We start from the raw sequence: 57,195 nt of genomic DNA, 5'->3' as shown, positions 1-57,195 counted from the left end.
CGCACATCCTCCGGCCATATGACAGAGTCGATCAACGCCGCGTACAGTGCGCGGCTTGTCACCGGTCCGTACGTGAAGATCTGCTGAATCGTTCAGGGGGACGCCCATGGAACTCACAGCTCGCGCCTTCTGGCTCCGGTCGCCCGGCCACGGCGAGATACGCGACGTCACCCTGACACCCCCCGCGGACGGGGAGGTTCTGGTGCGCACGCTCTTCTCCGGAGTGAGCCGGGGCACCGAGACTCTCGTCTTCCGCGGGGGCGTACCGGAAAGTCAGCATGCTTCGATGCGTGCACCGTTCCAGGACGGGGATTTCCCCGCCCCCGTGAAGTACGGCTATCTCAGCGTCGGCCAAGTGGAGGAAGGACCCGCGTCGCTGCTCGGCCGGACCGTCTTCTGCCTGTATCCGCATCAGACGCGGTACGTCGTCCCGGCGAGTGCCGTGACCGTCGTACCGGAATCCGTGCCCGCCGCGCGCGCCGTCCTCGCCGGGACCGTCGAGACCGCGGTGAACGCCCTGTGGGACGCCGCGCCGCTGATCGGCGACCGGATCGCCGTGGTGGGCGGCGGCATGGTCGGCTGCTCCGTCGCCGCGCTCCTCGCCCGCTTCCCGGGCGTACGCGTCCAGCTCGTCGACGCCGATCCCGCGCGCGGCGACATCGCCCGCGCCCTCGGCGTCGACTTCGCGCTCCCCGAGGACGCCGCGGGCGAGTGCGACCTCGTCGTGCACGCCAGCGCCACCGAGGCGGGACTCACCCGGTCGCTGGAACTCCTCGCCCAGGAGGGGACCGTGCTCGAACTGAGCTGGTACGGCGACCGGCGGGTCAGCCTGCCGCTGGGGGAGGCCTTCCACTCGCGGCGGCTGGTCGTGCGCAGCAGCCAGGTGGGCTCCGTTTCCCCCGCGCGGCGCGCCAGCAGGACGTACGCCGACCGGCTCGCGCTCGCCCTCGAACTGCTCGCCGAACCCGCCTTCGACGCGCTCATCACCGGCGAGTGCGCCTTCGAGGAACTGCCGGACGTGATGGCCAAGCTCGCCTCCGGATCGATACCCGGCTTGTGCCATCGCGTCGTGTACGACGACGTCTGAGCGCGGAACAACCTGCCTGACCTCCAACGACTCCAAAGAAAGGGGAACGGGCAGCTGAACAAGGAGAACGGGGCAGCCGTACTACACGGCGTGCCCCCGGCAGGGGATCAGACGCACCGCACCTGGAGGGTCGTCCGTTGTTCAGCATCACCGTCCGCGATCACCTGATGATCGCCCACAGCTTCCGTGGCGAGGTCTTCGGACCCGCGCAGCGCCTGCACGGGGCGACGTTCCTGGTGGACGCCACATTCCGGCGCGCCGAGCTGGACGACGACAACATCGTCGTCGACATCGGGCTGGCCACACAGGAACTCGGCGCCGTCGTGAGCGCGTTGAACTACCGCAACCTCGACGACGAGCCGGACTTCAAGAACACGAACACCTCGACGGAGTTCCTGGCCAAGGTCATCGCCGACCGGCTCGCCGACCGCGTGCACGCCGGAGCCCTCGGCGAGGGCGCCCGCGGCCTGTCGGGCATCACCGTCACGCTGCACGAGTCGCACATCGCCTGGGCGAGTTACGAGCGTGCCCTGTGACCGACACGACGACGGACCGGGCGTCCGTGAGCACGGACCGGGTCCTCAACGCCGATCAGGCGTCGCTGAATTACCTGCCCGTCCAGCACACCGCACTCAAGAACGCCGAGATCATCCCCATGTCCCTGCGCTCCGTGCACTTCGTCATGCCCGGCGGTGTCGACGACCCGACCGCGCCGAGCGGCGGCAACGCCTACGACCGGCGGCTCTGTCTGGACCTCCCCGGCTTCGGCTGGCAGGTCCACCAGCACGCCGTCGCGGGCAGCTGGCCCCGCCCCGCGGCGGCCGCCCGTACGGAACTCGCCCGTACGCTCCGCGACTTGCCGGACGGCACAGTCGTCCTGCTCGACGGCCTCGTCGCCTGCGGCGTCCCCGAGATCATCGTCCCCGAGGCCGAACGGCTGGCCCTCGTCGTGCTGGTGCATCTGCCGCTCGGCGACGAGACGGGTCTCGCGCCCGACGTGGCCGCCGACCTGGACGCCCGCGAACGTACGACGCTCCGCGCCGTCGCGGCCGTCGTGGCGACCAGCGACTGGGCCGTCCGCCGGCTCGTCGCCCACCACGGGCTCGCCCCCGACCGGGTCCATCTCGCCGCGCCCGGCGCCGACATCGCGCCGCTCGCCTCCGGCACCGACGGCGTCTCGCGACTGCTGTGCGTCGCCGCGGTCACCCCGCGCAAGGGGCAGCACCGCCTCGTCGAGGCCCTCGCGACCGTCACCGACCTCCCCTGGAGCTGCGTCTGCGTCGGCGGACTCGGCCAGGATCCGGCGTACGTCGCCCAACTGCGGGCCCTGATCGAGAAGTACGGCCTCGGCGACCGGCTGCACCTCGTGGGGCCGCAGGCGGGTGCCGAACTCGACGCCAGCTACGCCGCCGCGGATCTCATGGTCCTCACGTCGTACGCCGAGACGTACGGCATGGCCGTCACCGAGGCGCTCGCGCGGGGGATCCCGGTGCTCGCGACGGACGTCGGCGGCCTTCCCGAGGCGGTCGGGCGCGCGCCCGACGGCGGCGTGCCCGGCATCCTCGTACCACCGGAGGATCCGACGGCCCTCGCCGCGGAGTTGCGCGGCTGGTTCGGCGAGGCCGACGTACGCCGCCGCCTCAAGGCCGCCGCCCGCGGGCGACGCGCCGCGCTCGACGGCTGGGCCACGACGGCCCGCAGCCTGGCCGGTGTGCTCGGCCGGCTTCCCCACAAGCCCCGGAGGGCCGCGTGAGTACGACGACGCCCCCCGCCGGGGAGAAGGCGAGTACAGGGGTGCCTGGTCAGCGTGTCGGGCAGGACGGTGTCGACGAGGTGCCTCGGTACGCCCCTCAGTGGCTCCAGTTGAGGGAAGGCGCCGACGCCGCCGCGCGGGCGGCCGAGTTGCTCGAACCGCTGCGTGTCCGGTTCGCGAATCCGTCCGATCGCTCCACGGACCTGGTGATTCACGATCTCGGCTGCGGAACCGGCTCCATGGGCCGCTGGCTCGCCCCCCGCCTCGACGGCGCCCAGCACTGGATCCTGCACGACCGGGACCCGTATCTGCTGCACTTCGCGACCGTGGAGGCGCCCCTCACGGCCGCCGACGGCAGCCCTGTCACCGTCACCACACAGCGCGGCGACATCGGCCGGCTGACCGCCGACGCCCTGTCCGGGGCCTCGCTGGTGACGGCCTCCGCGCTGCTGGACGTGCTCACCGCCGAGGAGATCGACCGGCTCGCGGCCGCCTGCGCGGGCGCCGGGGTCCCGGCGCTGCTGACGCTGTCCGTCGTGGGACGGATCGAACTCGCACCGGCCGACCCGCTCGACGCGGAGCTGGCCGAGGCGTTCAACGCCCATCAGCGCCGCGGCGAGCTGCTCGGCCCCGACGCCCTCACGGTGGCCTGCGACGCCTTCGCCCGGTACGGCGCGACGGTCCAGGTGCGGCCGAGCCCCTGGCGGCTCGGACCCGACGACGCCGCGCTCACCGAGGAGTGGCTGCGCGGCTGGGTCGGCGCGGCCTGCGAGCAGCGGCCCGACCTCGCGGCGCGTGCGGAGCCGTATCTGCGCTCCCGCCTGGCGGCGTGCGCCGCGGGCGAGTTGCGGGCGGTGGTCCACCACAGCGATGTGCTGGTCCTGCCCCGGCCTACGGGTGGTGCGGGGTGAGCGCCGGGGTGGAGACGGTGGGGGCAGTGGGGGTGGACGCGGCGGCGGTCCGTGTGCGTGCCAAGGGTGCGCGCACGGGCGGGGTCCGCGCGAGGCTCAGTACCCCCCGGCTCCGCACCCACCTCGGCACCGTCGCCGGTACCGCCATCCTCGGGGTGCTGCTCTGGCGGCTCGGTACCGGTGTATTTCTGGACGGGCTGCGGCGGATCGACGGGGTGACGCTGCTGGCGGCGCTCGGACTCGGGCTGCTCACCACGGTGTTCAGCGCGTGGCGGTGGTCTCTGGTGGCCCGCGGGCTGCGGATCCGGCTGTCGCTGGGGCCGGCCGTCGCGGACTACTACCGGGCGCTGTTCCTGAACGCGGCGCTGCCCGGCGGCGTACTCGGCGATGTGCACCGGGCCGTACGGCATGGCCAGAGCGCCGGGGACATCGGCCGCGGAGTGCGGGCGGTCGTGCTCGAACGGACCGCCGGGCAGGCGGTGCTGGCGGCCGTCGGGGCCGGGGTGCTGCTGACGCAGCCGTCGCCGGTGCTCGTCGAGACCCGGCGGCTCTTCCTGATCCTGGCGATCGTGTCGCTGTGCTCGGTGGTGACCGTGGGTGCCGTACGGAGAGGCCGGGCCCGCTCCCGGCGGTACGGAGCCGTCCGTGCCGCGTTCGCGGAAGCGCGCGGCGTGCTGCTCGCCCGGGGGAGCTGGCCCGGGGTGACGCTCTCCTCGGTGGTGGTGCTGGCCGGTCACCTGGCCATGTTCGTGCTGGCCGCCCGGGTCGCCGGATCCACGGCGTCCGTCGCCCAGTTGATACCGCTGGCGCTGCTGGCCCTGCTCGCCATGGGGCTGCCGCTGAACGTCGGCGGGTGGGGCCCCAGGGAGGGCGTGACCGCCTGGGCGTTCGGCGCCGCGGGGCTCGGCGCGAGCATGGGCCTGAGCGTCGCCGTGGTCTACGGCGTGCTCAGCTTCGCGGCGAGCCTGCCCGGAGCCGTCGTCCTGGTCGTCCGGTGGTGCGCGGCGCTCCGGCGTCCCCGGGAGGGTCGGGAGGAGAGTGCGGGAGGACACGATCAATGCGGACGATCAACGACCGGCGCATCGCGGGGAGTTCCCCCTTCCCCAGGCAGCGTCTTGGACGTCACCAGGGAGAAATACGCCCCGAAGGAATCCGTCAGTGCCGCCAGCAGTTCCTTGCCTTTCTCGGCGGAAGCCAGCGAGGGACGGCCGATGACACCGGACTCGGTATAGCCCGACATACCGAGAGTGAGCAGATGGCGTCGGTCGTCGGCGACGAAATCGGAGGTCTCATAACCGGCTTTGACGCATTCGGGACGGTCGTGCAGAAGAATGGAGGTCTCGATTTCTCCCGCATGCATATCGCTGAGCAACGAGGTCTGTACTCCGGCCCGTTCGCGGGCCGAGTCCCAGTCCTCCATGGCAGGGAAAAGCGCCATACGCGTACCGCTGCCCACCGACTCCTGAACCACGTTGCCCAGGACGTAATTTCCGCCGTGCCCGTTGACCAGCACCAGGGTGTCGACGCCCGACCTGAGCAGCGAGTCGGCGATGTCCCGTACCACCGCGTGGAGCGTGACGGAGGAGATGCTGACGGTCCCCGGCCAGGCCGCGTGCTCGTGCGAGCAGGAGATCGTCACCGGAGGAAGGAGATGCACCGGATAGGCGGCCGCGACCTCCCGCGCGATGGCGCACGCGACGAGCGTGTCGGTCGCCAGCGGAAGGAACGGACCGTGCTGTTCGAAGCTGCCGACGGGAAGGACGGCGACCTGACGGGCGACACCGGCCCCCCGTTCTCGCACATCCTCGGTGGTGTCCAGCGGCAACTGACCGGACACCGTCGTCGACGGCGTTCCCGAACTACTCATGTTTTTCACGGCCTTTCGACTCTGCTTAGGGACCAGATCATGACAGAAAACGTTGGCGTACTCGGCGGGAATGCCCACCCCAAAGGTGTCGAACGAGCCGTGATTGCCCCCTTGCCCACCGTCTACGGCGATTTCCACGCCGTCGGCTACCTCGACCACGATCGGGGCGAGGAACAAGTGGCCCTCGTGTACGGGGACTTGGACACCCTGGGCGAAGGAGACGTGCTCGCCCGGCTCCATTCGGAGTGCCTGACCGGGGACGCCTTCGGATCCACGCACTGCGAGTGCGGCCCCCAGCTCACCGCCGCGCTGCGCGCCATCGTGGCCGAGGGGCGCGGCATCCTCGTCTACCTCCGGGGCCACGAGGGCCGCGGGATCGGCCTGCTCGCCAAGCTGCGCGCGATGAAGCTCCAGGCCGAGGGTATGGACACCGTCGAGGCGAACCTCGCCCAGGGCCTCCCGGTGGACGCCCGCGACTACCGGGTGGCGGCGGAGATCCTGCACGACCTCGACGTACGGTCCGTACGTCTGCTGTCGAACAACCCGCGCAAGCGGGAGTCCCTGCTGCGCCACGGCATCAAGGTCGCCGAGCAGGTGCCGCTGCTGATACCGCCGTGCGAGGAGAACCTGCCCTACCTGCTGACCAAGCGGGAGCGCCTCGACCACTACCTCCCCCACCTGGACGACCACCTCGGCGCGATCAGGGCCGGGTGACGGCGATCAGTCCAGCACCGCCTCGTGCACGAGCCGCTTGAGCTCGGGAAAGACCGAGCTGGACGTCCTGGGGCGGAGCTGGGTCAGGAACTGCACGGTCATGTCGTGGTGCGGGTCGACCCAGAACGTCGTGGTCGCGACTCCGCTCCAGCCGAACGCGCCCAGGCTCGAAGGGGACGCGGTGACGTCCGGGTCCACCACGACGGAGACGCCGAGGCCGAAGCCGAGGCCCGCGTTGCCCGGCTCCTGGTGGACGGGGCTGCCGAAGGTACGGCGGTCGGCGTTGCCGGGGAGATGGTTGGTGACCATCAGGTCCACGGTCTCGGGGCGCAGCAGCCGGGTTCCGTCGAGTTCGCCGCGGCGGCGGAGCAGCTCCATGAAACGGTGGTAGTCGTGGGCGGTGGCCACCATGCCGCCGCTGCCGGACAGGAAACGGGGGCGGCCGTGCAGCGGCAGCCCGGCGATCGGAGTGATCCCGCCCTCGTCGTCCTCTCCGTAGAGCTCCGCGAGCCGCCCGGCCTGTTCGTCGCTGACGCGGAACCCGGCGTCCGCCATCCCGAGCGGGCCGAAGACCCGCTCGGCGAGGAAGTCGTCGAGGTCCCGGCCGGACACCACCTCGATGACACGGCCGAGGACATTGGTGGCGACCGAGTAGTTCCACTGGGTGCCCGCCTCGAACTGGAGTGGCATCCTGGCGTATACGTCGACGGTCTCGGCCAGGTTCGCGCCCGGCGGCACCGACGACTCCAGACCGGCGTCCCGGTAGAGCGCGTCGACGGGGTGGGCGTAGTAGAAGCCGAAGGTCAGGCCCGCGGTGTGGGTCAGCAGATGGCGGATCAGGATGGGGTGTTCCGCCGGGCGGGTCTTCGTGTCGGGGCCGGAGCCGCTCACGTACACCCGTGGGTCGGCGAAGGCGGGCAGGAAGTCGGCCACGGGGTCGTCGAGTTGGACGTGGCCCTCTTCGAGGAGGATCAGCGCGGCGACCGACGTGACCGGCTTGGTCATCGAGTAGATCCGCCACAAGGTGTCGGTTTCGACCGGGAGTTGGGCCGCGCGGTCGCGACAGCCGTACGTCGTGAGGTGCGCGACGCGGCCGTGCCGGGAGACGGAGACCAGGTAGCCGGGCAGCCGGCCGTCGTCGACCAGGCGGGCGAAGTGCTGGTCGAGGCGGGCCAGCGCCGCCGGATCGAGCCCGGCCTCGCGCGGCTCGACCTCCTGTCGCAGGTGACCCATGACTCTCCTCCGGGCTGCGGCTCTGATCCTTTCATGGTCTCGTACCGGCGCGTGCGGCGTCCTCCGGGGGAACCAGGCTGGCGGTCCGGATATGTGTGCGGCCTGGAAGCTTCAGGGCGAGCAGCACACCGACCGCCGAGACCGCCGCGAGCGCGGTCAACGGGGGACCCGCCGCGACACCGGTCGTGAGGCTCATCAGCGTGGCCGCCACCGCGACCTCGAGCGTGGTCCCGGCATTCAAGGCCGTCTGCTGAAGCCCGCCCGCCACGCCGCCCGGCGGCGGCCGCGAGACCGATGGCGCTCGTAGGCAGCGCGATGGGCATCCCGAGCCGGTCCGGAGGGTACGCGGCGCGCAGCATCCCGAGCGTGGCCGGTTGCAGCAGGGCGCCGAACACGCCCTGCGCGACCCACAGCCCGATCACCCAGCCGATGCCGGGCGCCAGCCGATCCCCGCCGACGTCGCGCCGAAGCCCAGGACGCTGCTCGTGAGCGTGAGGCGACGGTGGAGCGGTGAGGCGGGCGGGTTCACCGCTCCTCCGGCCCGAGGTGCGCGCCCAGCGCGGCATGCAGCAGGGGTACGAAGTCGTCGGTGCCCGTGGTGAGTTGGAGGCTGCCCCAGCTCCACAGCTGGGCGATCCCGTGCAGGTTGGCCCACAGGGCACCCGCGACGACCGGGGCCTCGGCCTCGGGCCGCACCCGGCCCACCAGGTCCACGAGCGCGCCGAACAGCGGCAGGCTCGTCTCTCGAAGACCCAGCCGATTGCTCTCCAGCAGATCATGACGGAACATCAGCTCGTACATCCCGCGGTTGGTCAGGGCGAAGTCCATGTAGACCCTCGCGAGCGTGGCGAGTTGGGCGCGGGGGCCGGCCTCGCTCTCACCGACTGCCTGCGTCGCCCGGGCCCCCAGGTCGGTGAATCCCCGGCGCGCGATGGCCGACAGCAGCTCCAGGTGCGTCGGGAAGTAGCGGCGCGGCGCTCCGTGGGAGACGCCCGCGCGCCGGGCGATCTCCCGCAGGGTCAGGGCCTGCGCACCCTCCTTGGTCACCAGGTCGACGCCGGCTTCGATCAGCCGGGCCCGCAGTCCCGTCTCCGTCTCCGATGCGCTCATAGACACTGTCTACCAGTGTGGGGTAGACAGTGTCTACTCGACGGGGGGCCTGGGAATGCCTCCGGAGGGAGGGCCTGGGAATGGCTCCGGAGGGAGGGGCGGGAATGGCTCCGGGACGGTCGGGAGTGGCGCGGGAATGGCGGTCTCATGCCAGGGGTTGATCGATATATGACTCAGGACGCGACGCAGGACGCACTGCTCAAGCTGCTCTCCGAGTACAAGGGCGGGGTGCTCGTCACCCTCAAGAAGGACGGGCGGCCCCAGCTGTCGAACGTCAGCCACGCCTACTACCCCGACGAGCGGATCGTCCGGGTCTCACTCACGGACGACCGCGCCAAGACCCGCAACCTGCGCCGGGACCCGCGAGCCTCGTACCACGTGACGAGCGAGGACCGCTGGGCGTACACGGTCGCCGAGGGCACGGCCGAGCTGACGCCCGTCGCCGCGGACCCGCACGACGAGACCGTCGAGGAACTTATCCGGGTCTACCGGGACGTCCTCGGGGAGCACCCCGACTGGGACGACTACCGCGCCGCCATGGTCCGCGACCGCCGCCTCGTGCTCCGGCTCCATGTGGAGCGGGCGTACGGCATTCCCCGCGGACGCTGACCACCCTTCGCCCTTCGCTGTCGGCGCGCGCAGCCCCGGGCGGGGACGCTCGCGGTCGTCAATGCGGAGGAGCGGTGCGGCGGCTCGCCGTACGCCCTCCGGGCCGCGGCGCCCCGTCTCTCCGCACCCTCCCCGGAGGTGCCGGCGGTGCCCGACAGCGATCCGGTGCGCGCCGCGGCCGAGGACTCGTACCGCCTGCTGTCCCCCGAGGCGGCCCGGCTGTACCGGCTGAATGGCCTCTACGACTGGCCCGCCGTGTCATCCGGGACCGCGGAGCGACGAGTTCCAGGGCCCTTGGCGGCGGCCGTCTCCTTCGCCCAGGTCTCCAGCCACTCCGCGAACTCGGCTGCCCGGTCGGGCCAGTTCAGTTCGGCGAGGGCCGCGTCCCGTCCGCTCTGGGCCGCCCGCAGCCGCAGTACCGCGTCGGCGCTCAGACGGCGTACGGCCTCCGCCGCCGCCGACGGGTCCTCGTACGGGACGACGAGTCCGCAGCCGTGCCGCTCGACCAGTTCGGCCGCGAGTGGGGTGGGCGTGGTGACGACGGGCACGCCGTAGGCCATGTACTCGACGACCTTGGTCGGGCGCGAGTGGCGGTAGTTGGGCTGGTCGTGGAGAAGGGAGAGGCCGGCCAGAGCGCCGGAGAGCAGGGCGAGCGCACGGTCGTTGGGCAGGAAGCCGTGCCAGCGCAGTATGCCGTCCCGGTCCGCCGCCGTCAGGGCGTCCCGTACGTCCGGGTCCGCCGCGCCGACCACCTCGACGTGATGGGCGGGGCCGAGCAGCCGCGCCGTCTCGATGAGGTCGAGCGCGCCGCGCGCCCGTGACAGCTGGCCCACGTAGACGACCCGCTCGCTGCCGGGCGGTTCGGGGTGATCCGGCGGGGCGGTCGCGAGGTTGGGCACCACGGGGTGAGTGCGCCGGAAGCGCTCCTGGTAGGCGTCCTCGGCGAGCAGCAGACGCAGATGGCGTTCCGCCCACCGCTCGGCCGCCCGCACGCCCAGCCGGAGCGGCGGTCGCAGGGCCCGCGGCACCCAGCGCCTCATGGTGAGCGCCGCCGCCGTGTCCTCGTGTACGTCCCACACGACCACCGGGGCGGTTCCCGACCGCCGCCAGCGGCGCAGCGTGCCGGGCAGGGTCAGCAGCAGCTCCGGGTCGTGGAGCAGGACGACGTCGGCCTCGTGCCCGCGCACGGCCAGCAGCTCGCGCGCCGCGCGTACCGCGGCGCGGCGGTCACGTCCCGCGGCCCGGGGGAGGTCCACGCCTTCGAGGTCCGGGCGCGGCAGCACCTGACGGGCCGTGAACGGGGCCGCGTACACGATCCGGTGGCCGCGCTCCCGCAGGGAGGCGATCTGCCGGTGCAGGATGCGCGCGTCCTCCGGGTGATGGACGACGGTGACGACGAGTATCCGCATCGGAGCGCCTTTCGATCGCGCGCGAGGGAAGGGAGTTGCCGCGTTGTCCAAGTGGGGCGAGCGGAGTCGCCCACGCGAGGTATGGGCAGTCGCCTACAGCACCTCGACCCCGGGCCGGAAGATCCGCCCTCGGGTGTCGAACAGCAGGCGGGCCTCGTCGGCGAGGGCCGGGAGGTCGTACGCGGAGTGGTCCTGGAGCAGGATCGTCAGGTCGTGCTCGCGCACGGCCGCCGCCGGATCGCCGACGCGGGGGACGGTCACACCGTCGACCGACCACAGCGGGACGTACGGGTCGTGGAAGGCGATCTCCGCCTCCCGGGCCCGCAGCAGCCGGGCGACCGGCGCCGCCGGCGACTCGCGCATGTCGGCGACGTCCGGCTTGTAGGTGACGCCGAGGAGCAGCACCCGGGAGCCGTGCAGTGCGCGACCCTGGTGGTTGAGCAGATCCTGGGCGCGCCGGACGACGTACTCGGGCATGTGCGCGTTGATCTCCCGGGCGAGTTCGACGAACCGGAACTCGTACCCGATCGAACGCACCTTGTACGACAGGTAGTTGGGATCGATCGGGATGCAGTGGCCGCCCACTCCCGCGCTCGGCCGGAAGGCCTGGAAGCCGAAGGGCTTGGTTCCGGCGCAGCGGATGGCGTCCCAGACGTCGACGTGCAACTCCTGGCACAGGATGGCCAGTTCGTTGACGAGGGCGATGTTCACGTGCCGGTAGGTGTTCTCAAGCAGCTTGGCCATTTCGGCCTCGCGGGTGCCCTTCGCCTGGACGACGGTGTCGACGAGCTTGCCGTAGAAGGCGACCGCGCGGGCCGCGCACGACGGAGTGCAGCCGCCGACCACCTTGGGTGTGCCGCGCAGGCCGTGCGTGGTGTTGCCGGGGTCGATGCGCTCCGGCGAGAAGGCCAGGGCGACGTCCTTGCCGACCTTCAGTCCCGACTCCTCCAGCAGCGGTCGTACGACCTCGTCGGTGGTGCCCGGATAGGTGGTCGACTCCAGCACGACGAGCTGTCCGCGCCGCAGTCTGCCCGCGACCGCTCGCGCGGCGGAGATCACCGCGCTCAGATCGGGGCCGCCGTCCTCGCTCAGCGGGGTCGGCACGCAGATGACCACGGTCTGCGCACGGGCCAGGCAGGCGTCGTCCGTGTACGCCGTGAAACCCGCCGCGCGCATCCGCCGGACGTCCTCGTCGGACACGTCGTCGACATGGGAGTGTCCGGCATTGAGGGCCTCGACGACGCGTGGGTCACGGTCGAGCCCGGCGACTCTCAGTCCGACCGCCGCCGCTTCCCTCGCGAGGGGCAACCCGACGTAGCCGAGTCCGATGACCGCGAGTTCCACGTGTCCGGCGTGTTTCTCGTCCCCGAGCTGTTGGGCCAATTCCCCGAGCTGTTCGCTCGATTCCCCGAGCGGTCCGGTCCGTTCGACCTGCATAGGGATTCACTCCGCTCGACCTGCATAGGGACTCACTCCGCCCCAGGGCGGACGTGCATGGATCCGAAGGGTCAGAACAGTGCGGCTCGGGGGTCCCGGGCCTCAGGCGCATCCAAGAGCGCGATACGCCTCATGGGTCGTGGTGGCGACCCTCTTCCAGGTGCGGTCACGCGCTACCAGTGCGCGAGCGGACGCTCCCCATTCATGCCGCCGTTTTTGACTGTAAAGCAATACTTCGAGGGCGTCCGCCCAAGTATCAGGCGATTCAGCTGGGATTAGCCACCCGGTAACCTCCTGTTCGACCAGTTCTCTGAGGGCCGCGAGGTCGCTGGCAGCCACGGGAAGACCGCTCGCCATCGCTTCGACCGGCTTGAGCGGGGTCACGAGACGGCAGACCCGCTCGTCGGTGCGCGGCACCGCGAAGACATCCAGCACGGCGTGGAAATCCCGCACTTGGGCGTGCGGCACCCGGCCGGTGAACAGGGCGACGCCGTCGCGGAGACCCAGCCGGGCGGCCAGCCGCTCCAGCGCCGCGCGCTCCGGCCCGTCGCCCACGATCAGCAGCCGCAGCCGGACACCGCGGCGGCGCAGCTCGGCACCCGCATGGAGCAATGTGCCGATGCCCTCGTGCGGCGTGAGGCTGCTGACGGTGCCCACGACGAGCTCGTCCGGCGCGATCCCGAGGCGGGCGCGCAGCGGCGCCCCGTCCGGCGGCGGGGCGAGGAACGCCTCGTCCACCGCGTTCGGCACGATCAGCACCCGCTCCTCGGGCACCCCGCGGGCCACGATCTCGGCCTTCATCGCCGTGCCCAGCGTCAGCACCAGATCGGCTTCACGCATGCAGTACGTCTCCAGGGCGCGCCGCACGCGGTACGTCTCGTCGTCCGGGCCGCGGCCCGGCGCCTGGGTCAGCCAGGTCTCCTCCAGGAAGCCCCGCACCTCGTACACGACCGGCAGCCCGTACGCCTCGCGCAGGGCCAGCGCCACGCGCCCGTTGCCGTGGTCGGTCGCCGCGTGCAGCACGGCGGGCCGCAACCGCTCCACCAGGCGCCCGGCCAGCTCGGCGTTGCGCGCCAGCGCCGCATCCTGCCCGTACGGCAGCCACAGCGGCAGCAGCCGGTGCTGCGGCACCCCGCCCAGGAGCTGCAGCGGGCGGGCGTCCAGCACGCCCTGCGCCACCGGGAACCCGATGCGCGTCACGACGTGCGGATCGAGCCCGGCCGCCCGCTGGGCCTCGGCGAGCGCCTGGGTGCGCACGGTGTAGCCCGCCTGCTTGAACGGCAGCCCGTTGGTGACCAGATGCAGCACCCGGCCCGGCACCGGCCTGATCACCCGCCCGGCGGGGGCGGGCACACGAGAAGCGGGCGGACCCGAGGTCCCAGCCGTACGGGCCGGATCCGCTGTCGGTCCGGCCGTACGGGCGCGGGCGGCGAGCCGCCGTTCGACCGGCCGCAGCCCGCGCCGGGCACGCGGCGGCAGCATCCGCAACCCGAGCAACGCGCTCCGCACGGGATCGTGCCGCAACTCGCCCCAGGCCACGGATGCGGCCAAGCTGAGAGCACGGGGGATGCGTCGGGACATGTCGCCAAGGTAGGCCGACAGAGCGGAGAACGTACGACATGAACGGCCGTGTACTGCATGTCGTCGGGACCAGGCCGAACTTCGTGAAGGCCGCCCCGGTCGTCGCCGCGCTGCGTACCAGCGGGCACGAACAGGTCCTGGTGCACACCGGGCAGCACTACGACGAGCGGATGTCGCAGATCTTCTTCCGGGAGCTGGATCTGCCCGAGCCGGACACCGACCTGGGTGTCGGCTCGGGCAGCCACGCCCGCCAGACCGCCGATCTGCTGGTGGCGCTGGAGGGCGAGTTCACCGCCCGCGCTCCCGCGCTCGTCGTGGTCTACGGCGACGTCAACTCCACGCTCGCCGCCGCACTCGTCGCCGCCAAGCTGGGCATCCCGGTGGCCCATGTCGAGGCGGGGCTGCGGAGCTTCGACATGACGATGCCGGAGGAGGTCAACCGGCGCCTGGTCGACCAGCTCGCCGAGCTGCTGTTCGCGACCAGCCCCGAGGCCGTCGGACACCTCGCCCGCGAGGGCGCCGACTCCGGCCGGGTCCACTTCGTCGGCAACCCCATGATCGACACCCTGCTCACCCATATGGACCATTTCGATCCGGCCGCCGTGCGCGCGGCCTACGGACTGCCCGAGCGCTATGGCGTCGTCACGCTCCACCGGCCCGCCAACGTCGACGACCCCGAGGCGGCCCGGGCCGCCGCCCGCGCGCTGACCGAGGCGGCCACCCAACTGGACCTCGCCGTGCCCCTGCATCCGCGCGGGCGCGCGGCCCTGCGGTCGGCGGGCCTCGCGCACGCGCCCGGCGTGCACCTCTTCGAACCGCTCGGATACGTCGCCTTCATGGGTCTCGTACGGGGAGCCGCCGCCGTGATCACCGACTCGGGCGGCGTCCAGGAGGAGACCACCGTGCTGGGCATCCCGTGCCTGACCCTGCGCACCACGACCGAACGCCCGGTCACCGTCACCCACGGCACCAACCGCCTCGTACGACACGGCGAGTTGGTGCCCGCACTGCGCAAGGTGCTGGACGGGCAGGCGCCCTCGCCCGCCGAAGGGCCGCCGCTGTGGGACGGGAAGGCGGGCGCTCGCATCGCCCGGGTGGTCACCCAGTGGCTGGAGCGCCATGACTGAGAGCACCCGCACTGACGCCATGACTGACAGCACCCGCACCTACTGGGACACCCGGCATCTCGAACGCGACGACCTCGCCTCCGGCGGGCACATCGGCCTCGACCGCCCCGGCAACGAGATCTTCTACGCGCTGCGGCTCGGCGAGCTGATCACCCTGATCGGCGATCTGTCCAGCCCGGGGGCCCCGCTGTTCGTGCTCGACGCGGGCTGCGGGAAAGGGTACTTCGCACGCGCCCTGGCACGCTGCGGCCACCGCGTGGACGCCTTCGACAGCAGCCCCGAGGCCATCACGTACGCCTGCTCCCGGGGCGGCGGCCCGCGCTACGCCGTCGCCGCGCTCGACGAGTGGCGCAGCCCCTGGCCGTACGACGTCGTCCTGGGCGTGGACGTCCTGTTCCACGTCCTGGACGACGAGGAGTGGAGGGCAGGACTGCGCAACCTCGCCTCGCTCGTCCGGATCACCGGCCGGCTGATCCTCACCGACGAGGACACACACGAGACCGACGAGGACACACACGAGACCGACGAGGACACACACGAGACCGGCCAGGACCCACACGAGTCCACCCCGCCCGGCGACTACCTGCTGCACCGGCCGGCATCCGCCTACCGCAGGGAACTTGAACCCCTCGGCCTGACCCACACCCTCTTCCGGCCCTACGGCTTCCGCGAGAGCCGGGCCGGCTTCCACGTCTTCACGAGGACCCGCTGATGCGCCTGACCGACCTGCTTCACCCGCATCTGGACGGCATCACCTCCGTCGTGGACGCGACGGACGGCGGCCTCCGTCTGGAGCCGTATCTGCACCTCCCGCCGGGCATCGAACTGCGCCGCCACGAACAACCCGTGGGCGAAGGGGAGCTGGTGCTCCTCTCGTACGGCCCCCAATCCGCGCTGCACGGCGACGAGGCGGACTGCCGCGCCGTACTGGAACGGATGCGGCCCGGCGGTCGCGGTCTGATCGTCTTCGGCCACCCCGGTCCCGAACTCCCCTACCACCGGCTCCTCGACAGTCTGGTGGCCCACAACTGCCAGGTACTGCGGGCCGCCGCACTCGACTACGCCCACCTGCACGCGGGTGCGGTCTTCGCCTGCACCGACGAACTCCTGCCGCCCCACGACTGGTTCGGCCGACCCGTGCCGGCCGAAGGCCTCGCCACGGCGCTGCGGATCGCCGGCGAGTACGTCCTCGCCGACCTGGTCTCCCGGTCCCTGCGCGCCCGCCTGCTCGACCTGGAGGACACGGCCGAGGAGACCGCGCGGGCCCTGGACGCGGTCCGCCAGGACGGACTCGCCGACCGGCTGGCCGCCGCCGTACGGGAGAAGGAGCAGCTGAGTTCCGCACTGCGCCGTGCCCGGGGACGGGTCGGCGTGCTGGAGGCGCGCGTGGCCATGCTGGAGGGCTCCACCTCGCTGCGGGTGGGGAAGGCGCTGGTCACGGCGGCGCGGTCGCCGAAGCGCGGGGCGGTCCGGCTGCCGGGGGAGCTGTACGGGATGTGGCGGCAGCGGAAGGGGAAGGGGAGGAAGCGGCCGGCCGAAGCCGTCGTCCGTCCGCAGAGTGCGGTCGCCCGTCCGCAGACTGCGCGGGAGCCGGACCTCCCGGCCGACGACCGCCTCCACCTCACCCACCGTGCCCTGTCCGTGGGCCCCCGTGACCGCCTGGTGATCACCGGCGTGCTGACCGACCGCGCCGCCGAGGACTTCGCGGCGGACGCCGTCGTGAGCCGGGTGCTGCCGCACGACGGGCACGTGCTCCTGGAGCGGACCGACCCGGACGCCTTCGTCGTCCAGCTGAGCGCATGCGCCGGCCCCGACGGACCGTGGTCCCTCACCGGCACCGCCCTGGCCCCCGACCTGGACCGCCGGCTCGCCGAACTGGTCGGACAGGCAAGGGCGTCGGGACGGCCCGCGGTGCTGTGGCGGGACGGCCCGGCGGCGTGCGCTCCCGGACTGGCGCAGCTCGCCTGGGACGCCGTCATCGACGCGGACGCCGGCGTACGGCTCTCCCGCCTCGACCCGGTCGCCGACGGCAGGGAGCGGCTCCGGGAGGCGTTCGCGCAGGACAGCACCCGGGTGCGGCTGGCGCGGCTCGCCCGGCTCGTCGGAGCCCCCGACCCCCTGGACAGGCGCCGCGTCGCCGTGCTGGCCGCACCCGGGGACCGGGCCGACGTCGCACGGCTCGTCGCCCAGGCGCTCGGCCAGCTCCACCGGCCGGCCGAGGTGGTCGTGCCCGACCCGAAAGAGCTCGACGAACTCACCGCCGCAGGGGTCGCCGTCCACACGGGACCGCCCACCGCGCCGTGGATCGCGGACTGGTCGGACCTGTCCGAGGACCGCCCGGACACCCTGCTGCTCGACCTGATGTGCGCCCAGGAGTACTCGGGCGCCGACGCGGTGGGCCACACCCCCGCCGCCGACGACTACGCCTTCGTACCGGTGCTGCGGCCGCTGCTCGTCCGGCGGTCGCTGCTGATGGCCGGCGCTCCGCCGGACACCTGGTCGCGCGAGGGGTACCGCCTGTTCGCCGTGCGTGGGAAGGAGCCGTCATGACCCGCATCCTGCGTGCGCTCGTCTACGGCGACGTGGACCTCAACCTCATCGACGGCTCGGCCGTGTGGGCCCAGTCGACCGTGCGGGCGCTCGCCCTCGCGGGCTGCCGGACCCGGCTCGTCCTCAAGTCGCCCGTGGTGACAGGGAGGTTGACCGACCCATTGGAGGGGCTGCCCGGGGTCACGCTGGTGCGTCCGTACGAGGAGCGGCTCGTGCCCGGACAGGGGGATCACCCGCTCTCGCCCGTACAGGCCTCCCGGCTGCTCACCCAGCTCGACCAGGACGAGCCCTGCGACCTGCTGGTGCTGCGCGGCCGCAGGCTGGTCACCCGGGTCGTCGCCGACCGCGCCTTCGACGGACGGATCTGGGCCTACCTCACCGACATCCCACAGACACCGGCCGAGATGACCGAGGAGGCACGCGCGGGGCTCGCCCGCATCGCCAACGCCTCACAGCAACTCCTGTGCCAAACCGAGGAGTTGCGCTGCTTCCTGGAGACCTGGGTGCCGGAGGCCTGCGGCCGCTGTCTGCTCAGTCCGCCCGCCGTGCCCGAACCGGCCTTCCCGGTGCCGGAGCACGACCGGCCGCACGATCCCGTACGGCTCGTCTACACCGGCAAGTTCGCGCCGCGGTGGAACACCCTGCCCATGACGCGTCTGCCGGCCCTGCTCGCCGAACAGGGGGTGCGGGCCGAACTCCACGCCGTCGGCGACAAGATCCACAAAGACCCCGCCCACCCCGGCTTCCCGGTCGCCATGGCCGAGGCGCTGCGCTCCACCCCCGGCGTCCACCACCACGGCGGGCAGCCGCGCGAGGAAGCCATGCGCATCGCCGCCGACTGCGATCTGGGCCTCGGCTGGCGGGACCCGGTCCTGGACGCCAGCCTCGAACTCTCCACCAAAGTCCTTGAGTTCGGGTCGCTCGGCCTGCCCGTCATCCTCAACCGCACACCCGCGCACGAGGCGCTCCTCGGGAGCGACTATCCCTTGTACGTCCCCGGAGGCGCCGAACTCACGGACGCCGCCGCAGCCGTCGCCCGCGCCGTACGCGAGCCCGAGACACGGCGCATGGCCGCCGACCGCTGCCGGGACGCCGCCCGGCGGTACACCATGAAGAACGCGGCGGTCCGCTGGCGTACGCAACTCGACCGGGCCCTTCCGTCCGCGCCCCCCGCCGTCGCCGCCCGGCCGCAGCCGCTGCGGATCGCCGTCGCGGGGCACGACCTGAAGTTCCTCTCGCGGCTGCTCGACCACGTCCGCGCGCTGCCCGGTGTCGAGGTACGGATCGACGCCTGGCCCGCGCTTGCCCGCCACGACCAGGCCGCCAGCCGTGAACTCGCCGACTGGGCCGACGTGGTGGTCGTCGAGTGGTGCGGTCCTGCGGCCGTCTGGTACAGCCGCCACAAGCGGCCCGGAAGCCGGCTCGTCGTCCGGCTGCACCGCTTCGAACTGGACGCCGGGTACCCGGAGCAGGTCGACATCGACGCGGTCGACCGGGTGGTGTGCGTCAGTCCCTACTACGCCCGCAGCACCCTTGAGCGCACGGGCTGGCCCGCGGTGAAGATCCAGACCATCCCGAACTGGGTCGACACCGATCAGCTCGACCGGCCCAAGGCGCCGGGTGCCCGTTTCCGCCTCGGCATGATCGGCATCGCGCCCAGCCGCAAACGCCTCGACCTCGGCCTCGACGTCCTCGAAGCGCTGCGCGCCCGCGACCGGCGCTGGCATCTGTCGGTCAAGTCCAAGCCGCCATGGGAGTACTGGTGGATCTGGAACAAGCCCGAGGAGCGCGCGCACTACGACGCCGTACTGCGCCGCATGCAGCGGTCGCCGCTGCTCGAAGGGGCCGTCGTCTTCGACGAGTTCGGCCCTGACGTGGCGGGCTGGCTGCGCAGGATCGGACACGTCCTGTCCACCAGCGACGACGAGAGCTTCCACCTCGCGCCGGCCGAGGGCATGGCCTCCGGCGCCGTACCCGCGCTGCTGCCGTGGCCCGGGGCGGACGAGATCTACGACCGGCGGTGGATCCACGAGAGTCCGGAGGCGATGGCGGAGGCGATCGCCGGGCTGGAGGAGCGGGAGGACTGGCTCTTTGCCGGGGAGGTGGCCCGCAAGCAGGTGCGGGAGTCCTTCTCGCTGGACGGGGTGGCGCGGACCTGGACCGAGCTGCTGGTGTCCGGCTGACTGCCGGCGTCCGCCCGATGGCCGCTTTCCGCGCGATGGCCGCTTTCTGCCCGACTACTGCCGGGCTGATGCCCGAGTCCCCCGCGCCCTCGAGGACGCGCCCCTCGACGCGGTGGCCGCCCCCGACGGCACCGAACTCTTCATCTGCGCCACCGGACGCCCCGAACTCCCCGACTGGACAGGCGACTTCGAGTCCGTCGAGCAGCAGCCGACCGCGCGCTCCGTGACCCGCATCGACCATCTCGCGCTCACCCAGCCCTGGCACCAGTTCGACGAAGTCGCGCTTCTTCCACCGCAGCGTGCTCGGGCTGGACGCACAGGAGAGCGTCGACGTCGCCGACCCGTACGGGCTGCACCGCAGCCGCGCCGTCGCCAACGCCGACGGCAGCGTACGCATCGCTCTCGGCGTCGGCCCCGCCCCACCGACGAGGGCGCCCGCGCCCAGCACATCGCGCTCGCCACGGACGACGTGGTCGCCGCGGCCCGCCGCTTCCGCGCGGCGGGCGGCCTCCTGCTGCCGATGCCCGCGAACTACTACGACGACCTCGCCGCACGGCATGAGTTCGCCGACGGCGAGCTGGAGGCGTACCGCGAACTCGGCATCCTCTACGACCGCGACCACGACGGCGAGTTCCGCCACTGCTACACGCAGACCGTCGGCCGCGTCTTCTTCGAACTCGTCCAGCGCGACGGCGGATACCGCGGCTACGGCGCGCAGAACGCCCCGGTGCGCCTCGCCGCGCAGCACGCGGCGCGACCGGGGCGTTGACGCGGCGCGGGGGTTACGTCATTTCCCCCGGCTTGCACGGCGAACGGCGGCAGACGACTTGGGCACAACGGGATACAAGGGGCCCTCGGCTCCGTAGAATTCACGGCTATCCGCAGGACAGGGCAGCCCGCACCAGGGGGCAGGGGGACAGCCGTGAGGGATGACACCGTCGCGCGTGCCAGACGGCGGTACGGGGGACTCATCGACCCGACTCTGACCACGTACGACGCCTCGCTCGACCTGGCCGCGGACGACCGCGCGGAGGACGTCGCCGAACGGCTGGCGGAGCACTTCCGGCGGCATCCGCGCGAGCGCGTGGTGCTCCGGCTCGACGGTGCGGACGTGGGCATCAGCGACGCGGCACGACTGCGCCGGGCGCAGGGCGTCGCCGGCGGTGCCGATGCCGACGTGGGAGCCGCGGACCGCGCAGGACTGCTGGGCCGCTCGACGCGGTTCCGTGCCGTCGGCTTCGTCTGCGGCGGCTGCGGGCGGACCGCCGTACTGTCGTACTACGACGACCGGTTCCTGCCCACGTGCGCCGACACCGCCGACTGCCCGGGACCGATGGAGCTGGTGCGATGAAGCTGGGCGACGCGGTCACGCCGCCCGCGGGGCTCGGCTCCGGACGCCGGTTCTTCATGGTCGGTTATCTGCCGACGTACGCCGCGCTGCTCTTCGTCCTGCTGTTGTTCTGGGCGGGAGCGCGCGCCTGGGTGGAGCCTCCCCAGGGCGGGCTGAGCTTCGGACGCGCCTGGCAGACGGCGGCCGCGCTCGGCGTGGGCGAGGTGGTCTTCCTCGTCCTGGCCATCACGCTGACCGCGGTCCTGCTGAACCCTTTCCAGACCGCCATGGTCCGCCTGCTGGAAGGGTACGGTCCCGCCTGGCCGGGGTCCGGCCGGGCCCGCGAACGCCAGCGGGCCCGCAAGAAGAAGTGGCAGGACCGGGCGACCCTGGCCCAGGGCAACCCCGCCGCCCTCACCGAACCGGTCGTCCAGGAGGCGGGCTTCGCGGGCAGCGAGCTGCGGCGGCGCTACCCGCTCCCCGACCACCTGGTGCGGCCCACCGCGCTCGGCAACGCCCTCGCGGCGGCCGACGACGGCGTGGGCCGAGCCTTCGGATTCGACGCGGTGGTGGCCTGGCCGCGCCTGTATCCGCTGCTCGGCGACGAGACGCGCGCCATCGTCGACGACCGCAGGGACGCCGTGGACGGTGCGGTGCGGATGGCGGTGACCATGGCCGTCACCGCCGTCGTCTCCGCCGTGGTGCTGGTCCGCTGCGGAGGATGGCTCGCGCTCGCCCTGATCCCGCTCGTCCTGTCCTGGATCGCCTACCGCGGGGCCGTGCAGGCGGCACTCGCCTACGGGGACTCCCTCCACGCCGCCTTCGACCTGCACCGGTTCGCCCTCCTCACGGCGCTCGGGACGAAGCTGCCGAACGATCCGGCGGAGGAGCGGATGGTCGCGGCGTGGTGGTGCGACCTGTGGCGGCAGGGCATACCGCTGCCGCCCGCGTTTCGGTACACGGTCGAGGAGACCGGCCAGGGGGAGCAGCCATGACGACGGAAGACCGGACACCGGACGCGGGCGAGAAGCCGAAGGCCGAGGAGGCCAAGGCCCAGGAGGCCGAGGCCGAGGAGCCCAAAGGGGAGCGGCACCAGGGCGAGCGGCGCATGCTCCCCTACTCGCTCATCGTCGGGCAGGAGGAGCTGCGGACCGCTCTGGAGATCGCGTACGTCAGTCCCGGCGTCGGCGGCGTCCTCGCCACCGGACAGCGCGGCACCGCCAAGACGACGACCGTGCGGGCCTTCACGACGATGGCCGTCAGCGAGTTCCCGGTGACGCTGCCGATCGGCGCGACCGACGACCGGGTGCTGGGCGGCTGGGAGATTCCGGAGCTGATGCACGGCAAGTCGACGAGAGCCGAGGGTCTCCTGGAACGGGCGGCTCGCTCCGCGTCCCGGATGCTGTACGTCGATGAGATCAATCTGCTCGACGACTATCTGGTCAACATCATCCTGGACGTCGCCTCCACCGGCGTACTGCCGCTGGAACGGGACCACCACTCGGAGGACCTGCGGAACGTGGAGTTCACCCTGGTGGGCACCATGAACCCGGACGAGGGTGGACTGCGGCCCCAACTCCTCGACCGATTCGGCTTGGTGGCCACGGTCGAGTCCGAAGCCACCGACGAGCAGCGGCAGCGGATCGTGGAGACCGTGCTGCGCTTCGAAGCCGAACGGGAGGCCCCCGCCTCGGAGTTCATCGCCGAGGCCCTGCGCCGCGACGGCGAGCGCAAGGCCACGCTCGACACGGCACGCGAGCGTGTGGCGACGGTGCGGTACGACACCGACGTCGTCGCCCGTTGCGCACGACTCGCCCAGGACTTCGCCCTCGCGGGCCACCGCGGCGAACTCGTGCTGATGAGGGCGGCGCGGGCGCTGGCCGCGATCGAGGGGGCCGAGCGGGTGTCCCGCGACCATGTCCGGCGCGTCGCGAAACCGGCGCTCGTGCACCGCCGGGGACGGGGCGACACCGGAACGTTCGCGGCCTGGACCGATCAGGACGACGAACGCGTACGCGCCGTGCTCGACGACCGGACGGACTGAGCCGTGCCCGCGCTCGTCGACCCCGTCGACCGGGCTCTGACGGTCCTCGCCTGCGTCGCGGCCCAACCGCGGTCCACGGGTGTGGTCTTCCTCGACCTCGACCCCGAGCTGCTGCCCGCGCTCGGAGACTGGCTGGCCGCGCATCTGAGCCAGGCGGAGCCGGGCGCGGGTGAACCGGGTGTGCGCGAGCCGGGCGTGGGCGACGAGCGGCCGACGCCCGCGGTGCGGGCGCTCGGCTCGTGGCTCAGTGAGGACGATCTGTGGTTGCGGACGCTGCTGTCGCGGGACGGCCTCCGCCTGCTGCCGGGCCTCCTGGTGGAGGAGCCGGGTACGCCGCCGCCCGTCCTGCTGGTCCCCGACCTGTGCCGGGCGGGCCCCGCCGTCGTCCGCGCGGCTCTCGCGGTCCTGGACGCGGACGCGGCGTCCGCCGAGCGGCACGGCCACAGCATGCTGTGGCGTCCCGGCGGTCACTGGCTCGCCGCCCTGCGCCGTTCCGAGGCGTCCCGCCTCTCGCCGCACCTGCTCGACAGGTTTCCGGTACGGATGGACGCGGCGCGCCTGAACGGGGAGTTGTGGCGCCTGGCCGGCGCTGGTCGGGCCGGCGGGTCCCCCGCGCGCCCGGACGAGTGGACCGAACGGGCCGCCCTCGGCGCCGCGCTTCCGCGGCTCGACCGTACGGAGGGCCGCAACCTGCCGGTGCTCGCGCCGGAGGCCGCCCGGCAGGTGGTCGCCCTCACCACCCGTACGCCCGGCCTGCGCCGGAGCCTGACCCTGGCGCGGCTGGCGCGGGCCCTCGCGGCGCGGGCGCACGACGCGGAGGTCGAGCCCCGCCATGTCGACGCCGCCGCCGAACTGCTGGGCATCGCCGCACCCCACCGCCGCGACGACCCGGAGCCCTCCGAGCCGCCCGCCCTGCCGCCGCCCGCGCCCGCCCCCGCGTTCTCGCGGACGGACCGCTCCGACAGCGCGCCCCCGCAGGAGCCCGTCGCCACGCCGGTCACGGTGGCGGGCTCGGGCCCCGCCCGCCCGATGGACCCCGTCGAGACGGCCGGACCGGCGGGACCGGCTGCCTCCGGCTACCCGGAGGACGCCCCCGACGCCCTGCCCCAACTCGCCTCGCTCCGGCCGCCCGGACACCGCAGGACCTCCTCACGGCGGCTGCACGGATGCCCGCTCGGAACGGTGCGCGCCCGGGACGTACACGACCTGGCGCTCGTCGCCAGCCTGGTCGAGGCGGCGAGGTTCCAGACGGTGCGGCGGCGCGAGACGGACAGCGCACCCGGCACCCTCATCGTCCGCCCCGAGGACCTCCGCCAGTACCGCCGCAAGGCCGAGCCCGCGCAGGCGCTCGTGCTCGTCCTCGACCACTCCTGTCACGACGACGTCGACTGGGCGCCGGCGCTCGCGCCGCATCTGCGCTGGGCGTACGAGACGAACGCCGCCGTCAGCGTGGTCGAGTTCGGGCACGCCGGTGCCGCGTCCGAGCTGTGCGCGGAACGCTTCCGCGCCGCGTCGCTGCTCGACCCCGAGGTCGTCCAGGCGCTCCAGCGGACCCCCGGGCGCGCCAGCCCCCTGGCGCACGCCGTCGACCTCGCCGCCCATGAAGTACGCCGCTTCCTGCGACGCGGCCGCGGCGTCGTGGACGAGACCGTGCTCGTCGTCGTCACCGACGGCCGCGGCAACGTACCGCTCGATGCCAGCCTGCGCGGCCGCGTCCCGTCGCGCGTGCGCCGGGAGGGCCTCGACGACGCGCTGCGCATCGCCGGGACGATCCGGGCGCTGGGACGGGTGCGCACGTATGTCGTCGCACCCGAGACCGACCAGTACCCCGAGCTGCCCGGCGAGCTCGCCGACGCGCTGGGGGCCCGTCAGGAGGTCGTACCGGAGCGAGGAGCGGGGACGGGAACGGGATCGGGCTCGGGGATCGGGGGCGGCGCGTGACCGGTGACGGGCACCCGACGATGGGGAGTTATCTGCGGGCGGCCGAGAGCATGACGGCGGCGGAGAGCGTGCCGCCCCGGCAGCCGGCCCGTCGCGAGCCGGGCGACGACCTGGACGAGATTCCGGACGACGTCGACACGGCATCGAAACCGAAGCGCCTGCGCCCCAAGAAGTCCGACATCACGGGATCCCTGCCCGCCGACGCGGCCATGCTCCGCGTGATGGCCAGGCACTCCCGCGGCGAGCCCAGCTTCACCCTCTTCTTCCACTACCGCCAGAAGGTCAGGCGAGCCGACCGCCCCCACGAGCTGGAGGAACAGCGTCCCCCGAAACTGGCGCTCGCGGACCTCGGCGCCCACATCGCGAGCAGCAAGGCCGCCAACCCCTGGGCGGCCAAGTACTACGAGATCGCCGAGTGGTGGCGGACCAAGCACCGCCTCGAGCAGTGGATCGACCGGCTCCGCGCGGAGCAGCCCGATCCCCAGCTCGTCGTCTGGGACCAGACGGCCTTCGAGATCCCCTGGGAGCTCTACTACCACGACCCGGACCCGGAGAGCCGTTGCGCCCGGCTGCGGAAGCCGGCCGGCTGGCTCGGCGCGCTCCTCCCCCTCATCCGCTGGACCACGGTGCACGCCGGCCGGCGCGCTCTGTCCTACTCGGCCGCCATGAGCAAGCTGCGCGGCGGCGTCCTGGTCTGCGAGGACGAGCAACTGGAGTTCGCCCCCGACACCTTCGCCGCGTACCAGGTGGGCGAGCGGTCCAAGAAGATGGAGCACCTGCTCGACCGGCTCAGCACCTCGGACGAGACGTTCGGCCTGCTGCTGATCCGCTGTCACGGCCGCTACTCCACGGACCTGAACACCTTCACCCTCGGCGACATCCCGTACAACCAGCTCGCGTACAAGCCCATGCCGGCGCTGCAGCGGACCGGGGCCGTCGTCCTCATCAACTCCTGTGTGTCGGGGCGGACCGTCACCGACTCCGCGCAACCGTCCGTCGAGCCGCGCAGTTTCGCCGAGATCTTTCTGCGCAAGGGCGCCGGCGCGGTCATCGCCACCGTGGGCGACGTGGAGCTCTTGCCGTCGCACGAATTCGCCCTGTGGCTGGTGGACCGGGCGGCGGATGCGCAGCATGAAGGGGAGGACGACCGCGGGCTCAACCTCGCCGCGGCCCTGACGGAGTACCGGCGCGGCTGTCTGGAGAGGGCCGAGCGAGCCCTGCGGGGCGGGAACCCCGCGGTCGCCGAGAAGGAGATCAGACGCTTCTTCAACAGCTGTATGTACGTGTACTTCGGACATCCGGGCACCACGTTGCGCACGACCACGGTTCGAGGGGAGGACGCCGGGCCATGACGAGTCCCGTCGTACGTCTGCGCCCCGTCGTGAGCTGGCCCCGCGAGGCGGAGGCCGGTCAGAAGTACCTGGTCACCGTCGACCTGGAACACGACGACGACCCTCAGGAGTGGCCGTACGACCAGGAGGAGTACGCGATCGGCTGCATGCTGGAGGGCGGTCCCGAGCTAGCGGTGGAGACCGTAGGCGACGCGACCCTCGTCCTGCACCGCTTCGGCGGGACCTACGGCCCGGCGCGGTTCGTCGTCTACCTCCTCGGACAGGCGGCGCCCGACGGGCAGTTGGAGCTCCGGCTCTCCCTGATCACGGCGGGCGGGATGCCGTTCCGCACCGAGCGGCTTCCGGTGCGGGGGTGCGGCGCGGGTGCGGGGACCGCCGCGAAGTGGGGCCTGGAGACGGTGACTTCGGCTGCGCCGAGGAGTCCGGGCCACGAGAGCGCGGAGAGCCGGGTCGGCACGGCCCAGACCGTGCTGCCGCCCCTGGACGAGCACTTCACCGGGCGCGACGAGGACCTGGAGCGGCTCATCCGGGCGATCACAGCCGACGCGACCGAGCAGGGGCCCGTCGTCCTGGTGACGGGAATGCCGCAGGTCGGCAAGACGCAGCTCGCGCTGCGGGCCGCACACACGCTCGTAGGCTCGGACTGGTTCCCCGGCGGCGTTCTGTACGCCGCCGCGAGGGAGTACGACTCCGAGCCGCACGACGGCCACCGGCTCGTCGTCGAGGTGCTCTCCCGCATCGGCGCCCCCCGCTCGTCACTCGCCTTCGACCCGGATCAGGCGGAGAGCGTCTGCCGACGCGCTCTGAACGGACTGCGGCCGACGCTGCTGGTCCTGGACCAGGTCTCCTCGCTCGACGAGATCGAGCCCCTGCTGCGTGCCCGCGGACGCCATCCGGTGCTCATCGCCTCGCGCACGCGGATGCCGGCCCCGTACGCCTTCCGCCACGCGGCGACCGTCCTCGACGTCGAGCCGCTCGGCGAGGAAGCCGCGGTGCGACTCCTCGACCAGTGCCTGATGAGCGTGGATCCCACGGACACACGGGTCGAGACGAGTCCCGGGCCCGCGCGGCAACTGGTGTCCCTGTGCGGGCGGATGCCGGGCGCCTTGCGCTGGCTCGCTCAAAGCCTCGCGGCGCTGCGCCGCCAACCCCTGGAGGACGCGGCCGGCGAATCGGCCGGCGAAGGCAGGTTCTTCGGTTCCGTGGCCGGCCTCCAGCGCGTGTTCGACGACTGGTATCGCGGCCTCCCTCCCGACCAAGCCCGCCTGCTGTGCCTGCTGTCGCCGCTGTCCGAGCCCTTCGGCACCGCGACCGCGGTGGCGCTCGACGGGAGCGAGGAGCGGGCCGTCGACCGGCTGACGGCACTCGTCCAGGGCAACTTCGTCGTACGGGAGGGCTCCGCGGAGCGCTGGCGACTGCCCCCGCCCGTGCGGGAGTACGCACGAGCGATGGCCGATGAGGAGACGGCCGCGGAGGACGAAGAGGCCGCGTTCACCCGCCTGTTGGAGTACTACGCCGCCTGCGCCGCGGAGGCCGTGAGCCGCGTCGGCCTGGCGTCCGAGGAGCCGGACGGCCGCTGGTTCGGACGGCGCGAGGACGCGGCGGCCTGGCTGGAGGGCGAGTGCGCGAACCTGGTCGCGGTCACGGCGGAGGCGGCGAACAGGAGCCGGTTCGAGGCCGCGGTCCAGTTGTCCACGACGCTCGGGCCCTATCTGCTGGAGCACCGGCGCTTCGACGACTGCGCACGGTGCTGCACCGCCGCTCTGACGGATCCCGTCGGGGTGGGCCGCGACCGGCTGGCGGTCGTCTCCGGCCTCCTCGGAGCCGCGTACCTGGGACTGAACCGCACGTCTGACGCTCTCGAAGCCTACGAGCTCGCCCGTTCCCTCTACGAGCAGGAGGGCGACCGGCAGGGGGCCGCCCACATGTGGCACGAGACCGGATCAGTACTGGCCGAGCGGGGCGAGTGGGAGGCGGCGCGAGGCGCCTACGACGCGGCCCTTCGACAGTTCCTGCGGCTGGGGGACGTGCGGGCGGAGGCCGGGGCGGTGACGAGCCTCGCCGTCGCCCTGTGCGCCATGGACAGGTTCGACGAGGCGAGGGACGATCTGCTCCGCGTCGTCCAGCGATACGAGAGGGTGGGCGACGACCGCCTCCCGGAATGGCTCGCTCTCTGCGGCCTGACCCGGGCGTACGAAGGCCTCGGTCTCTTCGTCGAGGCCGAGGAGGCCCGCGGCCGCGCCGACCGGGTGTACACGGACGGAGACCGCACCGACATCGAGCGCGTCGAGGACCTCCGGAGGCGTTTCGCGCAGACGTCGGGACAGGTGGTGCGCGGGCGCGTCGTGGTGACCGTACGGTCCCGGTTGTGGCAGCAGGGGTACGTGGACTGGGAGGTGGCGGCCGGACTGCCGAACCCGGTGCCGTTCGCCGAGGATTCGTACGGCACCCGGCTGGGGGATCTGCCGGCGAGGCTGGGGCCCTCACTTGCCGACGCGTTGCGCAGGGCGGACCTTCCGGACCGCCCCGCCATGGTCGAATTCGCCCTGCCCGTCGAACTCTTCGACCTGAACGTGCACCACTGGTGCCTTCCGCAGGCGCCGTCGGACCCGCTCGGTGCGCGCCGCCCCGTGGTGATCCGCGCCCTCGACCGTCCGGAGGCCGACATCGATGAGCGTGTGCGCCGTTGGCGGGACCTGCTGCACGCCGAACGGCTCACGGCCCTGCACCTCCCGCGGCAGGAGAGTTTCGTACGGGCCCACGGCACGACGTGGTTCACGCCGGCCGGCGACATCCCGGTGTTGTACGGACCGGGGGCGTACGGCTTCGGCGAGTCGTCCATGGGCCGTGTGCTGGACGCCGGGTTCAGCGTCGCGCTCTGGGTGACCAACGCCCGCTCCTCGGTCGCGTTCGGTTCCGAGGGCGAAGCGTTCCGCGCGGGGATCGACGCTCTCCTCGACAGGGCCCAGCGATTGGAGCAACTCCCGGAGGCCGTATGGGAGTTGAGGGACAGAGCCGCCGCAGGCCACGGCCCGGAGTGGGCGCACGGCCTCGCCCTCCTCTACGACGACCCCACCACCCCGCTCCGCGACGACGACGGGGATCTCCTGCTCGCTCCGTAGAGAGCGTCCTGTACTCGCCCGACGTCCCGGTCCGCCCGCGCGCGCGGACCGGGACGTCGGCGGAGCGGCTAGCGAACGGCCCCGGCGTTCCACCCGGCGATCACGGGTCGTCCGTGCTCGGTGGAGAGCCTGCTGAGCGTGCCCGTGGCCAGCTGGAACAGCCGCCCGTCCGCAGGGGCGAGCCCGAGGCGGCGGGCCGTGAGCACCCGCAGGAAGTGGGCGTGGGCCACGAGGACCACGTCACCGCCGGCGAGCGCCGGCTCGATCCGGGACAGCACGCGGTCGGCGCGCTGTCCCACCTCCGTCGGCGACTCGCCCGGGTGACCGGCCGGACCCGGCGGCACCCCGTCGTTCCACAGGTACCAGTCGGGCCGGGTGCGGTGTATCTCGACGGTCCTGACGCCTTCGTACGCACCGTAGTCCCACTCGCGGAGATCGGGATCGGGTACGGCGCCGTACAGGCCGGCGAGTTCCGCGGTGCGGACCGCGCGGGCCAGCGGGCTGGTGAGCACGAGGGCGAACGTCCGGTCGGCGAGCAGGGGGGCCAGGGACTTGGCCTGTTCCTCGCCGCGCCGGGTGAGGGGAGGGTCGGTCCTGCTGGTGTGCCGGCCCGACGCGCTCCACTCGGTCTCACCGTGGCGGACGAGGAGGAGGTCGCCCATGGCCGCTACTTCGACTCGACGGCGTGACCGCCGAACTGGTTGCGCAGCGCCGCGATCATCTTCATCTGCGGCGAGTCGTCCTGCCGCGAGGCGAAGCGCGCGAACAGCGAAGCGGTGATCGCCGGGAGCGGCACCGCGTTGTCGATGGCGGCTTCCACCGTCCAGCGGCCCTCGCCCGAGTCCTCGGCGTAGCCGCCGAGCTTGTCGAGGTGCTCGTCGTCGTCCAGCGCGTTGACGGCGAGGTCGAGCAGCCAGGAGCGGATGACCGTGCCCTCCTGCCAGGAGCGGAAGACCTCGCGCACATCGGTGACCGAGTCGACCTTCTCCAGGAGCTCCCAGCCCTCGGCATAGGCCTGCATCATGGCGTACTCGATGCCGTTGTGGACCATCTTGGAGAAGTGGCCCGCGCCGACCTTGCCCGCGTGTACGAAGCCGAAGTCGCCCTCGGGCTTGAGCGCGTCGAAGATCGGCTGCACCTTGGCGATGTGCTCGGCGTCGCCGCCGACCATCAGGGCGTAGCCGTTCTGCAGGCCCCACACGCCGCCCGAGACGCCCGCGTCCACGAAGCCGATGCCCTTGGCCGCCAGTTCCTCGGCGTGCTTCTCGTCGTCCGTCCAGCGGGAGTTGCCGCCGTCCACGACGGTGTCGCCGGGCGCGAGGAGGTCACCGAGCGCGTCGACGACGGACTGGGTGGCGGTGCCCGCGGGCACCATCACCCACACCACACGCGGGCCTTCGAGCTTCTCGACCAGTTCGGTCAGGCTGCTCACGTCGGCGAGGTCGGGATTGTGGTCGTAGCCGATGACGGTGTGGCCCGCGCGGCGTATCCGCTCGCGCATGTTGCCGCCCATCTTGCCGAGGCCGATAAGTCCGAGCTGCATATCAGTTCACTTTCCGGAGAGTGCGGTAGGCGGCCACGAGGGCGGCGGTGGAGGGGTCGAGGCCGGGCACGTCGGTGCCCTCGGTCAGCGCGGGTTCGATGCGCTTGGCGAGGACCTTGCCGAGTTCGACGCCCCACTGGTCGAAGGAGTCGATGTTCCAGATCGCGCCCTGGACGAACACCTTGTGCTCGTACAGCGCGATCAGCTGGCCGAGGACGGAGGGCGTCAGTTCGCTCGCGAGGATGGTGGTCGTCGGGTGGTTGCCCTTGAACGTCTTGTGCGGCACGAGCTCTTCGGGCACCCCCTCGGCGCGCACCTCCTCCGGCGTCTTGCCGAAGGCCAGCGCCTGCGTCTGCGCGAAGAAGTTCGCCATCAACAGGTCGTGCTGGTCGCCGAGTTCGTCACTCAACTCGTCGACCGGGTTGACGAAGCCGATGAAGTCGGCCGGGTTCAGCTTCGTGCCCTGGTGGATGAGCTGGTAGTACGCGTGCTGGCCGTTGGTGCCCGGCGTGCCCCAGACGACCGGCCCGGTCTGCCACTCCACGGGGCGGCCGTCCCGGTCCACCGACTTGCCGTTGGACTCCATGTCCAGCTGCTGCAGGTACGCCGTGAACTTGGACAGGTAGTGCGAGTACGGCAGCACGGCGTGCGCCTGGGCGTCGAAGAAGTTGCCGTACCAGATGCCCAGCAGGCCCAGCAGCAAAGGCGCGTTGGCCTCGGCGGGAGCCGTCCTGAAGTGCTCGTCGACGACCCTGAACCCGTCGAGCATCTCCCGGAAACGGTCCGGGCCGATGGCGATCATCAGGGAGAGACCGATCGCCGAGTCGTACGAGTAGCGTCCGCCGACCCAGTCCCAGAACTCGAACATGTTGGCCGTGTCGATGCCGAAGTCCGACACCTTCGCGGCGTTCGTCGACAGCGCCACGAAGTGCTTCGCGACCGCCTTCTCCTCGCCTCCGAGCCCGGCGAGCAGCCAGGAGCGCGCCGAGGTGGCGTTGGTGATGGTCTCGATCGTGGTGAAGGTCTTGGACGCGATGATGAACAGCGTCTCGGCCGGGTCCAGGTCCCTGACGGCCTCGTGCAGATCCGCGCCGTCCACGTTCGACACGAAGCGGACCGTCAGATCGCGGTCCGTGAAGGAGCGCAGCGCCTCGTACGCCATCGCCGGGCCGAGGTCCGAGCCGCCGATGCCGATGTTGACGATGTTCTTGATGGGCTTGCCGGTGTGGCCGGTCCACTCGCCCGAGCGGACCCGGTCGGCGAAGTCGGCCATCTTGTCGAGCACCGCGTGCACCGCGGAGACGACGTTCTCGCCGTCGACCTCGATCACCGCGTCCCGAGGGGCGCGCAGCGCCGTGTGCAGCACCGCCCGGCGCTCGGTGACGTTGATCTTCTCCCCGCGGAACATGGCGTCGCGCAGCGCGAACACACCGGTGGCGGTGGCCAGTTCCCGGAGCAGGGCGAGGGTCTCGTCGGTGATCAGATGTTTGGAGTAGTCGATGCGCAGGTCGCCGACCCGGACGACATAACGCTCCGCGCGTGCGGGGTCGGCGGCGAACAGCTCACGCAGCCGCGGGTGCAGGAGCGCACCGCCGCGGTGGTCCTCCAGGGCCGTCCACTCGGGGCGCCGCGTGAGCTTGGGGGAGTCAGACATGACGGGGGTTCTCCTTGGAGCCCTCGCCCCGCAGGGCGACGGCGTACATCTCGTCCGCGTCGAGGCGGCGCAGCTCCTCGGCGATCAGCTCGGAGGTGGAGCGCACCTTCAGCGCGAGGGTGCGCGGCGGCTGGCCGGGCAGGGACAGCGTGGCGAGCGGGCCCTCGGGGCGGTCGATCACGATCTCGCCGTTCTCGGCGCCGAGCCGCACGGCGGTCACCACGGGCCCCGCGGTCACGACCCGGTCGACCGGGACCTGGAGCCGTGCTTCCAGCCAGCGGGCCAGCAGTTCGGCGCTCGGGTTGTCGGCCTCGCTCTCGACGGCCGCCGAGATCACGTTCGTACGGGCCTGGTCGAGCGCGGCGGCCAGCATCGAGCGCCACGGCGTCAGGCGGGTCCACGCCAGGTCGGTGTCGCCGGGCGCGTACGAGGCGACCCGGGACTCCAGGGCGACCAGCGGCGCCTCGACGGCGTACATGTCGGTGATCCGGCGCTGCGCGAGGGCGCCCAGCGGGTCCTTGACCGGGACCTCGGGCGCGTCCACCGGCCACCACACGACGACCGGGGCGTCGGGCAGCAGCAGCGGCAGGACCACGGACTCGGCGTGGTCGGAGACCTCGCCGTACGTCCGCAGGACGACCGTCTCACCGGTGCCCGCGTCCGAGCCGACGCGCACCTCCGCGTCCAGGCGGGAGTTGGTGCGGTCACGCGGGGTGCGGGCGACGCGCTTGATGACGACCAGGGTGCGCGAGGGGTGCTCGCGCGAGGCCTCCTCGGCCGCCTTGATCGAGTCGTACGCGTTCTCTTCGTCGGTGACGATGACCATCGTCAGGACCATGCCCACGGCGGGGGTGCCGATGGCCCGGCGCCCCTGCACGAGGGCCTTGTTGATCTTGCTTGCCGTGGTGTCGGTCAGGTCGATCTTCATGGCCTGCGCCAGCTCCGTCCGTCTCGTGCGAGCATCTCGTCGGCTTCCTCCGGGCCCCAGCTGCCCGAGGGGTACTGCGCCGGCTTGCCATGGCTCTCCCAGTACCCCTCGATGGGGTCGAGGATCTTCCAGGACTCTTCCACCTCCTGGTGGCGGGGGAAGAGATTGGCGTCGCCGAGCAGCACATCCAGGATCAGGCGTTCATACGCCTCCGGGCTGGACTCGGTGAACGACTCGCCGTAGGCGAAGTCCATCGTGACGTCCCGGATCTCCATCGAGGTACCCGGCACCTTCGATCCGAAGCGCACCGTCATGCCCTCGTCGGGCTGGACGCGGATGACGATCGCGTTCGCGCCGAGCTCCTCGGTGGCCGTCGAGTCGAACGGGGAGTGCGGGGCGCGCTGGAAGACGACCGCGATCTCCGTGACCCGGCGGCCCAGACGCTTGCCGGTGCGCAGGTAGAAGGGGATGCCCGCCCAACGGCGGTTGTCGACCTCCAGCTTGACGGCCGCGTAGGTGTCGGTCGTCGACGCGGGGTCGATGCCGTCCTCCTGCAGATAGCCGCGCACCTGCTCGCCGCCCTGCCAGCTGGCCGTGTACTGGCCGCGCACGGTGTGCTCGCCCAGGTTCTCCGGCAGCTTCACGGCCCTGAGGACCTTGAGCTTCTCGGTCAGCAGCGACTCGGCGTCGAAGGCGGCCGGCTCCTCCATGGCGGTCAGCGCCATCAGCTGGAGGAGGTGATTCTGGATCACATCCCGGGCGGATCCGATGCCGTCGTAGTAGCCCGCCCGGCCGCCGATGCCGATGTCCTCGGCCATCGTGATCTGGACGTGGTCGACGTACGACCGGTTCCAGACGGGCTCGTACATCTGGTTGGCGAAGCGGAGCGCCAGGATGTTCTGGACGGTCTCCTTGCCGAGGTAGTGGTCGATGCGGAACACCTGGTCCGGGTCGAACACCTCGTGCACGATCGCGTTCAGCTCGCGCGCGCTCACCAGGTCGTGGCCGAACGGCTTCTCGATGACCGCGCGCCGCCAGGAGCCCTCCGGAGCGTCCGCGAGCCCGTGCTTCTTGAGCTGCTGGACGACCTTCGGGAAGAACTTCGGCGGTACGGAGAGGTAGAAGGCGTAGTTGCCGCTGGTGCCGCGCGAGGAGTCCAGCTCGTCGACCGCCGCGCGCAGCTGCTCGAAAGCGTCGTCGTCGTCGAAGTCACCCGGGATGAACCGCATGCCCTCGGCGAGCTGCTGCCAGACCTCCTCGCGGAACTCCGTACGGGCGTGCTCGCGCACCGAGTCGTGGACGACCTGCGCGAAGTCCTGGTCCTCCCACTCGCGGCGGGCGAACCCCACGAGCGAGAAGCCCGGCGGCAGCAGACCGCGGTTGGCGAGGTCGTACACGGCCGGCATCAGCTTCTTGCGGGACAGGTCACCGGTCACACCGAAGATGACGAGCCCGGACGGGCCCGCGATCCGGGGGAGCCGGCGGTCGCGCGGGTCGCGCAGGGGGTTGTCCCAGTCGGCGGCAGGGATGCCGAGCGCCTCGGCGACCGCTTCCGCGGTCACCTCGGCGGCCTCAGGGGCGGTTTCGGGAGCCGCTGAGGCCGTGGCCTCGGCAGCCACCGCGGCAGCCGCTTCGGAAGCCGCCGCGACAGCCGCGTCGCGAGCCGCCGCCCCAGGCGCCCCGGGAGCCGCCTGCTCGGAATGCGCCGCGCTCATTCCCCGTCAACTCCCTTGCTCTTCAGCGAGGTCGCGACCGCCTCGAGCAGGTCCTCCCAGGCCACCTCGAACTTGGCGACGCCCTCGTCCTCCAGCTGCTTCACGACCTCGTCGTACGAGACCCCGAGCGCCTCGACGGCCGCCAGGTCGGCGCGGGCCTGCTCATAGCCGCCGGTCACCGAGTCGCCGTGGATGTCGCCGTGGTCGGCGGTGGCGTCGAGGGTGGCCTCCGGCATGGTGTTGACCGTGCCCGGCGCGACCAGCTCGTCGACGTACAGCGTGTCCTTGTACGCGGGGTCCTTGACGCCCGTCGAGGCCCACAGGGGGCGCTGCTTGTGGGCGCCGGACGGCGCGAGGGCGGTCCAGCGGGCGCCCCCGAACACGTCCTCGTACGCCTCGTAGGCGAGCCGCGCGTTGGCGAGCGCCGCCTTGCCCTTGAGGGCGAGGGCCTCGTCCGTGCCGGCCTTCGCCAGGCGCTTGTCGATCTCGCTGTCGACGCGGGAGACGAAGAAGGAGGCGACGGAGTGGATCGTGGACAGGTCGATGCCGGCCGCCCGCGCCTTCTCCAGGCCCGCCAGGTAGGCGTCCATGACCTCGCGGTAGCGCTCCAGCGAGAAGATCAGCGTGACGTTGACGCTGATGCCGAGGCCGATGACCTCGGTGATCGCGGGGAGACCGGCCTTCGTCGCCGGGATCTTGATCATCACGTTCGGACGGTCGACCAGCCAGGCGAGCTGCTTGGCCTCGGCGACGGTCGCGGCGGTGTTGTGGGCGAGGCGGGGGTCGACCTCGATGGAGACCCGGCCGTCGCGGCGGCCGGTCGCGTCGTACACCGGGCGCAGGATGTCGGCGGCGTCGCGCACGTCGGCGGTGGTCATCATGCGGACGGCCTCGTCGACCGTCACACCGCGCACGGCGAGGTCGGCCAGCTGCTCCTCGTATCCCTCTCCGGAGCCGATGGCGGCCTGGAAGATGGACGGGTTGGTGGTGACGCCCACCACGTGCTTCGTCGCGATGAGTTCGGCGAGGTTGCCGGACGCGATCCGCTTGCGGGAAAGGTCGTCCAGCCAGATGGAGACGCCTTCGTCGGAGAGGCGCTTCAGGGGTACCGCGGTCGCGGTTGCTTCAGTCACAGTAATCATCTTCCTTGGTGTGAACGGATCAACCGCGGGCGGCGGCGACGGACTCCCGCGCGGCGGCGGCGACGTTCTCGGCGGTGAAGCCGAACTCGGCGAACAGGGTCTTGGCGTCGGCAGAAGCGCCGAAGTGCTCCAGCGAGACGATGCGTCCGGCGTCACCGACGAATCGGTACCAGGTCAGGCCGATGCCCGCCTCGACCGCCACGCGGGCCTTCACGGACGGCGGCAGCACGCTCTCGCGGTACTCCGCGGGCTGCTCCTCGAACCACTCGACGGACGGCATCGACACGACCCGCGTGCCCACACCCTCGGCCTCCAGCCGCTCGCGCGCGGCGACGGCGAGCTGCACCTCGGAGCCGGTGGCGATGAGGACGACATCGGGGGTCCCGGTCGAGGAGTCCTGAAGGACGTAACCGCCGCGCGCCGCATCGGCGTTGACCGGGTACGTCGGTACGCCCTGCCGGGTGAGCGCCAGACCGTGCGGGGCCGGGTTCGTGGCGTGCCGCTTGAGGATCTCGGCCCAGGCGACGGCCGTCTCGTTGGCGTCGGCCGGGCGGACGATGTTCAAGCCGGGGATGGCGCGCAGCGCGGCCAGGTGCTCGACCGGCTGGTGCGTGGGGCCGTCCTCGCCGAGGCCGATGGAGTCGTGCGTCCAGACGTACGTCACCGGCAGCTGCATCAGCGCGGACATGCGGACGGCGTTGCGCATGTAGTCGGAGAAGACCAGGAAGGTGCCGCCGTAGATGCGGGTGTTGCCGTGCAGGGCGATGCCGTTCATCTCCGCGGCCATCGAGAACTCGCGGATGCCGAAGTGGATCGTGCGGCCGTACGGGTCGGCCTCCGGCAGCGGGTTGCCCTTCGGCAGGAAGGAGGAGGTCTTGTCGATGGTGGTGTTGTTCGAGCCGGCGAGGTCGGCGGAGCCGCCCCACAGCTCGGGGAGCACCCCGCCGAGCGCCTGGAGGACCTTGCCGGAGGCGGCACGGGTCGCGACGGACGTGCCCGCCTCGAACACCGGCAGCGCGGCCTCCCAGCCCTCGGGCAGCTGACCGGCCACGACACGGTCGAAGAGCTGTGCGCGCCCGGGCTGCTCGGTACGCCACTCGGCGACCTGCTTGTCCCAGGCGGCGTGCGCCTCGGCACCGCGGTCGAGGGCCTGGCGGGCATGGGCGAGCACCTCGTCCGCGACCTCGAAGGACTTCTCCGGGTCGAAGCCCAGGACCCGCTTGGTGGCCGCGATCTCCTCGGCGCCGAGCGCCGAGCCGTGGGAGGCCTCGGTGTTCTGCGCGTTCGGCGCGGGCCAGGCGATGATCGTGCGCATCGCGATGATCGAGGGGCGCTCGGTGTCGGCCTGGGCCGCCTTGAGCGCCGCGAACAGCGCGTGGACGTCGATGTCGCCGTCGGCGGAGGGCTCGATCCGCTGGACGTGCCAGCCGTAGGCCTCGTACCGCTTGAGGACGTCCTCGGAGAAGGCCGTGGCGGTGTCGCCCTCGATGGAGATGTGGTTGTCGTCGTAGACGAAGACGAGGTTGCCGAGCTTCTGGTGGCCGGCGAGCGAGGAGGCCTCGGCGGAGATGCCCTCCTCCAGGTCCCCGTCCGAGACGATCGCCCAGATGGTGTGGTCGAAGGGCGACTCGCCCTCGGGGGCCTCGGGGTCGAAGAGGCCGCGCTCGTAGCGGGCGGCCATCGCCATGCCCACCGCGTTGGCGACACCCTGGCCGAGCGGTCCGGTCGTCGTCTCGACGCCTGCCGTGTGCCCGTACTCCGGGTGGCCCGGCGTCTTCGACCCCTGCGTACGGAACGCCTTCAGGTCGTCGAGTCCGAGCTCGTAGCCCGACAGGAAGAGCTGGGTGTACAGGGTCAGCGAGGTGTGGCCGGGGGAGAGGACGAAACGGTCACGGCCGGTCCACTCCGGGTCGGCGGGGTCGTGACGCATCACCTTCTGAAAGAGCGTGTACGCGGCCGGGGCCAGGCTCATCGCGGTGCCGGGGTGGCCGTTGCCGACCTTCTGGACGGCGTCTGCCGCGAGAAGACGGGCCGTGTCGACGGCACGCCGGTCGAGATCGGTCCACTCGAAGCGGTCAGGTGTCTGCGTGCTCATCTTCAAGAAGTCCTCGATAGTGCGAAACAACTGGTCGGACGCCTTCAAAAGTAAAAGTATGACTTTTGGATTTGAAGGTGTCCGTGTGCCAGGCTTCGGTGAAAGTGGGACATCGTCAGCGGGACCGAGGCGGGGCGAGAAGGACATGGCGGACAGAAAGCCCCAAGACGGCGACGGGATCCGAACCTTTTCCTTCCCGGCCGACCTGAGCGTCTGCGGCGTCGGCATGCAGATCGGCTCGATGAGCACCGAGCGTGTCTGGCACACCAACGCGCCGCTGGACCGCGTGCACCGCATCGACTTCCACACGGTGATGCTCTTCCGCGAGGGCCCCGTCCGGCACATGATCGACTTCGCCGAGTACGAGGTCTCCGCCGGTGACATCCTGTGGATCCGCCCGGGCCAGGTGCACCGCTTCTCGAAGACCGACCGCTACCGCGGAGCCGTCCTGACCATGCAGCCCGGCTTCCTGCCCCGGTCGACCGTCGAGGCGACCGGCCTCTACCGCTACGACCTGCCTCCGCTGCTGCGCCCCGACCCCGACCAGCTGGCCGCCCTGGAGCACTCGCTCGCCCAGCTGGAACGCGAGTACGTCGACACGACCACGCTGCCGCTCAGCCTGCACACCTCCGTGCTGCGGCACTCCCTGACCGCGTTCCTGCTGCGCCTCGCCCATCTCGAGGTGAGCTCCGCGGAGGCGGCCGCCGAGCAGGCCGACACCACCTTCACCCGCTTCCGGGACGCGGTCGAGAAGGGCTTCGCCACCAACCACAGCGTCAGCATGTACGCCGACGCCCTCGGTTACTCCCGCCGCACCCTGGTCCGCGCGGTGCGCGCGGCCACCGGGCAGACGCCGAAGGGCTTCATCGACAAGCGGGTGATCCTGGAGGCCAAGCGGCTCCTCGCCCATACGGAGATGCCCATAGGCCGCATCGGCGTCGCCGTGGGCTTCCTCGACTCCGGCAACTTCTCCAAGTTCTTCCACCAGCACACCGGGACGACTCCGGTGGCGTTCCGGGCCGAGCTGCGCTGAGGGGCCGCCCGCTACCGGTTGGGGCCGACGGGCCGACCGCTACCGGGCTTGGAGTCCTCTCGGCCGGGTCTCGGACATACGGACCGCGACGAGTACGCCGGACGCCGCGGTGAGCGCGGCGACGGCCCAGATCGCGGTGGTGATGCCGTACGCGTCGGCGATGCCCCGCGAGGATCGCCTCGCGGGGCATCGCCGACGTCCGCGTCAGTGACCGCGTCCGTGTCAGTGAGCGAAGTCGAACCAGTTCACGTTCACGAAGTCCGCGGGCTGGCCGCTGGTGAAGGTCAGATAGACGTCGTGGGTTCCGGTGACGGAGCTGATGTTCGCCGGGACCGTCCGCCACGACTGCCAGCCGCCCGTGTTGCCCAAGGCGAAGCTGCCGATGGGTGCGCTGGTACGGCTGTCGAGGCGCACCTCGACCAGTCCGCTGACCCCGCTCGCCGCACCGCTCGCGACGCGGGCGCGGAACTGAGTGGCCGCCGTGGAGCCGAAGTTGACGCCCCGGTAGAGCGCCCAGTCGCCGTTGGCGAGCCAGCCGATGTTCTGCCCGCCGCCCGTGTCCGACGTCGTCTCGGTGCTCAGGCCGGACTGGGCGTCGTACGACTCGGCCTGGATGGCGCTGTACGCGTCACGGTTGCCGGACGGGGGAGGTGTGGTGCCGCCGCCACTCGACTGAAGGACCTGCACGTAGTCGACGACCATGGGGTGGCCCGGCTGCGTGCCGCTGTCCGGGCCGCCGCCGAACGCGGCCGGGAAGCCGCCGCCCATCGCGACGTTCAGGATGATGAAGAAGCCGTGGTTGGTGGCGTTCGCCCAGGTCGTCGCGTCGACCTGATTCGCCCTCACCGTGTGGAAGTTGGCCCCATCGACGTAGAAGCGGATCTCCTCGACGCTCGTCGACCTGTCCCACTCCATGGAGTACGTGTGGAAGCCGGCCTGACAGGTCGTGCCGGTGCAGGGCGTCGAACCGCCGATGCCGCTCGTCTCGTTGCAGGGCCCGCCCGGGTTGGTGCCGCAGTGCATCGCGGCCCACGCGGTGTTGAGGCCCTGGACGTTCTCCATGATGTCCAGCTCACCGACGCTCGGCCAGTTCTGGTAGTTGCCGCGGTACGGCGCGCCCAGCATCCAGAAGGCGGGCCAGTAGCCCTTGGCGGCGGCGCCGGTGACGTTCGGCATCTGGATCCGCGACTCGACGCGCAGCTTGCCGCCCGAGGGCGGCTGGAAGTCGGTGCGATGCGTCTCGATGCGGCCGGAGGTCCAGTTGCCGGCGGCGTCGCGCCGCGGGGTGATCCGCAGGTTGCCGTTGCCGTCGAGTGAGACGTTGCTGGTGCTGGAGGTCATCGTCTCGACCTCGCCGGTGCCCCAGTTGGGCGGACCGCCGGGATACGAAGTGCCGATGTCGTACTGCCAGGTGGCGGTGTTGACGCCGGAGCCCGCGGCGCCGTTGAAGTCGTCGAGGAAGACCTGCGTCCAGCCCGACGGCGGCGGGGGCGCGGAGGCGTTCGCGGGCAGGGTGGCGGCCGTGGCGACGGCGGCCGCCAGGCCGAGCGTGCTGAGGACGGCGATGAGGGCGCGCCGCAGGGGCCGCCCTCGTCTGTGGGATATGCCGGAGCTTTCGCTCATGGGGGGTGCCTCTCGGTACGGAGTGGGGTGCGCCGGTGTCGTGGAGAGCCTCGCTTGAGAGCGCTCCCAAAGTGCGGCCAATGTGCTCCCGGTCACTCCGGTCGTCAAGAGGTAAAACCGTGAAAGTCCTTTCGACGCAGGGAGGTTCACCTGGTTCTGGCGAGGATGCCCCGGCGTTCACTCCAGGGGGGAATCGCCTCCTGTGGCGGCGACGCCGAGCCTTGCCGCATCTGCTTTCTGCCAGGCGCGGAGCGTCCGCACAGCTGCCCGGCGGAGCCGGGGAATGCGAACACCCGACGTACGCCTCGGTGGGCATCAACCTCGCCGCCTGCCCTCACCAGGACACCGCCGCCTGGAGCGTCAGCAAGAACACTGAGGAAAACGTCAGCTGGTGGGGCGAGAGGTTCGAGATGCAGGTCCAGGGAATCCTCAACACCGGCCCCGTCACGCCCACTGATCGCACCTACGACCTTCGCGTCCTCCAGAGGCACTGCCCGGACTTCATCGACCCTACAGACTGGGTCTTCGACGGCTCGTGCTACATCGCGAACGAGTGGGACGTCCATCTCCGCCTGGTTCGGGACGGCGGGGCGGTCAGGCTGGAACAGACCGTGACCTCTCCCGACGGCGGCCCGCTCGACTCCGGGTTCCAGTTCACCTGGGACTGACTGGCTCCTCTTGTGTCCCGCCCGGCGGGCGGGACACACAGGAGTCCGGCTGGATTACTAGCCGCCGTCGCTGCAAGTGATCACCCGGTCGGGGTCGTACCTCCACTGCTCGATGCAGACTACGACCTGCGCGTTCTCGATTTGGCCGCCTTCTTCCGAGTGGGACCAATTCGCGGTCCTTGTGGCGCCGTTGGGAGTGGCGTCCCCCACGTACTGCGGAAGGTTGAACTGGCGTCGGCTTTCATCGGGGTCGAACGTGCAGAGCGGGGGCGGCTGCCCGAAGTCCACGCAATTCCGCTCATAGGGAACGGTTTCGTAGGCGACATAGGCCACCGCGCGCGCGTCGTCAGGAGCGGTGTCACTGACAAGGCCCGCGATCTGCGCATGGGTGGTTGGCGGCACGGACTCGATGAGTTGAGGGTCGCCCGTGATCCACCACGTGAGGGTGCCCTGGTAGCGGGCACCGGGTATCGCGACGTCGAAGACGCGGCTTCCGCTGTAGAGGGGATCAGCCGCCTGGGCGGGCGGCGTGAACACCGCGAGAGTGCTGCCAGCGAGCGCGACGACTGCCAGCGCCCTGGTTGTCTGGCGAAACCGGAGAGGCTTCATGGGTCCCCCGAGGATCGTTTGGGCCGATCGTCGAGGTCATTGTCGCGGACATGGCCAAAATTGGCGAGGCTTGAATCGGCCAGTTCGGCAAGGACGGTCGGCGGAGCCGATGGGCAGGGATGGTCAGTAGGGTGCCTATGTGAGACTGACTATTCTGGGCGGCGGTGGATTCCGCGTCCCGCTTGTGTACGGGGCGCTCCTCGGGGACCGCGCCGAGGGCCGCGTCACCCACGTCGTCCTGCACGACCTGGACGCGGAGCGGCTCTCCGCCGTGGCCCGCGTACTGACCGAACAGGCGGCGGGTGTGCCGGACGCGCCCGAGGTCACCGCCACCACCGACCTCGACGAGGCCCTGCGCGGCGCCGACTTCGTCTTCTCCGCGATCCGCGTCGGCGGGTTGGAGGGGCGTGCCGACGACGAGCGGGTGGCGCTGGCGGAGGGTGTCCTCGGGCAGGAGACGGTCGGGGCGGGCGGGATCGCGTACGGTCTGCGGACCGTGCCCGTCGCCGTGGACATCGCCCGGCGCGTGGCCCGGCTGGCGCCGGACGCCTGGGTCATCAACTTCACCAACCCGGCCGGCCTGGTCACCGAGGCCATGTCCCGCCACCTCGGCGACCGCGTCATCGGCATCTGCGACTCGCCGGTCGGCCTCGGCCGTCGTATCGCCAAGGTCCTCGGCGCCAACCCGCGCGAGGCCTGGATCGACTACGTCGGCCTCAACCACCTCGGCTGGGTGCGCGGGCTGCGCGTAGCCGGCCGTGACGTACTCCCGCGCCTGCTCGCCGACCCCGGACTGCTCGGCTCCTTCGAGGAGGGCAGGCTCTTCGGCGTGGAGTGGCTCCAGTCCCTGGGGGCGGTCCCGAACGAGTACCTGCACTACTACTACTTCAACCGGGAAGCCGTACGGGCCTACCAGGAGGCCGAGAAGACCCGCGGCGCCTTCCTGCGCGACCAACAGGCTCGGTTCTATGAGGAGATGAAGGACCCGAGCGCCTCGGCCCTGCTCGCCTGGGACCGCACCCGTGCCGAGCGCGAGGCCACGTACATGGCGGAGAACCGGGAGGCGGCGGGCGCCGGGGAGCGCGAGGCCGACGACCTGTCCGGCGGCTACGAGAAGGTGGCCCTCGCGCTGATGCGGGCCATCGCGCGTGACGAGCGCACGACCCTGATCCTCAACGTCCGCAACCGCTCCACGTTGAGCGTGCTCGACGCGGAGGCCGTCATCGAGGTGCCCTGCCTGGTCGACGCCAACGGTGCGCATCCCGTCGCCGTCGACCCGCTGCCCGGCCACGCCGCCGGCCTGGTGTGCGCGGTCAAGGCGGTGGAGCGCGAGGTCCTGTCCGCGGCCGAGTCGGGCTCGCGGACGACCGCGGTGAAGGCCTTCGCCCTGCACCCGCTCGTGGACTCGGTGAACGTGGCCCGCAGGCTGGTCGACGGATACACCTCGGTCCACCCCGGCCTGGCCTACCTCGCGTAAGCGGCCGGAAACCGTGCCGCGGGGCCCCGCGGGCGCCGGTCGGCGCGGCATGTGGTGATGCGGTGACCGCGCTTCGCGAAAATATGACCGTACTTCCCATGAAGAATTAAGGAAGAGGCAAGAGGCCTGGTCACGGCGGGTGCCACGCCCGTCGTGACCCCGGCACGTTGCCCGCTCGACATCTGGAGTTCGCCCTTCCCCTTTGTGATGCGAGGGAACGGCGAGAGGAAGGTGTCACGGTGCGAGACCCGCGTATGTCCGCGATCGGCAAGGGGCTGAGGCGTCGGGGGAGGCTGATGGCGGAGGCGGTGCGGCCGCCGCGCCGGAGTCTCGACGCCGTGCCGTCACCGAGGACCTCCGGCAGCCCCGACGAGCAGCCGTACGTCGCCCCGCGCGCCCCGCGCCTGGTGGACTCGCCCGTCTTCGTCCTTTCGTCCGTGCGCTCCGGCTCGACCCTGCTGCGCGTGCTGCTCAACAGCCACAGCCAGATACGCGGCCCGCACGAGATGCATCTGCGCACCGTCCACGTCCACCTGTCCCGGGACTTCACCGCGGACGCCATGCAGGCGCTCGAACTCGACAAGGACGAGCTGGAACACGCCCTGTGGGACCGGCTGCTGCACCTCGAACTCACCCGCAGCGGCAAGCGGATCATCGTCGACAAGACCCCGCCGAACACCCTCGTCTGGCCCCGCCTGCACCGATGTTGGCCGAACGCCCGCTACATCGTGCTGCTGCGCCACCCGGGCGCGGTCATCACCTCCCTGACCAACCGCCGCTCGGACCCCGACCACGCGGCCATCCACGCCGAGGTCCTCGACTACAGCGAGAAGCTCGAAGAGGCGCGCCACAACCTCGACGCCCACGTGATCACGTACGAACGGCTCACCGCCGACCCGGAGACGACCACCCGGGGCCTGTGCGAGTACCTCGGCGTCCCCTGGGAGAGCGCCATGCTCGACTACGGCACCCAGGACCACGGCACGTTCCGTCCCCAGCTCGGCGACTGGAGCGACACCATCAAGTCGGGCCGCGTCCAGCCCGCCCGCGGCGCCGATCCGTCGGTGGAACTGTCGCCCAGGCTCAGGGAGTTGGCGCAGGCCTGGGGTTATCCGGAGTGACGAGCGCCGCCTCGGCCCGCGCGAGCGCCGCCGGGTGGCCGAGGGCGCGGGCCGGTGCGAGGGCGCCCGTGGGACGCCATCATCCTCTCGTTCGATGGTGCGGTGGGCCGCCGGGAAGTCCGCGACGACCCACCGTCGTGCGTGACGACCCACCGCCGTACGTTCGGCCGTTCCGTTCCTCAGCCCGTGAAGCCGGCCGTGATGGAGGTGAACTGCCAGGCGTTCTGGCTGATGCCGGAGCAGTTGCTCACCACGCCGCCGCCCGGACAGGGCCGGTCACGGTTGACCGACCAGAAGGCCAGCCGGGCGATGTGGTGGGAGTTGGCCCAGTCACGGATCTGGGTCCAGGTCGACGGACTCGTGAGCTCCTGCTGGTCGCTGAGCCCGTTCATGCCGGAGATGCCGATGTGGGCGTAGGCCGTGGCGTCGTCCCAGCCGAAGGTGGACTTCAGCTTGGTCTTCAGCCCTTCGGTGGCGCCCACGGTGTTGCCGTACATGTCGGCGCCGCCGCCGAAGTCGAACGGCATGATCGTGAACACGTCGATGTTCGCGTTCAGGGCCTTGGCCTGGTCGATGAGGCGGCCGCCCCAGTAGGTCGGGCCGGTCGTCGAGGTGCCGAAAGTGATGATCGTGCGCAGGCCCGGGTTGTTCGCCTTGACGATCTTCAGGGCGTTGAGGATCCGGTCCTGCACGACGGCATTCTCGAATTCGTCGGTGTTCTCGATGTCGACGTCGATCGCCTTGAGCCCGTACGCGTCGATCACCCGCTGGTACGCGCCCGCCAGCGCGTCCGGCGTCGAGCAGTTCGGCCCGAGCTTGTTGCCGCTCCAGCCGCCGATCGACGGCACGATGTCACCGCCCGCGGAACGGATCGAGTTGATGACCGCCTGGTCGTTGCCGCCGGTCAGCGCGCGCGATCCGTCCCAGGCCGGGTTGCAGCCGCCCGAGGAGAGGATGAACGCCATCGTGTACCACTTGATCCCGGTGGAGCTCATCACCGAGGTGGCACTCGGCGGATCGCCCCAGCCGAGGTAGAGGTAGGGCGCCGCCTGCTTGAAGCCGGTGCCGCCGCCACCGCCCGCGTTCGTCGTGACGGTCACGGAGTTGGAGGCCGCCGAGGTGTTTCCGGCCGCGTCCCGCGCCTTGACGGTGAACGTGTAGGAGGTGCTCGCCGACAGCCCGCTGACCGTGGCGCTCGTGCCCGACACGCTGAGCACCTGGTTCGAGCCGCTGTAGATGTCGTACGCGCTCACGCCGACGTTGTCGCTCGACGCGCCCCACGACAGGGACACGCTGGAGGCGGTCTTGCCGGTGGAGGTCAGGTTCCCGGGCGCGGTCGGCGCCTGGGTGTCGGAGCCACCGCCGCCCGGCCCGTCGAGGCTGATGTCGTCGGCGTAGTACGTGCCCTGCGCGTACCAGCCGTGGATGTAGATCTTGGCGCTGGTCTGCGAGGCACCGGTCGTGAACGAGACCGTGAGCCGGCTGTACGCCGACGGGGACGTCGTCCAGGTCGAGGCACCGCCGTCCACGCCCAGGTACACATAGCTGCCGCGCACCCAGCCCGAGAGGGTGTACGCCGTGTTCGGCTGGACGGAGACGGTCTGGCTGCACTGCGCGTTGTCACTGGAACTCACCGCCCCCGCAAGGGCCTTGGAGCCACCGTGCACGGGACTGGAGACGACCGAGCCCAGGTTCCCGGTGCAGGTCCACGGGGAGAGGCTGCCCGATTCGAAGCCGGCATTGGTCAGGATGTTGGCTGCGTGGGCCGTGGTGGGAAGGGCGACCGCCCCGGCCAGGGCCAGGGCGGCAGCGCCGAGCAGAGCGAGGAAGCGACGTCTGGAACGTCTGAAATAGGTGATGGGCACGCGATCTCCCTGAAGAAATGGGGGTGTTCGGGAGTACAGAGAGGTGCGCCACCAAGTTGGTATGGACCAATCCAGCTGTCAAGGTACTGCGGCCGTCGAATGTTCAGCCCCTCCGACGCTGGACCATTTCAGCCCCTCCGGCGCTCGGTAATTTCAGCCCCTCCGGCGTTTGAGGAGCGGGGGTCCAGGGGGCAGAGCCCCCTGGCGGGGTCTGGGGGAGCCCCAAGAACGGGAGGGGTAGGGGCGGAGGGGGCGAAAACCGATCTGCGGGCGGGACTAGGCGGGCGCGACGGCGGCGGCGGCCGCGCTTCCCGGCGCCGTCGCAGAGGCCGCGGCCGAGGGCGCGGCCCCGCCGCCCGGAGCCGCCGCGCCCACCGCGGACAACGGCACCGAGGGCGAGTCGCTCCGCTGCTGCGGCACCGCCACCGCCCGCACCGCACGCGGGCCCGCGACCACCGCGTAGTCCTGCCCGAGGAACGGCGGAGCCATCTCACCCGTCTCCTCACCGAGCGCCAACCGCACAGCCGCCCAAGGCGCGTTGACGCCGCACAGGGAGAGCTGGTGCAGTCCGCCAGCCGGACGCGTGTTGACGTCCATGAGGACGGGCTCGTCGCCGAACATGCGGAACTGGATGTTCGTCAGATAGTGAAGCCCGAACGCCTCCGCGAGGAGACGCGCGGGCTCGATCCAGGACGGGTGGAGTGTGAACCCGCGACGGCGCCCGTTCTTGGTGCGGCCCACCGCCATGCGGACCCGGTCGTCGGGCCCGGTCAGACAGTCGACGGACACCTCCGGCTCGTCCAGGAGCGGCATCACCAGCCAGTCGACGGGGTGGTCGGCCGCCCGCAGCGCGTCCAGGACCAGATTCAGCGGCACGTACGGGCTCGGAAATCCGCCGAGGTGCGCGAGTGAGAAGGAGGAACGCGTGATGATGCGGAAGCCCACCCCGCCGGCCCCCGCCGCCGGTTTGAAGCACGCCTTGTGTCCCGCGGACTCCAGCGCCTCGACCGCCGTGAGCAGTTCCTCCTCGGTGCGCACCCGCCACCACGGCGGCACCGGCACACCCACCGCCTGGACCGCCTGGTAGGCGGTGGCCTTGTCCTGGAAGACGGCCACGGCCTCGGCGGGCGGCGCGAGCAGGGCCGTACCGAGCGCGGCGAACTCCGCGCGATGGGCCACGATCGCGGCCTGGTGCAGGACCGGCACGAACACGTCGATGTCGTGGCGCGCGCACTGGTCGAGGGCGTACTCGACGTACGCCCGCGGGGAGAGGCCCTCCGGCTCCATGGCGGCGGTGTCGGCGGCGGCCAGGATGGGGGAGTCGGGGTCGCCGTGGGTGGCATGGATCTCGACCGGGCGGCTCTGCGGATTACTTCGCAGCTGATCCATGAAGAACACATTCTCCGCGTACGTGCGGTTGAGCCAGACGCGTACGCGGAATCCCATGCAGGCCGCCTTTCACAGTTCGCGGGCACGGCGGAGCAGGCCGTGCCCGGCCAGGGGGGAGGGAGGAACACCGAGCCGCCGTACGCCAACGAAGGTTCGAAGCGGCCGTGTTGGGGCGATCATAGGGGGCGCGTGGCGAATGCGCTGCTACGAGCGTGTTACGGATTGCTGGATTCCCGCCCACCCTTCCGCGTCGCCGCGCATCCCCCGACCTGATCAATGGCGCGGGCCGTTCTTGTCCCCCGGGGCGCGGATGTGTTCTTGTGGATTCCATTCGTCTTCTTCGGGGGTGTCACGGGTGCGGTCGACAGACGGCGGTCACGGAAACCTGCTGGCCATCAGCGATCTGCACATCGGATACGACGAGAATCGCGCCCTCGTCGAGAAGATGCGCCCCGAGTCGGACGACGACTGGCTCCTGGTGGCCGGTGACGTCGGGGAGGTCGTCGCCGACATCCGCTGGGCCCTGGAAACGCTCAGCGGACGCTTCCGCAAGGTGATCTGGGTGCCCGGCAACCACGAGCTGTGGACGCACCCCAAGGACCCGGTGCAGCTGCGCGGCGTCGCCCGTTACGAGCATCTGGTCGCCGTGTGCCGGGAGTTGGGCGTCATCACCCCCGAGGACCCGTACCCCGTCTGGGAGGGGCCGGGCGGCCCCGCGGTCGTCACGCCGCTCTTCCTGCTCTACGACTACTCGTTCCTGCCGCAGGGCTGCGCGACCAAGGAACAGGGGATGGCCTACGCCCAGGGCACCGGAGTGATCTGCACCGACGAGCATGTGCTCCACCCCGACCCCTACCCGAGCCGCGAGGCCTGGTGCCGGGCCCGGGTCGCCGAGACCGAGCGCAGGCTCGCCGAGCTGCCGGACGATCTGCCCACGATTCCGGTCAACCACTACCCGCTGGACCGCCATCCGACGGACGTCCTGCGCTACCCCGAGTTCGCGATGTGGTGCGGCACCCGGCTGACCGCCGACTGGCACCGCAGGTTCCGTGCCGAGGCCATGGTCTACGGTCATCTCCACATCCCGCGGACCACCTGGCACGAGGGGGTCCGCTTCGAAGAGGTGTCGGTCGGCTACCCCCGGGAATGGCGTCTGCGTCCGGGACCGCCGGCCACGCTGCGCCGCATTCTGCCGATGGAGGTCAAAGCCGGTGATGGAGGAGCTGCTCCCGGAGTCGGTCGTGGCCGTGGAGACCTACGGTGACGACGGGGTGGCCGGCGCGACCCTGTACCCCGAGGAGCAGGCGCTCCTGACCCGGGCCGTGGAGAAGCGGCGCCGCGAGTTCACGACCGTGCGCTTCTGCGCCCGGCGCGCCATGGAGAAGCTCGGCGTGCCCCCGGGGCCCATTCTGCCGGGCGAGCGCGGAGCACCGCTCTGGCCTGCGGGCCTGATCGGCAGCATGACGCACTGCGAGGGCTACAGCGCCGCCGCGCTCGCCCGCGCCACCGATCTGGTCTCGCTCGGCATAGACGCCGAACCCCACCTGGCGCTTCCGGAGGGGGTCCTCGAGGCCGTGGCCCTGCCCACGGAGGTGAGCCGCCTCGACCGGCTCGGCGCCGAGATCCCCTCCGTCCACTGGGACCGGCTGCTGTTCAGCGCCAAGGAGTCGGTCTACAAGGCGTGGTTCCCGCTCACCGCGCAGTGGCTGGACTTCTCCGAGGCGGACATCGACATCGTCCCCGGCCCGGCCGGCGGCCCCGCCCTGTCAGGGCGGTTCCGCGCCCAACTTCTCGTACCGGGCCCGCTGGTGGACGGCGAGCGCGTCGGGGCCTTCGACGGGCGCTGGACCGTCCAGCGAGGTCTGGTCGCCACCGTGGTCGTCGTGCCTCACACCTGAGGCGGCGGAGGGCACCAGGCCTGCAGCAGCCGGAAGAACGCCTCCTCGTTTCCCGCGAGCCCGGCCGCCGCCAGCGCCCGCTCCGCCTCGGCCAGCGCGGAGGGCGGCACCACGGATGGTCGGCGCCGGTCCGGCGGGCTGTCGAAGGCGGCTCGTACGCTCTGCAGGAGACGGAGGTAGGCCTGCACGGCGGCGCGTTCGTGGTCGGTCAGTACGGCGGTGGGCATCGGACGGCTCTCCCGGGTCGGTCGGCTGGCCGTAAGCGGCACAGCGGCACATGGCGGTGCGTCACTCCAGCTTGCCGTCCGCCACTGACAATCCCGTTTCGGTACGCGGAGGTTCGCCCGCTCAGCGGAGGCGCAACCTCGCGGAAATCCCTTGTGGAACGGGACTTGCGCGAGGCGAGCATGCGCTGCGGTGACGTGACCATGGGAGGGTGGGCGAACGCAGCGCGACGAAACCCGGAGAGGCGAGCGAACGCAGCGCGACGAAACCCGGAGAGGCGAGCGAACGCAGCGCGACGAAACCCGGAGAGGCGAGCGAACGCAGGCGACCTGACGCCCGCTCACCCCCCGCCGGTTCGCGAGGTCAGCTCGGGGTGGGTGACTCGGCCGCGCCGACCGCCTCACGTTCCTGCTCCGTGAACGGCGGCTCGGCCAGGGCAGGAAGCCGTGGGCCGCGCAGGACCGCCAGGGCGATCTCCGGCTTGAAGAGGGCCGGGAGCGGGCCGGACAGCGTCATCGCGCTGAACAGCGCCTGAGTGACCAGCGGACGTCCGGTCGCGGTCAGCATCAGCCGGTTCACATAGCGGCCGAGCAGATTCTGCGCGGCCCCGGGCTGCTTGCCGATCGCGCCGGGGTAACGGATGTCCGTGCTCGTGGCCAGTTCCCAGGCGGTCGACACCGGACGGGACACGGCACGCTGCACCGACCGCGCCAGCCCCGGCGCCGCCGGCCCGTGCTCGGCCACCAGGCCGCGCAGTGCCACGGCGCCCTGCGCGGCCACCGACATGCCGTGCCCGTAGACCGGGTTGTACGTGGCGACGGCGTCGCCGAGCACGACGAACCCCTCGGGCCAGTCCTTCACCTTCTCGAAGAAGCGCCGCCTGTTGACCGTGCTGCGGGAGAGCACCACCTCCGTCAACGGCTCCGCGTCCGCGATCAGCTCGCCCACGACCGGATGCCTGACGCCGCGCGCGAACGCCGCGAACTCCTCGGCGGAGTCGGTCGGCTGGCCGCCGCGGGTGCCGGACAGCGTCACCAGCCAGCGCCCGCCCTCGATGGGCACGATCGTCGAGGACTGGCCGGGAACCGGCTGCGCGGCGTCCGGCTGGACGTTGACCACCGGGAAGTCCGCCGTGCCCGCGGGCGCGCGGAAGATCCGGCTGGCGTACGCGAGTCCGGAGTCGACCTCGTCCATCGGCGCCTCGGTGACGCCCAGCGCCTCCAGCCAGGCACTCGCGCGTGAGCCGCGCCCCGAGGCGTCCACGACCAGATCGGCCTCCAGGACGCGCTCCTCGCCCCCGGAGGTCCGGATCCGCGCTCCCGTCACCCGGGAGGCATCGCCTTCCAGGCCGAGGAGCTCGGTGCGCTGCAGAAGGGTGATCCGTTCCCGCTGGGCGAGCTGTGCGCGTACGACCGAGTCGAGCAGGTCCCGGCTGCACGCGATCATGAACTGCATCTCGGGGAAACGCCGCAGCCAGCCCTGCGCCGACATGGACACCAGTCCGGTCGGCAGCGGAATGCGCCGGGCGCCCGCGGCCAGCGAGGCGTCGGTCACGCCGGGCAGCAGCTCCTCCATCGCGCGGGCGCCACCCGACCACAGCAGATGGGCGTGGCGGGCCTGCGGCAGGCCCTTGCGCGGTTCGGGCCCGTCCGGCAGCGCGTCGCGCTCGACGACGGTGACGTCGGCGTACTCGTGCAGCGCCGCGGCGGCCAGCAGGCCGGCCAGACCTGCGCCCACGACGACGGCCCGACGGGAAGCGGCACTAGCTGGTTCGTTCATGGAAGTCGCTCTCTGACCTGGTCGTGGCCTGCTCTCGGGCGGCCGCGACGACGGGGGACTGACGCAGGGCGATGGACATCCGCACGAGGTCGCGTGGACCCTCGGTGTACGCGGACGCCGATCCTGCCGGGGCGGTGCCCGCCTCTGCCGAGCTGATGACCCTGCCTTCCGGGTCGGCGGCTCTGGCCCGCACCGCCGCCGTCACCATCGCCGCGTCCGCCTCGGCCTGCGCCTGGCCGGGCGGCGAGCCCGCCGCCAGGGCCGCGCCGTAGGCATGGGAGCGCACCTCGGAGTCGAAGTAGGGGTACAGGCTGAGCATGCCGTCGTGGATGTCGGACTCCCGCTGGGTCACCTGGAGTTCGGCGGGGGACCACCAGGAGATCCGCACCACCCGGTCCTCGTGCACGGAGACCGGCTTCAGCTCACGCCACAGCGGCCCGAGCCGGCGGTACGTCGACCAGGTCGTCCAGCTGTCCCCGATGCTGCGGCAGGCCAGCGGGAGACAGAAGCCGACCGCCGTGATCTGGGCCCCGACGGAGGCCAGCACGGGCGCCACGTCGGTGCTCAGGCCGTCCAGGTTCCCGCCGTTCCAGCGGGCCGCCACGGCGGTGAACTTGGCCGCCGAATAAGGGATGTTGAACAACGACCCCAACGCGATGATCACCAGTCCGGCGCGCAGCCAGCCGTGCACCTGGATCGCCCAGCGCCAGCACATGACGTTCATCGCGACGCCCGCGACGGTGAGCGACGCGAGGTAGAGCACGATCATCTCGCGTGTGTACGGAGTGTTGGCGTAGTGGGTGTCGAAGTCCCGCAGCCGCTCCTCGGGGGCGTCCCCCAGGGCGAACAGCACCATCAGCGCCACAGCCACCACGCTGTACACGGCCGTCCAGCGGCGCGAGAGCCTGCGGGTCACCTCCGGCGGCCCGCCGCGCCAGTTGATGATCAGCGCGAGACAGGACGCGCTGTAGGCACTGAGCAGGCAATAGACCAGGGGCGCCGAGATGTTGGGAACCCCGGTGAGTACGTTGACCTCGGCGATGGTCGGCGGGGCCGCGAAGAGGAACACCAGGCCGGCCAGCGCCAGGAGCACGCCCACCGACCGCAGCAGCGGATCGCGCCAGCCGCGGATCAGGGCGGGACCCTTGAAGGCGATGGCGGCGCCCATGACGACGGCGGGAATGTAGTAGCTGGACCCATCCATGTACGGGGGTGCCTCAGCCCTGCGGTCCGCGATAGCCCAGCGATGCCTCGATACGGCCGGCCAGACCGTCGCGCTGCACGGGGCCGCGCAGCGACGAACCGGCCAGCCACGTCCGGCACTTGCTGGCGAGCAGCAGCCCGAAGCTCTCGGCGTCCTTCTCGTCGGCGAGGTCGAAGCGGGTGCGCGCGGCCACCTTCAGGACGGTCGCCTGCAGATCCGCGCTGTCGCTGAGTAAGCGGGCCGCGACGGCCGCGCCCTCGACGTCGTGGCCGCAGTGCCCGGCCTTCATGTGCCACAGCTCGTGGCCGAGGATCACCAACTGGTGGTCGGGCGCGGTGCGTTCCTCGATGACGACGAGGTCCTGCTCGGCCATGTCGAGCCACAGCCCGCTGGCGGTGCCGGGCGGGAACGGGGCCGTACGGAACTGGACGGGACGGCCGCGGCGTCTGCTCATCGCGTCGCACAGCGCCGCGTACAGCTCGGCGGGTTCCGCCGGTGCCGGGAGCGAGAGCTCCGCGACCAACTCGCCGCACAGGCGGCGCATTTCCCTTCCGATGCCCACAGCTCTCCCCCGGCTCACGAATCGGGCCGCTTGACGCTCTCCAGGAGCATGTCCAGCCATTCGGTGACCTTGTCCCGGTGCTGGTCGGTGGGCAACTGCGCGGCCCGCCAGGCGATTCCGCGGACGCCGTGGTCCAGGAGCAGCCGCTCCAGCGGGTCGTCCGCGACCGAGGCCGCCGCACGCTCGCGGTCGGCGAGTCGCTGCAGGAGCTCCTGCTCCGAGCGCTGCAGCGCGCCCACGAGCGCCTCCGAGTCCTCGGCCGTGAGGAACCCGGCATGGACCCGGAAGAAGCGCTGGATGGCGTCGCAGTGCTCCATGGTGGGGCGCCGGTCACCGTTGATGAGGGCGCCCGCCTGCTGGCGCGACATGCCGGCGCCGTCGGCGATCTCCTGCTGGGTGTACTTACGGCCGTTCGGCTTGAGCCGGGTGCGGCGCAGCAGGTCCAGGCGCTGCAGGAAACGGGCCTGCAGATCGGGCTCCCCGGCACAGCGGCCGCTCAGCAGCGCCTTCACCACGGGTTCGGGGACGCCGGACTCGGCCGACAGCCGCTGGACGTCGAAAACCTCGGCGTGCTGCACGCCGAGCCGGTCGGCGAGCGCGGTGACCCGGGCCACGACGGCCTGCAGCAGAACCGTCGCCGTGGCGCCCGGAACCTCGAAGCCATCCGTCACCGACAGATCTCCTACGTCTCTCTACAGGTTGCGCGCACGAAGGTCAGGAACCCCCCGGAGACTAGCGGCTGGGTCGAACTCACATCCAGGTCTCGCCACAACTGTGGCGAGATTCAGCCGTCAACAGGCGCCAAATGCCACGATAGTTGACATGCCTGTGCCCGGGGCAGCAGGATCGGGGCGCCGCGTGAAGGCCGCAGAGGCAAGAGGGGTGACCTCCCGATGGCGTACCAGGCAGGAAGGCAGCGGTCCCGGCCGCGACCTGTCCCCGAGAGTCTCGAGGCTCAGGCGTATCTCCAGGACTACGCCGCCCTCCTAGAGGCGGTGCCGTTCCCCTCCGTCGTCTTCGACCACCGCTGGGACGTCGTTCTGTCCAACGCCGCGTTCGAGACACTTTTCGACGGCGTCAGCCCGCATCCGACGGCCATGCCGGGTGACAACTTCCTGCGGTTCGTCCTGTTTCACCCGGACGCGGGCACCGTCCTCGGCGAGCACGAATCGAGCTGGTGCCTGCCGATGCTGGCCCACTTCGCGGCCGCCGTGGAGCGGCACGGCCAGGACCGCGGACTCCAGTCGATCCGCCGGGACATCGCCCAGGACCCGATCATGGACGCCGCCTACCGGCACGGACTGCCGCACTGGATCCGCGCGGTCGGCCCGGACGCCGTCGAGCACGACGGCGCCGTACGCCCGTTGCTGCACCCCGACCCGCGCTGGGGCAGCACGCTCTGCCGGATCGTCGACGACACCCCCAAGACCCTTCAGGACATGGGCTATACGCGGATGACGCTGGTCCCGCGCGAGGGGCGCGGCGCGGCCGCCGGACCGCGCAGGGCACGCAAGACCCGCAACGGGGCGGCGGAACTGCGGGCGGTCTGAGCGTCGGTTACGCAAGTGACTTGCATTACTTGCGCTATTCTTGCGTGCATGACGCGACGACTTGCTCAGGTGGCGAAGAAGGTCGGGGTCAGCGAGGCCACGGTCAGCCGGGTGCTCAACGGCAAGCCCGGAGTCTCCGAGCCCACCCGGCAGGCGGTGCTCTCCGCCCTGGACGTCCTCGGCTACGAGCGGCCCACGCAGCTGCGCGGCGAACGCGCGCGGCTCGTGGGCCTCGTGCTGCCGGAGCTGCAGAACCCGATCTTCCCGGCGTTCGCCGAAGTGATCGGCGGGGCGCTGGCCCAGCTAGGCCTGACCCCCGTGCTCTGCACCCAGACCAAGGGTGGCGTCTCCGAGGCGGACTATGTGGAGCTGCTGCTCCAGCAGCAGGTCTCCGGAGTGGTGTTCGCTGGCGGTCTGTACGCGCAGGCCGACGCCCCGCACGACCACTACCGGCGGCTGGCGGACCGCAACATTCCGGTGGTGCTGGTCAACGCGGCCATAGAGCACCTCGGCTTCCCGGCCGTCTCCTGTGACGACGTCGTGGCCGTGGAGCAGGCCTGGCGTCATCTGGCCTCGCTGGGCCACGAGCGCATCGGGCTCGTGCTCGGCCCCGGCGACCATGTGCCGTCGGCACGCAAGCTGGCCGCGGCGCGGGCGCTCGCCGGGGACCTGCCGGACGAGCGTGTCGCCCGCGCCATGTTCTCGATCGAGGGCGGCCACGCGGCCGCCTCCCGGCTCATCGACCGGGGGGTCACCGGCATCATCTGCGCCAGCGACCCGCTCGCGCTGGGCGCCGTAAGGGCCGTACGGCGCAAGGGACGTGACGTTCCGTCTCAGATCTCCGTCGTCGGCTACGACGACTCCGCGTTCATGAACTGCACGGAGCCGCCGCTCACCACCGTCCGCCAGCCCATCGAGGCCATGGGCAGGGCGGCGGTCGAGCTGCTGAACGCCCAGGTCGGCGGCACGGCCGTACCGGCGGACGAGCTGCTGTTCGAGCCGGAGCTGGTGGTGCGGGGCTCGACGGCGCAAGCCCCGCGAGGCTGATCTCCGGCCTCTGTCAAATAATTACAGAATCTGCGCGACATCTTGCGGACCGATGTCGGCGGTGCTTGAGTGTGCGGCGCCAGGCACGGCGGTTAGCGCTCGCGGGCGCCGCCGTGGGCCTTCCTTGCTTCCGCCCAGAGGGGTCCACCGATGAGAAGCAGCGGGTTCCGCCGTACGTTCGTCGCGCTCAGCATCTGTTCCCTTGCCCTCACCGCCTGCGGGTCGAACGACGACACCGCCGACGATTCAGGGGGCGGCAAGACACGCATCACGGTCAACTGCATGCCGCCCAAGAGCGCCAAGGTCGACCGGCAGTTCTTCGAGCAGGACATCGCCTCCTTCGAGAAGGCCAACCCGGACATCGACGTCGTCGCGCACGACGCGTTCCCCTGCCAGGACCCGAAGACGTTCGACGCCAAGCTCGCCGGCGGCCAGATGGAGGACGTCTTCTACACGTACTTCACCGACGCCAAGCACGTCGTCGACATCAACCAGGCCGCCGATCTCACGCCGTACGTCAAGGAGTTGAAGAGCTACGAGACCATCCAGCAGCAGCTGCGCGACATCTACACCGTCGACGGCAAGATCTACGGCATCCCGCGCACCGGCTACTCGATGGGCCTGATCTACAACAAGAAGCTCTTCGAGGAGGCAGGGCTCGACCCGAACCAGCCGCCCGCCACCTGGGAGGAACTCCGCGCCGCCGCC

General features: G+C 71.5%; 48 protein-coding genes and 3 pseudogenes (1 of these 51 running past the window's edge). 27 read left to right on the top strand and 24 right to left on the bottom strand.

All coding sequences use genetic code 11. From position 1 onward, the window contains the following. Positions 1–106: 106 nt before the first annotated feature. From C4B68_RS05550 to C4B68_RS42975, 5 genes and pseudogenes are all read left to right on the top strand, one after another. A complete protein-coding gene (locus tag C4B68_RS05550) occupies positions 107–1,087 on the top strand; it encodes a zinc-dependent alcohol dehydrogenase (protein ID WP_099502740.1) in 981 nt (326 codons plus the stop codon). Positions 1,088–1,224: 137 nt separating this feature from the next. Beyond that, on the top strand, positions 1,225–1,623 hold the full coding sequence (locus tag C4B68_RS05545; protein WP_099502738.1) for a 6-pyruvoyl trahydropterin synthase family protein: 399 nt from the start codon (positions 1,225–1,227) through the stop codon (positions 1,621–1,623). Next, complete coding sequence (locus C4B68_RS05540; protein WP_099502736.1) at positions 1,620–2,840, top strand: glycosyltransferase family 4 protein; 1,221 nt, start codon at positions 1,620–1,622, stop codon at positions 2,838–2,840. Before C4B68_RS05545 ends, C4B68_RS05540 begins: the two co-directional genes overlap by 4 nt. A 41-nt stretch (positions 2,841–2,881) precedes the next feature. Then, positions 2,882–3,751 (top strand): class I SAM-dependent methyltransferase, encoded by an 870-nt coding sequence (locus C4B68_RS05535; protein ID WP_240634672.1) that lies wholly within the window; start codon positions 2,882–2,884, stop codon positions 3,749–3,751. Then, positions 3,670–4,656: pseudogene (locus C4B68_RS42975) on the top strand (lysylphosphatidylglycerol synthase transmembrane domain-containing protein); the annotation flags it as partial. The gene C4B68_RS05535 and the pseudogene C4B68_RS42975, both read left to right, overlap by 82 nt. A 149-nt stretch (positions 4,657–4,805) precedes the next feature. On the opposite strand, the gene C4B68_RS05525 reads toward C4B68_RS42975, so the two are convergent. After that, positions 4,806–5,618, bottom strand: coding sequence for a creatininase family protein (locus C4B68_RS05525; RefSeq protein ID WP_099502732.1), 813 nt, complete (start codon positions 5,616–5,618; stop codon positions 4,806–4,808). A 39-nt stretch (positions 5,619–5,657) separates the two neighbouring features. Between C4B68_RS05525 and ribA the strand changes: the two genes are divergently transcribed. Then, positions 5,658–6,332: a GTP cyclohydrolase II gene (ribA, locus tag C4B68_RS05520; protein WP_099502730.1), complete on the top strand. Its 675-nt coding sequence runs from the start codon at positions 5,658–5,660 to the stop codon at positions 6,330–6,332. A gap of 6 nt (positions 6,333–6,338) precedes the next feature. On the opposite strand, the gene C4B68_RS05515 is transcribed toward ribA, so the two are convergent. The 4 genes and pseudogenes from C4B68_RS05515 to C4B68_RS05505 form a co-directional block, all read right to left on the bottom strand. Next, positions 6,339–7,565, bottom strand: a complete 1,227-nt coding sequence (locus C4B68_RS05515) for a serine hydrolase domain-containing protein (RefSeq protein ID WP_099502728.1) — start codon at positions 7,563–7,565, stop codon at positions 6,339–6,341. 31 nt (positions 7,566–7,596) lie between these two features. Continuing rightward, positions 7,597–7,806 (bottom strand): hypothetical protein, encoded by a 210-nt coding sequence (locus C4B68_RS41740; protein WP_167458937.1) that lies wholly within the window; start codon positions 7,804–7,806, stop codon positions 7,597–7,599. A 13-nt stretch (positions 7,807–7,819) separates the two neighbouring features. Continuing rightward, positions 7,820–8,190 (bottom strand): annotated as a pseudogene (locus C4B68_RS44630) (hypothetical protein); the annotation flags it as partial. Then, positions 8,091–8,675, bottom strand: a complete 585-nt coding sequence (locus C4B68_RS05505) for a TetR/AcrR family transcriptional regulator (protein ID WP_099502726.1) — start codon at positions 8,673–8,675, stop codon at positions 8,091–8,093. The gene C4B68_RS05505 and the pseudogene C4B68_RS44630, both read right to left, overlap by 100 nt. Positions 8,676–8,843: 168 nt before the next feature. Between C4B68_RS05505 and C4B68_RS05500 the strand changes: the two genes are divergently transcribed. Next, entirely contained in the window at positions 8,844–9,284 is a 441-nt protein-coding gene (locus C4B68_RS05500) for a PPOX class F420-dependent oxidoreductase (RefSeq protein ID WP_099502724.1), read from the top strand. Positions 9,285–9,523: 239 nt separating this feature from the next. Here the strand turns inward: C4B68_RS05500 and C4B68_RS05490 are convergent, their stop codons facing one another. The 3 genes from C4B68_RS05490 to C4B68_RS05480 form a co-directional block, all read right to left on the bottom strand. Next, entirely contained in the window at positions 9,524–10,693 is a 1,170-nt protein-coding gene (locus C4B68_RS05490) for a glycosyltransferase family 4 protein (RefSeq protein WP_099502723.1), read from the bottom strand. A gap of 93 nt (positions 10,694–10,786) precedes the next feature. After that, positions 10,787–12,130, bottom strand: coding sequence for a nucleotide sugar dehydrogenase (locus C4B68_RS05485; protein ID WP_099502722.1), 1,344 nt, complete (start codon positions 12,128–12,130; stop codon positions 10,787–10,789). 102 nt (positions 12,131–12,232) lie between these two features. Continuing rightward, positions 12,233–13,711, bottom strand: a complete 1,479-nt coding sequence (locus C4B68_RS05480; RefSeq protein ID WP_099502721.1) for a glycosyltransferase family 4 protein — start codon at positions 13,709–13,711, stop codon at positions 12,233–12,235. Positions 13,712–13,749: 38 nt separating this feature from the next. On the opposite strand from C4B68_RS05480, the gene wecB reads away from it, so the two are divergent. The 11 genes and pseudogenes from wecB (at position 13,750) to C4B68_RS05425 (ending at position 29,360) form a co-directional block, all read left to right on the top strand. Next, complete coding sequence (wecB, locus tag C4B68_RS05475; protein ID WP_099502720.1) at positions 13,750–14,838, top strand: non-hydrolyzing UDP-N-acetylglucosamine 2-epimerase; 1,089 nt, start codon at positions 13,750–13,752, stop codon at positions 14,836–14,838. Between the two features lie 19 nt (positions 14,839–14,857). Then, positions 14,858–15,550: a class I SAM-dependent methyltransferase gene (locus tag C4B68_RS05470; protein ID WP_167459012.1), complete on the top strand. Its 693-nt coding sequence runs from the start codon at positions 14,858–14,860 to the stop codon at positions 15,548–15,550. Beyond that, complete coding sequence (locus tag C4B68_RS05465) at positions 15,550–17,388, top strand: hypothetical protein (protein ID WP_099502718.1); 1,839 nt, start codon at positions 15,550–15,552, stop codon at positions 17,386–17,388. Before C4B68_RS05470 ends, C4B68_RS05465 begins: the two co-directional genes overlap by 1 nt. Continuing rightward, positions 17,385–19,571: a glycosyltransferase gene (locus C4B68_RS05460; protein WP_099502717.1), complete on the top strand. Its 2,187-nt coding sequence runs from the start codon at positions 17,385–17,387 to the stop codon at positions 19,569–19,571. The genes C4B68_RS05465 and C4B68_RS05460 overlap by 4 nt, the downstream gene beginning before the upstream one ends. Positions 19,572–19,653: 82 nt before the next feature. Beyond that, positions 19,654–20,340 (top strand): annotated as a pseudogene (locus C4B68_RS05455) (VOC family protein); the annotation flags it as partial. Between the two features lie 153 nt (positions 20,341–20,493). Next, positions 20,494–20,922, top strand: a complete 429-nt coding sequence (locus C4B68_RS05450) for a hypothetical protein (protein WP_099502716.1) — start codon at positions 20,494–20,496, stop codon at positions 20,920–20,922. Continuing rightward, on the top strand, positions 20,919–21,896 hold the full coding sequence (locus tag C4B68_RS41735; RefSeq protein WP_099502715.1) for a hypothetical protein: 978 nt from the start codon (positions 20,919–20,921) through the stop codon (positions 21,894–21,896). The genes C4B68_RS05450 and C4B68_RS41735 overlap by 4 nt, the downstream gene beginning before the upstream one ends. Continuing rightward, a complete protein-coding gene (locus tag C4B68_RS05440; RefSeq protein ID WP_240634185.1) occupies positions 21,893–22,945 on the top strand; it encodes an AAA family ATPase in 1,053 nt (350 codons plus the stop codon). Before C4B68_RS41735 ends, C4B68_RS05440 begins: the two co-directional genes overlap by 4 nt. A gap of 3 nt (positions 22,946–22,948) precedes the next feature. After that, on the top strand, positions 22,949–24,886 hold the full coding sequence (locus tag C4B68_RS05435; RefSeq protein ID WP_099502714.1) for a hypothetical protein: 1,938 nt from the start codon (positions 22,949–22,951) through the stop codon (positions 24,884–24,886). Beyond that, entirely contained in the window at positions 24,883–26,238 is a 1,356-nt protein-coding gene (locus C4B68_RS05430; RefSeq protein WP_099502713.1) for a hypothetical protein, read from the top strand. Before C4B68_RS05435 ends, C4B68_RS05430 begins: the two co-directional genes overlap by 4 nt. Then, positions 26,235–29,360, top strand: coding sequence for a VMAP-C domain-containing protein (locus tag C4B68_RS05425; RefSeq protein ID WP_099502712.1), 3,126 nt, complete (start codon positions 26,235–26,237; stop codon positions 29,358–29,360). Before C4B68_RS05430 ends, C4B68_RS05425 begins: the two co-directional genes overlap by 4 nt. Before the next feature lie 68 nt (positions 29,361–29,428). Here the strand turns inward: C4B68_RS05425 and C4B68_RS05420 are convergent, their stop codons facing one another. From C4B68_RS05420 to tkt, 7 genes are read right to left on the bottom strand one after another with little or no spacing between them, the layout of a single operon-like run. After that, a complete protein-coding gene (locus C4B68_RS05420; RefSeq protein ID WP_099502711.1) occupies positions 29,429–30,022 on the bottom strand; it encodes a histidine phosphatase family protein in 594 nt (197 codons plus the stop codon). A 5-nt stretch (positions 30,023–30,027) separates the two neighbouring features. Next, a complete protein-coding gene (gnd, locus tag C4B68_RS05415; RefSeq protein WP_099502710.1) occupies positions 30,028–30,903 on the bottom strand; it encodes a phosphogluconate dehydrogenase (NAD(+)-dependent, decarboxylating) in 876 nt (291 codons plus the stop codon). Position 30,904: 1 nt separating this feature from the next. Next, entirely contained in the window at positions 30,905–32,557 is a 1,653-nt protein-coding gene (gene pgi / locus C4B68_RS05410; protein WP_099502709.1) for a glucose-6-phosphate isomerase, read from the bottom strand. Next, a complete protein-coding gene (gene opcA / locus C4B68_RS05405) occupies positions 32,550–33,485 on the bottom strand; it encodes a glucose-6-phosphate dehydrogenase assembly protein OpcA (protein ID WP_099502708.1) in 936 nt (311 codons plus the stop codon). Before opcA ends, pgi begins: the two co-directional genes overlap by 8 nt. Next, a complete protein-coding gene (gene zwf / locus C4B68_RS05400) occupies positions 33,482–35,200 on the bottom strand; it encodes a glucose-6-phosphate dehydrogenase (protein ID WP_099502707.1) in 1,719 nt (572 codons plus the stop codon). Before zwf ends, opcA begins: the two co-directional genes overlap by 4 nt. Then, positions 35,197–36,342 (bottom strand): transaldolase, encoded by a 1,146-nt coding sequence (tal, locus tag C4B68_RS05395; protein ID WP_099502706.1) that lies wholly within the window; start codon positions 36,340–36,342, stop codon positions 35,197–35,199. The genes zwf and tal overlap by 4 nt, the downstream gene beginning before the upstream one ends. Before the next feature lie 19 nt (positions 36,343–36,361). Next, positions 36,362–38,437, bottom strand: coding sequence for a transketolase (gene tkt, locus C4B68_RS05390; RefSeq protein ID WP_099502881.1), 2,076 nt, complete (start codon positions 38,435–38,437; stop codon positions 36,362–36,364). A 145-nt stretch (positions 38,438–38,582) separates the two neighbouring features. On the opposite strand from tkt, the gene C4B68_RS05385 reads away from it, so the two are divergent. Next, positions 38,583–39,470, top strand: coding sequence for a helix-turn-helix transcriptional regulator (locus tag C4B68_RS05385; RefSeq protein ID WP_099502705.1), 888 nt, complete (start codon positions 38,583–38,585; stop codon positions 39,468–39,470). A gap of 222 nt (positions 39,471–39,692) precedes the next feature. Here the strand turns inward: C4B68_RS05385 and C4B68_RS05375 are convergent, their stop codons facing one another. Continuing rightward, positions 39,693–41,093, bottom strand: a complete 1,401-nt coding sequence (locus C4B68_RS05375) for a glycoside hydrolase family 16 protein (protein ID WP_099502704.1) — start codon at positions 41,091–41,093, stop codon at positions 39,693–39,695. A gap of 308 nt (positions 41,094–41,401) precedes the next feature. On the opposite strand from C4B68_RS05375, the gene C4B68_RS05370 reads away from it, so the two are divergent. Next, positions 41,402–41,761 (top strand): hypothetical protein, encoded by a 360-nt coding sequence (locus C4B68_RS05370; protein WP_099502703.1) that lies wholly within the window; start codon positions 41,402–41,404, stop codon positions 41,759–41,761. 57 nt (positions 41,762–41,818) lie between these two features. On the opposite strand, the gene C4B68_RS05365 is transcribed toward C4B68_RS05370, so the two are convergent. Next, positions 41,819–42,370, bottom strand: coding sequence for a hypothetical protein (locus C4B68_RS05365; protein ID WP_099502702.1), 552 nt, complete (start codon positions 42,368–42,370; stop codon positions 41,819–41,821). A 139-nt stretch (positions 42,371–42,509) separates the two neighbouring features. On the opposite strand from C4B68_RS05365, the gene C4B68_RS05360 reads away from it, so the two are divergent. Continuing rightward, the gene (locus C4B68_RS05360) at positions 42,510–43,847 is read left to right on the top strand and encodes a 6-phospho-beta-glucosidase (RefSeq protein ID WP_099502701.1); all 1,338 of its coding nucleotides are present in this window, start codon (positions 42,510–42,512) and stop codon (positions 43,845–43,847) included. A gap of 239 nt (positions 43,848–44,086) precedes the next feature. Continuing rightward, complete coding sequence (locus tag C4B68_RS05355) at positions 44,087–44,968, top strand: sulfotransferase family protein (protein WP_240634183.1); 882 nt, start codon at positions 44,087–44,089, stop codon at positions 44,966–44,968. A 179-nt stretch (positions 44,969–45,147) separates the two neighbouring features. On the opposite strand, the gene C4B68_RS05350 is transcribed toward C4B68_RS05355, so the two are convergent. Both C4B68_RS05350 and C4B68_RS05345 read right to left on the bottom strand, forming a co-directional pair. Next, positions 45,148–46,833, bottom strand: a complete 1,686-nt coding sequence (locus C4B68_RS05350; protein WP_180289292.1) for a carbohydrate binding domain-containing protein — start codon at positions 46,831–46,833, stop codon at positions 45,148–45,150. Between the two features lie 276 nt (positions 46,834–47,109). Beyond that, positions 47,110–48,279 carry an ATP-grasp domain-containing protein gene (locus C4B68_RS05345; RefSeq protein ID WP_099502699.1) on the bottom strand — a complete coding sequence of 390 codons (1,170 nt, stop codon included), beginning with the start codon at positions 48,277–48,279 and terminating at the stop codon, positions 47,110–47,112. Between the two features lie 298 nt (positions 48,280–48,577). Between C4B68_RS05345 and C4B68_RS05340 the strand changes: the two genes are divergently transcribed. Then, positions 48,578–49,486, top strand: coding sequence for a metallophosphoesterase family protein (locus tag C4B68_RS05340; protein WP_180289291.1), 909 nt, complete (start codon positions 48,578–48,580; stop codon positions 49,484–49,486). Beyond that, positions 49,434–50,120: a 4'-phosphopantetheinyl transferase family protein gene (locus C4B68_RS05335; protein ID WP_099502697.1), complete on the top strand. Its 687-nt coding sequence runs from the start codon at positions 49,434–49,436 to the stop codon at positions 50,118–50,120. Before C4B68_RS05340 ends, C4B68_RS05335 begins: the two co-directional genes overlap by 53 nt. Here C4B68_RS05335 and C4B68_RS05330 read toward each other — a convergent pair. From C4B68_RS05330 to C4B68_RS05310, 5 genes are all read right to left on the bottom strand, one after another. After that, positions 50,111–50,347, bottom strand: a complete 237-nt coding sequence (locus C4B68_RS05330; RefSeq protein ID WP_099502696.1) for a hypothetical protein — start codon at positions 50,345–50,347, stop codon at positions 50,111–50,113. The genes C4B68_RS05335 and C4B68_RS05330 overlap by 10 nt on opposite strands. Before the next feature lie 361 nt (positions 50,348–50,708). Further along, on the bottom strand, positions 50,709–52,124 hold the full coding sequence (locus tag C4B68_RS05325; protein WP_099502695.1) for an FAD-dependent oxidoreductase: 1,416 nt from the start codon (positions 52,122–52,124) through the stop codon (positions 50,709–50,711). Beyond that, positions 52,108–53,328 (bottom strand): MAB_1171c family putative transporter, encoded by a 1,221-nt coding sequence (locus tag C4B68_RS05320; RefSeq protein WP_099502694.1) that lies wholly within the window; start codon positions 53,326–53,328, stop codon positions 52,108–52,110. The genes C4B68_RS05325 and C4B68_RS05320 overlap by 17 nt, the downstream gene beginning before the upstream one ends. A 13-nt stretch (positions 53,329–53,341) precedes the next feature. Then, positions 53,342–53,872 carry a toxin-antitoxin system, toxin component gene (locus C4B68_RS05315; protein ID WP_099502693.1) on the bottom strand — a complete coding sequence of 177 codons (531 nt, stop codon included), beginning with the start codon at positions 53,870–53,872 and terminating at the stop codon, positions 53,342–53,344. Positions 53,873–53,904: 32 nt separating this feature from the next. Next, positions 53,905–54,561, bottom strand: a complete 657-nt coding sequence (locus C4B68_RS05310; protein WP_099502692.1) for a helix-turn-helix domain-containing protein — start codon at positions 54,559–54,561, stop codon at positions 53,905–53,907. A 222-nt stretch (positions 54,562–54,783) separates the two neighbouring features. On the opposite strand from C4B68_RS05310, the gene C4B68_RS05305 reads away from it, so the two are divergent. From C4B68_RS05305 to C4B68_RS05295, 3 genes are all read left to right on the top strand, one after another. Further along, positions 54,784–55,440, top strand: a complete 657-nt coding sequence (locus C4B68_RS05305; RefSeq protein WP_167459011.1) for an MmyB family transcriptional regulator — start codon at positions 54,784–54,786, stop codon at positions 55,438–55,440. Between the two features lie 48 nt (positions 55,441–55,488). Next, positions 55,489–56,487, top strand: a complete 999-nt coding sequence (locus tag C4B68_RS05300) for a LacI family DNA-binding transcriptional regulator (RefSeq protein WP_180289290.1) — start codon at positions 55,489–55,491, stop codon at positions 56,485–56,487. A 150-nt stretch (positions 56,488–56,637) separates the two neighbouring features. Next, positions 56,638–57,195 carry the 5' portion of an ABC transporter substrate-binding protein gene (locus C4B68_RS05295; protein WP_099502689.1) on the top strand. The gene runs 795 nt beyond the window's last position, so 558 of the gene's 1,353 nt are visible here — the first part of the coding sequence; it begins with the start codon at positions 56,638–56,640; its stop codon lies off the right edge, out of view.

The sequence above is a fragment of the Streptomyces dengpaensis genome, assembly GCF_002946835.1.
GTDB classification, from domain to species: domain Bacteria; phylum Actinomycetota; class Actinomycetes; order Streptomycetales; family Streptomycetaceae; genus Streptomyces; species Streptomyces dengpaensis.
This window is presented reverse-complemented; position numbering and strand designations above follow the sequence as displayed.

What these genes read in the sequence shown, in the direction of transcription:
- C4B68_RS05300 (WP_180289290.1), top strand. Translation starts at nt 55,489, where the DNA reads ATGACGCGACGACTTGCTCAGGTGGCGAAGAAGGTCGGGGTCAGCGAG.
- C4B68_RS05490 (WP_099502723.1), bottom strand. Translation starts at nt 10,693, where the DNA reads ATGCGGATACTCGTCGTCACCGTCGTCCATCACCCGGAGGACGCGCGC.
- C4B68_RS05550 (WP_099502740.1), top strand. Translation starts at nt 107, where the DNA reads ATGGAACTCACAGCTCGCGCCTTCTGGCTCCGGTCGCCCGGCCACGGC.
- zwf (WP_099502707.1), bottom strand. Translation starts at nt 35,200, where the DNA reads ATGAGCGCGGCGCATTCCGAGCAGGCGGCTCCCGGGGCGCCTGGGGCG.
- C4B68_RS05485 (WP_099502722.1), bottom strand. Translation starts at nt 12,130, where the DNA reads ATGCAGGTCGAACGGACCGGACCGCTCGGGGAATCGAGCGAACAGCTC.
- C4B68_RS05460 (WP_099502717.1), top strand. Translation starts at nt 17,385, where the DNA reads ATGACCCGCATCCTGCGTGCGCTCGTCTACGGCGACGTGGACCTCAAC.
- C4B68_RS05365 (WP_099502702.1), bottom strand. Translation starts at nt 42,370, where the DNA reads ATGAAGCCTCTCCGGTTTCGCCAGACAACCAGGGCGCTGGCAGTCGTC.
- gnd (WP_099502710.1), bottom strand. Translation starts at nt 30,903, where the DNA reads ATGCAGCTCGGACTTATCGGCCTCGGCAAGATGGGCGGCAACATGCGC.
- C4B68_RS05480 (WP_099502721.1), bottom strand. Translation starts at nt 13,711, where the DNA reads ATGTCCCGACGCATCCCCCGTGCTCTCAGCTTGGCCGCATCCGTGGCC.
- C4B68_RS05325 (WP_099502695.1), bottom strand. Translation starts at nt 52,124, where the DNA reads ATGAACGAACCAGCTAGTGCCGCTTCCCGTCGGGCCGTCGTCGTGGGC.
- C4B68_RS05500 (WP_099502724.1), top strand. Translation starts at nt 8,844, where the DNA reads ATGACTCAGGACGCGACGCAGGACGCACTGCTCAAGCTGCTCTCCGAG.
- C4B68_RS05425 (WP_099502712.1), top strand. Translation starts at nt 26,235, where the DNA reads ATGACGAGTCCCGTCGTACGTCTGCGCCCCGTCGTGAGCTGGCCCCGC.
- C4B68_RS05315 (WP_099502693.1), bottom strand. Translation starts at nt 53,872, where the DNA reads ATGCGCCGCCTGTGCGGCGAGTTGGTCGCGGAGCTCTCGCTCCCGGCA.
- C4B68_RS05420 (WP_099502711.1), bottom strand. Translation starts at nt 30,022, where the DNA reads ATGGGCGACCTCCTCCTCGTCCGCCACGGTGAGACCGAGTGGAGCGCG.
- wecB (WP_099502720.1), top strand. Translation starts at nt 13,750, where the DNA reads ATGAACGGCCGTGTACTGCATGTCGTCGGGACCAGGCCGAACTTCGTG.
- C4B68_RS05375 (WP_099502704.1), bottom strand. Translation starts at nt 41,093, where the DNA reads ATGAGCGAAAGCTCCGGCATATCCCACAGACGAGGGCGGCCCCTGCGG.
- C4B68_RS05320 (WP_099502694.1), bottom strand. Translation starts at nt 53,328, where the DNA reads ATGGATGGGTCCAGCTACTACATTCCCGCCGTCGTCATGGGCGCCGCC.
- C4B68_RS05345 (WP_099502699.1), bottom strand. Translation starts at nt 48,279, where the DNA reads ATGGGATTCCGCGTACGCGTCTGGCTCAACCGCACGTACGCGGAGAAT.
- C4B68_RS05330 (WP_099502696.1), bottom strand. Translation starts at nt 50,347, where the DNA reads ATGCCCACCGCCGTACTGACCGACCACGAACGCGCCGCCGTGCAGGCC.
- C4B68_RS05505 (WP_099502726.1), bottom strand. Translation starts at nt 8,675, where the DNA reads ATGAGCGCATCGGAGACGGAGACGGGACTGCGGGCCCGGCTGATCGAA.
- tal (WP_099502706.1), bottom strand. Translation starts at nt 36,342, where the DNA reads ATGATTACTGTGACTGAAGCAACCGCGACCGCGGTACCCCTGAAGCGC.
- C4B68_RS05525 (WP_099502732.1), bottom strand. Translation starts at nt 5,618, where the DNA reads ATGAGTAGTTCGGGAACGCCGTCGACGACGGTGTCCGGTCAGTTGCCG.
- C4B68_RS05440 (WP_240634185.1), top strand. Translation starts at nt 21,893, where the DNA reads ATGACGACGGAAGACCGGACACCGGACGCGGGCGAGAAGCCGAAGGCC.
- tkt (WP_099502881.1), bottom strand. Translation starts at nt 38,437, where the DNA reads ATGAGCACGCAGACACCTGACCGCTTCGAGTGGACCGATCTCGACCGG.
- ribA (WP_099502730.1), top strand. Translation starts at nt 5,658, where the DNA reads ATGACAGAAAACGTTGGCGTACTCGGCGGGAATGCCCACCCCAAAGGT.
- C4B68_RS05465 (WP_099502718.1), top strand. Translation starts at nt 15,550, where the DNA reads ATGCGCCTGACCGACCTGCTTCACCCGCATCTGGACGGCATCACCTCC.
- C4B68_RS41735 (WP_099502715.1), top strand. Translation starts at nt 20,919, where the DNA reads ATGAAGCTGGGCGACGCGGTCACGCCGCCCGCGGGGCTCGGCTCCGGA.
- C4B68_RS05470 (WP_167459012.1), top strand. Translation starts at nt 14,858, where the DNA reads ATGACTGACAGCACCCGCACCTACTGGGACACCCGGCATCTCGAACGC.
- C4B68_RS05515 (WP_099502728.1), bottom strand. Translation starts at nt 7,565, where the DNA reads ATGGGTCACCTGCGACAGGAGGTCGAGCCGCGCGAGGCCGGGCTCGAT.
- pgi (WP_099502709.1), bottom strand. Translation starts at nt 32,557, where the DNA reads ATGTCTGACTCCCCCAAGCTCACGCGGCGCCCCGAGTGGACGGCCCTG.
- C4B68_RS05305 (WP_167459011.1), top strand. Translation starts at nt 54,784, where the DNA reads ATGGCGTACCAGGCAGGAAGGCAGCGGTCCCGGCCGCGACCTGTCCCC.
- C4B68_RS05385 (WP_099502705.1), top strand. Translation starts at nt 38,583, where the DNA reads ATGGCGGACAGAAAGCCCCAAGACGGCGACGGGATCCGAACCTTTTCC.
- opcA (WP_099502708.1), bottom strand. Translation starts at nt 33,485, where the DNA reads ATGAAGATCGACCTGACCGACACCACGGCAAGCAAGATCAACAAGGCC.